The 57,671-nt window shown below is 30.1% G+C and carries 59 protein-coding genes and 3 tRNA genes (1 of these 62 running past the window's edge); 40 read left to right on the top strand and 22 right to left on the bottom strand.

Features of this window, described 5'->3' with window-relative positions:
* Positions 1-2 precede the first annotated feature (2 nt).
* Positions 3-75 (top strand) — tRNA-Gly (locus tag ACFO3U_RS03635).
* Positions 76-101: 26 nt separating this feature from the next.
* Positions 102-174: transfer RNA gene (locus ACFO3U_RS03630), tRNA-Gly, on the top strand.
* Positions 175-214: 40 nt separating this feature from the next.
* Here ACFO3U_RS03630 and pepE read toward each other — a convergent pair.
* Complete coding sequence (pepE, locus tag ACFO3U_RS03625) at positions 215-922, bottom strand: dipeptidase PepE (RefSeq protein ID WP_379738371.1); 708 nt, start codon at positions 920-922, stop codon at positions 215-217.
* 155 nt (positions 923-1,077) lie between these two features.
* Between pepE and ACFO3U_RS03620 the strand changes: the two genes are divergently transcribed.
* The 6 genes from ACFO3U_RS03620 (at position 1,078) to ACFO3U_RS03595 (ending at position 6,538) form a co-directional block, all read left to right on the top strand.
* Positions 1,078-1,890 carry a peptidase associated/transthyretin-like domain-containing protein gene (locus ACFO3U_RS03620; protein WP_379738370.1) on the top strand — a complete coding sequence of 271 codons (813 nt, stop codon included), beginning with the start codon at positions 1,078-1,080 and terminating at the stop codon, positions 1,888-1,890.
* On the top strand, positions 1,880-2,710 hold the full coding sequence (locus ACFO3U_RS03615) for a carboxypeptidase-like regulatory domain-containing protein (RefSeq protein ID WP_379738369.1): 831 nt from the start codon (positions 1,880-1,882) through the stop codon (positions 2,708-2,710). Before ACFO3U_RS03620 ends, ACFO3U_RS03615 begins: the two co-directional genes overlap by 11 nt.
* Before the next feature lie 17 nt (positions 2,711-2,727).
* Entirely contained in the window at positions 2,728-3,231 is a 504-nt protein-coding gene (locus tag ACFO3U_RS03610; RefSeq protein WP_379738368.1) for a DUF6702 family protein, read from the top strand.
* Positions 3,232-3,248: 17 nt separating this feature from the next.
* The gene (locus tag ACFO3U_RS03605) at positions 3,249-5,516 is read left to right on the top strand and encodes a M1 family metallopeptidase (protein WP_379738367.1); all 2,268 of its coding nucleotides are present in this window, start codon (positions 3,249-3,251) and stop codon (positions 5,514-5,516) included.
* 111 nt (positions 5,517-5,627) lie between these two features.
* Entirely contained in the window at positions 5,628-5,975 is a 348-nt protein-coding gene (locus tag ACFO3U_RS03600) for a twin-arginine translocase TatA/TatE family subunit (RefSeq protein WP_379738366.1), read from the top strand.
* Between the two features lie 2 nt (positions 5,976-5,977).
* Positions 5,978-6,538: a phosphatase PAP2 family protein gene (locus tag ACFO3U_RS03595; protein WP_379738365.1), complete on the top strand. Its 561-nt coding sequence runs from the start codon at positions 5,978-5,980 to the stop codon at positions 6,536-6,538.
* Between the two features lie 2 nt (positions 6,539-6,540).
* Here ACFO3U_RS03595 and ACFO3U_RS03590 read toward each other — a convergent pair whose 3' ends face one another.
* Positions 6,541-7,182 carry an O-methyltransferase gene (locus ACFO3U_RS03590; protein ID WP_379738364.1) on the bottom strand — a complete coding sequence of 214 codons (642 nt, stop codon included), beginning with the start codon at positions 7,180-7,182 and terminating at the stop codon, positions 6,541-6,543.
* Positions 7,183-7,275: 93 nt separating this feature from the next.
* On the opposite strand from ACFO3U_RS03590, the gene rlmN reads away from it, so the two are divergent.
* From rlmN to dnaG, 6 genes are all read left to right on the top strand, one after another.
* On the top strand, positions 7,276-8,316 hold the full coding sequence (gene rlmN / locus ACFO3U_RS03585; protein WP_379738363.1) for a dual-specificity RNA methyltransferase RlmN: 1,041 nt from the start codon (positions 7,276-7,278) through the stop codon (positions 8,314-8,316).
* A 63-nt stretch (positions 8,317-8,379) separates the two neighbouring features.
* Entirely contained in the window at positions 8,380-9,360 is a 981-nt protein-coding gene (locus ACFO3U_RS03580; protein ID WP_379738362.1) for a polyprenyl synthetase family protein, read from the top strand.
* 96 nt (positions 9,361-9,456) lie between these two features.
* Positions 9,457-10,020 (top strand): RNA polymerase sigma factor, encoded by a 564-nt coding sequence (locus tag ACFO3U_RS03575; RefSeq protein ID WP_379738361.1) that lies wholly within the window; start codon positions 9,457-9,459, stop codon positions 10,018-10,020.
* A complete protein-coding gene (locus ACFO3U_RS03570) occupies positions 10,007-10,762 on the top strand; it encodes a hypothetical protein (RefSeq protein WP_379738360.1) in 756 nt (251 codons plus the stop codon). Before ACFO3U_RS03575 ends, ACFO3U_RS03570 begins: the two co-directional genes overlap by 14 nt.
* A 35-nt stretch (positions 10,763-10,797) precedes the next feature.
* Positions 10,798-11,862 (top strand): hypothetical protein, encoded by a 1,065-nt coding sequence (locus tag ACFO3U_RS03565; protein WP_379738359.1) that lies wholly within the window; start codon positions 10,798-10,800, stop codon positions 11,860-11,862.
* A gap of 109 nt (positions 11,863-11,971) precedes the next feature.
* A complete protein-coding gene (gene dnaG, locus ACFO3U_RS03560) occupies positions 11,972-13,948 on the top strand; it encodes a DNA primase (protein WP_379738358.1) in 1,977 nt (658 codons plus the stop codon).
* On the opposite strand, the gene ACFO3U_RS03555 is transcribed toward dnaG, so the two are convergent.
* Both ACFO3U_RS03555 and nadE read right to left on the bottom strand, forming a co-directional pair.
* Entirely contained in the window at positions 13,945-14,568 is a 624-nt protein-coding gene (locus ACFO3U_RS03555; RefSeq protein WP_379738357.1) for a LuxR C-terminal-related transcriptional regulator, read from the bottom strand. The two genes, dnaG and ACFO3U_RS03555, sit on opposite strands and share 4 nt — an antisense overlap.
* A 65-nt stretch (positions 14,569-14,633) precedes the next feature.
* Positions 14,634-15,443, bottom strand: coding sequence for an NAD(+) synthase (nadE, locus tag ACFO3U_RS03550; RefSeq protein ID WP_379738356.1), 810 nt, complete (start codon positions 15,441-15,443; stop codon positions 14,634-14,636).
* 78 nt (positions 15,444-15,521) lie between these two features.
* Between nadE and gldB the strand changes: the two genes are divergently transcribed.
* Together gldB and gldC are read left to right on the top strand one after the other, a co-directional pair.
* Entirely contained in the window at positions 15,522-16,484 is a 963-nt protein-coding gene (gene gldB, locus ACFO3U_RS03545) for a gliding motility lipoprotein GldB (RefSeq protein WP_379738355.1), read from the top strand.
* On the top strand, positions 16,484-16,816 hold the full coding sequence (gene gldC, locus ACFO3U_RS03540; protein WP_379738354.1) for a gliding motility protein GldC: 333 nt from the start codon (positions 16,484-16,486) through the stop codon (positions 16,814-16,816). The genes gldB and gldC overlap by 1 nt, the downstream gene beginning before the upstream one ends.
* A 57-nt stretch (positions 16,817-16,873) precedes the next feature.
* Here the strand turns inward: gldC and yihA are convergent, their stop codons facing one another.
* Positions 16,874-17,494, bottom strand: coding sequence for a ribosome biogenesis GTP-binding protein YihA/YsxC (yihA, locus tag ACFO3U_RS03535; protein WP_379738353.1), 621 nt, complete (start codon positions 17,492-17,494; stop codon positions 16,874-16,876).
* Positions 17,495-17,534: 40 nt separating this feature from the next.
* Complete coding sequence (locus ACFO3U_RS03530) at positions 17,535-18,290, bottom strand: alpha/beta fold hydrolase (protein WP_379738352.1); 756 nt, start codon at positions 18,288-18,290, stop codon at positions 17,535-17,537.
* Positions 18,291-18,655: 365 nt separating this feature from the next.
* Between ACFO3U_RS03530 and mraZ the strand changes: the two genes are divergently transcribed.
* The 15 genes from mraZ to ACFO3U_RS03455 all read left to right on the top strand — a co-directional run bounded on the left by mraZ (position 18,656) and on the right by ACFO3U_RS03455 (position 34,976).
* Positions 18,656-19,126: a division/cell wall cluster transcriptional repressor MraZ gene (mraZ, locus tag ACFO3U_RS03525; protein WP_379738351.1), complete on the top strand. Its 471-nt coding sequence runs from the start codon at positions 18,656-18,658 to the stop codon at positions 19,124-19,126.
* Positions 19,101-20,009, top strand: a complete 909-nt coding sequence (gene rsmH / locus ACFO3U_RS03520; protein ID WP_379738350.1) for a 16S rRNA (cytosine(1402)-N(4))-methyltransferase RsmH — start codon at positions 19,101-19,103, stop codon at positions 20,007-20,009. The genes mraZ and rsmH overlap by 26 nt, the downstream gene beginning before the upstream one ends.
* Positions 20,010-20,013: 4 nt before the next feature.
* Complete coding sequence (locus tag ACFO3U_RS03515) at positions 20,014-20,361, top strand: FtsL-like putative cell division protein (protein WP_379738349.1); 348 nt, start codon at positions 20,014-20,016, stop codon at positions 20,359-20,361.
* The gene (locus ACFO3U_RS03510) at positions 20,352-22,343 is read left to right on the top strand and encodes a penicillin-binding transpeptidase domain-containing protein (protein WP_379738348.1); all 1,992 of its coding nucleotides are present in this window, start codon (positions 20,352-20,354) and stop codon (positions 22,341-22,343) included. Before ACFO3U_RS03515 ends, ACFO3U_RS03510 begins: the two co-directional genes overlap by 10 nt.
* Positions 22,340-23,803 carry a UDP-N-acetylmuramoyl-L-alanyl-D-glutamate--2,6-diaminopimelate ligase gene (locus tag ACFO3U_RS03505; protein WP_379738347.1) on the top strand — a complete coding sequence of 488 codons (1,464 nt, stop codon included), beginning with the start codon at positions 22,340-22,342 and terminating at the stop codon, positions 23,801-23,803. The genes ACFO3U_RS03510 and ACFO3U_RS03505 overlap by 4 nt, the downstream gene beginning before the upstream one ends.
* 6 nt (positions 23,804-23,809) lie before the next feature.
* Entirely contained in the window at positions 23,810-25,030 is a 1,221-nt protein-coding gene (gene mraY / locus ACFO3U_RS03500) for a phospho-N-acetylmuramoyl-pentapeptide-transferase (protein ID WP_379738346.1), read from the top strand.
* Position 25,031: 1 nt separating this feature from the next.
* Positions 25,032-26,366, top strand: a complete 1,335-nt coding sequence (gene murD, locus ACFO3U_RS03495) for a UDP-N-acetylmuramoyl-L-alanine--D-glutamate ligase (RefSeq protein ID WP_379738345.1) — start codon at positions 25,032-25,034, stop codon at positions 26,364-26,366.
* The gene (locus ACFO3U_RS03490; protein WP_379738344.1) at positions 26,366-27,658 is read left to right on the top strand and encodes an FtsW/RodA/SpoVE family cell cycle protein; all 1,293 of its coding nucleotides are present in this window, start codon (positions 26,366-26,368) and stop codon (positions 27,656-27,658) included. Before murD ends, ACFO3U_RS03490 begins: the two co-directional genes overlap by 1 nt.
* Positions 27,659-27,660: 2 nt before the next feature.
* Positions 27,661-28,752, top strand: a complete 1,092-nt coding sequence (murG, locus tag ACFO3U_RS03485; protein ID WP_379738343.1) for an undecaprenyldiphospho-muramoylpentapeptide beta-N-acetylglucosaminyltransferase — start codon at positions 27,661-27,663, stop codon at positions 28,750-28,752.
* Between the two features lie 62 nt (positions 28,753-28,814).
* On the top strand, positions 28,815-30,173 hold the full coding sequence (gene murC / locus ACFO3U_RS03480) for a UDP-N-acetylmuramate--L-alanine ligase (RefSeq protein ID WP_379738342.1): 1,359 nt from the start codon (positions 28,815-28,817) through the stop codon (positions 30,171-30,173).
* On the top strand, positions 30,151-30,873 hold the full coding sequence (locus tag ACFO3U_RS03475) for a cell division protein FtsQ/DivIB (RefSeq protein ID WP_379738341.1): 723 nt from the start codon (positions 30,151-30,153) through the stop codon (positions 30,871-30,873). The genes murC and ACFO3U_RS03475 overlap by 23 nt, the downstream gene beginning before the upstream one ends.
* A gap of 7 nt (positions 30,874-30,880) precedes the next feature.
* Entirely contained in the window at positions 30,881-32,242 is a 1,362-nt protein-coding gene (gene ftsA, locus ACFO3U_RS03470) for a cell division protein FtsA (RefSeq protein ID WP_379738340.1), read from the top strand.
* Between the two features lie 16 nt (positions 32,243-32,258).
* Positions 32,259-34,244, top strand: a complete 1,986-nt coding sequence (ftsZ, locus tag ACFO3U_RS03465) for a cell division protein FtsZ (protein ID WP_379738339.1) — start codon at positions 32,259-32,261, stop codon at positions 34,242-34,244.
* 133 nt (positions 34,245-34,377) lie between these two features.
* Complete coding sequence (locus tag ACFO3U_RS03460; protein ID WP_379738338.1) at positions 34,378-34,824, top strand: GatB/YqeY domain-containing protein; 447 nt, start codon at positions 34,378-34,380, stop codon at positions 34,822-34,824.
* A 78-nt stretch (positions 34,825-34,902) separates the two neighbouring features.
* Positions 34,903-34,976 (top strand) — tRNA-Arg (locus ACFO3U_RS03455).
* A 79-nt stretch (positions 34,977-35,055) separates the two neighbouring features.
* Here the strand turns inward: ACFO3U_RS03455 and ACFO3U_RS03450 are convergent.
* The 13 genes from ACFO3U_RS03450 to ACFO3U_RS03390 form a co-directional block, all read right to left on the bottom strand.
* A complete protein-coding gene (locus ACFO3U_RS03450; RefSeq protein WP_379738554.1) occupies positions 35,056-35,859 on the bottom strand; it encodes an endonuclease/exonuclease/phosphatase family protein in 804 nt (267 codons plus the stop codon).
* A 15-nt stretch (positions 35,860-35,874) separates the two neighbouring features.
* The gene (locus ACFO3U_RS03445; RefSeq protein WP_379738337.1) at positions 35,875-36,084 is read right to left on the bottom strand and encodes a hypothetical protein; all 210 of its coding nucleotides are present in this window, start codon (positions 36,082-36,084) and stop codon (positions 35,875-35,877) included.
* A 1-nt stretch (position 36,085) separates the two neighbouring features.
* Positions 36,086-36,502, bottom strand: coding sequence for a hypothetical protein (locus tag ACFO3U_RS03440; RefSeq protein ID WP_379738336.1), 417 nt, complete (start codon positions 36,500-36,502; stop codon positions 36,086-36,088).
* 3 nt (positions 36,503-36,505) lie between these two features.
* A complete protein-coding gene (locus ACFO3U_RS03435) occupies positions 36,506-37,537 on the bottom strand; it encodes a hypothetical protein (RefSeq protein WP_379738335.1) in 1,032 nt (343 codons plus the stop codon).
* A 3-nt stretch (positions 37,538-37,540) separates the two neighbouring features.
* The gene (locus tag ACFO3U_RS03430; protein ID WP_379738334.1) at positions 37,541-39,883 is read right to left on the bottom strand and encodes an AAA family ATPase; all 2,343 of its coding nucleotides are present in this window, start codon (positions 39,881-39,883) and stop codon (positions 37,541-37,543) included.
* 210 nt (positions 39,884-40,093) lie between these two features.
* Positions 40,094-40,306 carry a KTSC domain-containing protein gene (locus ACFO3U_RS03425; RefSeq protein WP_379738333.1) on the bottom strand — a complete coding sequence of 71 codons (213 nt, stop codon included), beginning with the start codon at positions 40,304-40,306 and terminating at the stop codon, positions 40,094-40,096.
* Between the two features lies 1 nt (position 40,307).
* Complete coding sequence (locus ACFO3U_RS03420) at positions 40,308-40,862, bottom strand: hypothetical protein (RefSeq protein WP_379738332.1); 555 nt, start codon at positions 40,860-40,862, stop codon at positions 40,308-40,310.
* A gap of 10 nt (positions 40,863-40,872) precedes the next feature.
* Positions 40,873-41,022: a hypothetical protein gene (locus ACFO3U_RS03415; RefSeq protein ID WP_379738331.1), complete on the bottom strand. Its 150-nt coding sequence runs from the start codon at positions 41,020-41,022 to the stop codon at positions 40,873-40,875.
* A 2-nt stretch (positions 41,023-41,024) separates the two neighbouring features.
* On the bottom strand, positions 41,025-41,390 hold the full coding sequence (locus tag ACFO3U_RS03410) for a DUF4359 domain-containing protein (protein ID WP_379738330.1): 366 nt from the start codon (positions 41,388-41,390) through the stop codon (positions 41,025-41,027).
* A gap of 43 nt (positions 41,391-41,433) precedes the next feature.
* Positions 41,434-42,243, bottom strand: a complete 810-nt coding sequence (locus tag ACFO3U_RS03405; protein WP_379738329.1) for a hypothetical protein — start codon at positions 42,241-42,243, stop codon at positions 41,434-41,436.
* A 161-nt stretch (positions 42,244-42,404) separates the two neighbouring features.
* On the bottom strand, positions 42,405-43,073 hold the full coding sequence (locus tag ACFO3U_RS03400; protein WP_379738328.1) for a response regulator: 669 nt from the start codon (positions 43,071-43,073) through the stop codon (positions 42,405-42,407).
* A gap of 7 nt (positions 43,074-43,080) precedes the next feature.
* The gene (locus tag ACFO3U_RS03395) at positions 43,081-44,658 is read right to left on the bottom strand and encodes a tetratricopeptide repeat-containing sensor histidine kinase (RefSeq protein WP_379738327.1); all 1,578 of its coding nucleotides are present in this window, start codon (positions 44,656-44,658) and stop codon (positions 43,081-43,083) included.
* A gap of 116 nt (positions 44,659-44,774) precedes the next feature.
* The gene (locus ACFO3U_RS03390; protein ID WP_379738326.1) at positions 44,775-44,948 is read right to left on the bottom strand and encodes a hypothetical protein; all 174 of its coding nucleotides are present in this window, start codon (positions 44,946-44,948) and stop codon (positions 44,775-44,777) included.
* Between the two features lie 313 nt (positions 44,949-45,261).
* Here ACFO3U_RS03390 and ACFO3U_RS03385 point away from each other — a divergent pair, with 313 nt between their 5' ends.
* The 7 genes from ACFO3U_RS03385 to ACFO3U_RS03355 all read left to right on the top strand — a co-directional run bounded on the left by ACFO3U_RS03385 (position 45,262) and on the right by ACFO3U_RS03355 (position 53,920).
* The gene (locus tag ACFO3U_RS03385) at positions 45,262-46,110 is read left to right on the top strand and encodes a hypothetical protein (protein ID WP_379738325.1); all 849 of its coding nucleotides are present in this window, start codon (positions 45,262-45,264) and stop codon (positions 46,108-46,110) included.
* Positions 46,111-46,207: 97 nt separating this feature from the next.
* Positions 46,208-46,621 (top strand): hypothetical protein, encoded by a 414-nt coding sequence (locus tag ACFO3U_RS03380; protein ID WP_379738324.1) that lies wholly within the window; start codon positions 46,208-46,210, stop codon positions 46,619-46,621.
* 162 nt (positions 46,622-46,783) lie between these two features.
* A complete protein-coding gene (locus ACFO3U_RS03375) occupies positions 46,784-47,866 on the top strand; it encodes an efflux RND transporter periplasmic adaptor subunit (protein ID WP_379738323.1) in 1,083 nt (360 codons plus the stop codon).
* Between the two features lie 25 nt (positions 47,867-47,891).
* Positions 47,892-51,107, top strand: coding sequence for an efflux RND transporter permease subunit (locus ACFO3U_RS03370; protein WP_379738322.1), 3,216 nt, complete (start codon positions 47,892-47,894; stop codon positions 51,105-51,107).
* Positions 51,100-52,530, top strand: coding sequence for a TolC family protein (locus ACFO3U_RS03365; protein WP_379738321.1), 1,431 nt, complete (start codon positions 51,100-51,102; stop codon positions 52,528-52,530). Before ACFO3U_RS03370 ends, ACFO3U_RS03365 begins: the two co-directional genes overlap by 8 nt.
* A gap of 95 nt (positions 52,531-52,625) precedes the next feature.
* On the top strand, positions 52,626-53,417 hold the full coding sequence (locus tag ACFO3U_RS03360) for a zinc-dependent peptidase (RefSeq protein ID WP_379738320.1): 792 nt from the start codon (positions 52,626-52,628) through the stop codon (positions 53,415-53,417).
* A gap of 86 nt (positions 53,418-53,503) precedes the next feature.
* Positions 53,504-53,920 carry a CBS domain-containing protein gene (locus ACFO3U_RS03355; RefSeq protein WP_379738319.1) on the top strand — a complete coding sequence of 139 codons (417 nt, stop codon included), beginning with the start codon at positions 53,504-53,506 and terminating at the stop codon, positions 53,918-53,920.
* Positions 53,921-53,954: 34 nt separating this feature from the next.
* On the opposite strand, the gene rpe is transcribed toward ACFO3U_RS03355, so the two are convergent.
* From rpe to ACFO3U_RS03340, 3 genes are all read right to left on the bottom strand, one after another.
* Positions 53,955-54,617, bottom strand: coding sequence for a ribulose-phosphate 3-epimerase (rpe, locus tag ACFO3U_RS03350; RefSeq protein WP_379738318.1), 663 nt, complete (start codon positions 54,615-54,617; stop codon positions 53,955-53,957).
* A gap of 273 nt (positions 54,618-54,890) precedes the next feature.
* Positions 54,891-55,754, bottom strand: coding sequence for a sigma-70 family RNA polymerase sigma factor (locus ACFO3U_RS03345; protein ID WP_008256407.1), 864 nt, complete (start codon positions 55,752-55,754; stop codon positions 54,891-54,893).
* Between the two features lie 79 nt (positions 55,755-55,833).
* Positions 55,834-56,784: a hypothetical protein gene (locus tag ACFO3U_RS03340; protein WP_379738317.1), complete on the bottom strand. Its 951-nt coding sequence runs from the start codon at positions 56,782-56,784 to the stop codon at positions 55,834-55,836.
* A gap of 102 nt (positions 56,785-56,886) precedes the next feature.
* On the opposite strand from ACFO3U_RS03340, the gene ACFO3U_RS03335 reads away from it, so the two are divergent.
* Positions 56,887-57,492, top strand: coding sequence for a hypothetical protein (locus ACFO3U_RS03335; RefSeq protein WP_379738316.1), 606 nt, complete (start codon positions 56,887-56,889; stop codon positions 57,490-57,492).
* A protein-coding gene (locus ACFO3U_RS03330) for a hypothetical protein (protein WP_379738315.1) crosses the window boundary here: on the top strand, positions 57,485-57,671 show its 5' portion. 440 nt of this gene lie beyond the right edge of the window; only the first 187 of its 627 coding nucleotides appear in the window; the start codon lies at positions 57,485-57,487; its stop codon lies beyond the right edge, outside the window. The genes ACFO3U_RS03335 and ACFO3U_RS03330 overlap by 8 nt, the downstream gene beginning before the upstream one ends.

The raw sequence follows: 57,671 nt of genomic DNA, 5'->3' as shown, positions 1-57,671 counted from the left end.
ATGCGGAAGTAGCTCAGTTGGTAGAGCTCCAGCCTTCCAAGCTGGTTGTCGCGAGTTCGAGCCTCGTCTTCCGCTCTTAGTTTTACTGAATAATTTTTATTGCGGAAGTAGCTCAGTTGGTAGAGCTCCAGCCTTCCAAGCTGGTTGTCGCGAGTTCGAGCCTCGTCTTCCGCTCTTCAAAAAAAGCCTAACTTTTAAAGTTAGGCTTTTTTGTTTATTTTAAGTTACCAAGTTCTGTCTCGGTTTCAATTTCAATAGGATTTTCATTTTGTTTAAATAATCTAGCTGTTAAATCACCCTTAAGTTTAATTGAATTTCCAGAAACTTCAAGCCAACTTCCTTCTCTTAATCCTAAAACTGGTTGCGGATTGTAAAAATGAAACTCTTTAATTCGGGTTTCTCTTGTTTCACCCATATGTTTTGAATTCGTGTCTGGATCTAAGTAATGTGGATTTATATTAAACGAAACTAATCCTAAAGCTCTAAAACTTGGTGGATAAACAACAGGCATATCATTTGTTGTACCAACAGTTAAACCACAGATGTTGCTTCCAGCACTTGTTCCAAGGTAAGGTGTTCCACTTTTTACTACTTTTTCAAGTGTATTTAAAATATTATTTCTATATAATTCGTTTACCAAAACAAAGGTGTTTCCTCCACCCGTAAAAATGGCTTCTGCCTTTTCAATAGCTTCAATTGGGTTTTCAAATTCATGAATTCCTTTTACGTTTATATTTAGAGAAGTAAATGCTTCACTAACTTTTTGAGTGTATTCAGTATGAGTTAAACCACTTGGTCTTGCATAAGGAATAAACAATAGGTTTTTTACACCTTCAAAATGTTTTTTCAAAGTTGGAAATAAGTAATCTAAATAGTTGCCATTATGAAGTGTTGAGGTACTCGCAATAATTATTTTTTTCATGAAATTAATTTTTGTCATTCTAAATTTGATTCAGAATCTGAAACCATATTTATATTTACAAATTTACATTTTTGATTAACATAAGTTTATAATCCTTTTAGATTTTGTTATGAAATCAATCAATTATATTTACAAAAGATATTATTTTAATTTCTATGCATAAAAAACTACTTCTACTATTTTTATTTTTCCCTTTATTGATTTTGGCTCAAAATGATACCATAATCAAAGGACGAATCGTTTCTGATCTTAAAGATTTAGAAGGAGTTCATATTATCAATATTACTAATATTGCAGGTGCAGTTTCTGATAATGAAGGCTATTTTTCGATTAAAGCAAAAACATCAGATACATTATTGTTTAGTGCTGTTTTTTTGGAAAAGAAAAAGCATATCATAACAAAAGAGGAAATCAAGCAAAAACTTATTTTAGTTCCAATTGCACCTTCAACCGAATCATTAAGAGAAGTTGTGATTACTGAATATCCAAATATCAATGCAGTTTCATTAGGAATCGTTCCAGCAAACATAAAAACGTATACAAAAGCAGAACGAAAACTAATAGCAGCTGGTGTGTTTAAATGGTATAGTCCACTATTAATTCCTTTGGGAGGAATGAGCGTAGATGGTTTAATTAATGCAATTAGTGGCAGGACGAACATGCTCGAAAAGGAGCTTGTTGTTGAACGAAAAGAATTTCTTCAAGAAAAGACATTAGATTATTTTGATGATGAGTATTTAATGAAAACCTTAAATATACCTGAAGAATATGTTGATGGATTTATTTTTTATGTTGTGGAAGATGTGCCTTTTTCTAATGCGATGAAAGTAAAAAATAAAACACAAGCTACTTTTTTAATTCATCAATTGGCTGTTGAATTTTTAGAATTGAAAGAAATTCCATTAAAACCTGAAGACAGAAAATCTAGTGAAGTAGAACAAATAAAAGAAGATAAAGATGAGAACTAAATTACTCTTTTTAGGTTTATTATTTTCATTTGTGTCTTTTTCTCAAATAAAAGAAAGGGAACTTGTAATTGGAAAAATTAAATCAGACTCTTTAGAAGTAGAAAATATTACCGTTTTTAATGTTTCTTCAAATATTGGAGCAGTAACAGATGTGGATGGAAAATTTTCAATAAAAATCAGAGAAAAAGATACTTTGGTTATTCAAGGATTGGCTTATTTGTCTACAAAATATATTGTTCAAAAAACCGATTTAGATAGAGAAGTTTTGGAAATATACTTAAAAACTCGAATTAACGAATTAAATGAAGTAGAAGTCTCTCCATACACATTAACTGGAATTATGGAAGTCGACACCAAGAAAATCAAAACTTATGCACCAGACTTAAGTGGAATTGATTATTCGAAATTAAAACCTAAAGATATTTTAGATACAAAACCAATTAATACTGCTGTTTATAATCCTTTAGCTCCAACACCTGTTAATTTTATTGCGATTTTTGGTTTTATAGGAAAAGGAATTAAAGAACTTGTCGGAAGAAATAAAAGCAAAATATCTGCTTCAGAAAAAGCTTTTAATGATAAACGATTAAAAGAAGTGGCTTCAAAACCTTTTGGAGAACATATGAAAGAACAGTTTTCAAATCATTTTTTTACAGACCAGTTAAAAATTAAGAATGAAGATATTCCAATGTTTTTAGCTTTTTCTGAAACTTCAAATGAAGATTTAGTAGAATATCTTCAGCCAGAAAACCATTTAAAACTTATAGAATACTTAATTTCTAAAGCTGAAGCGTTTAAAAAGCAGCAAAAAGAAGAATAATATTTTATATTTGCTACATGAAAAAGTTTATAGTTACAATAGTTGTACTTTTTTTATCGTTTTCACTTACTTCGTTTTCAACTCATAAATTTTACATTGGAGTTTATCAGGTAGATTATAAACTAGATAAAAAAGAATTTCAAATTATTTCAAGAGTTTTTATTGATGATGTTGAAAAAGCTTTAGAAACTAAATATAAAAAGAAATTATATTTAGCCACTTCAAAAGAAAATAAAGAATCAGATGCTTTAATTGCAAAATATTTTAAAGAAAAATTTAAAATTGCTGTAAATGATAAGGCTCAGGAAATGGTTTTTTTAGCCAAAGAATATGAAGATGATGTATTGATTTGTTACCATAAGATAAACTATTCAAGCAAAATTAAATCATTAAATATGTACAATACTATTTTGACAGAACAGTTTTCTGAACAACAAAATTTATTACATATTAATATAAATAGTAACAAAAAGAGTTTTTTGTTTACTAATACTAATACAGAAGAAAAAATTCAACTATAATACTAACTTAATAATCAATGAAAACTAAATTATCACTACTTTTTTGTAGCCTTTTTGTTGTTTTTGGACAATTAAATGCACAAGAAAAACAAGAAGACAAAAAGAAAGAACCAGGACATTATAACGAAAATAAATTTCGTCAAATGTATGATTTGTTAGCAACACCTAATATGTTTAGAACAGCTTCTGGTGCTCCAGGTCCAGCATATTATCAACAACAAGCAGATTATAAAATCAATGTTGAAGTAGATGACAAAAACGCAAAACTTTACGGTACAGAAACTATTACTTACACTAATAATTCACCAGAATCATTAGAGTATTTATGGGTTCAACTAGACCAAAATATGCGTTCTCGTACTTCTCAAACTCCTTTAGTAGGAAATGAAAGAATTAGTCCAGCTTTGACTGAAGATAGATTTGCAAAAGAATTTATGGAAAAAGGTTTTGATGGAGGACATAATTTAGAGTATGTAAAAGATGCTGAAGGCAAACCAATGAAGTACATTATTAATAATACAATGATGCGTATTGATTTAGATAAGCCTCTAAAAAATAAAGAAAAAGTAACATTTTCTATCAAATGGTGGTACAATATTAACAACTATAGAGTTGATGGTGGTCGTTCTGGTTATGAAGAATTTGAAGATGGAAATCGACTATATGTAATGGCTCAATTTTTTCCAAGAATGGCTGTTTATAATGATGTTGAAGGATGGCAAAATATGCAGTTTTGGGGAAGAGGTGAATTTGCTCTTGTTTTTGGAGATTATGATGTAAGCATAACAGTTCCTGCTGATCACGTGATGGAAGCAACAGGTGAACTTCAAAACAGAAAAGAAGTGTTCACAGCAGAACAAGTTAAAAGATGGGAAAAAGCTAAAAACACGTTTGACAAACCAGTAATCATTGTTACACAAGATGAAGCTGAAAAAGCTGAAAAAGGTTTTTCAGAAAAAAAGAAAACTTGGCACTTTATAGCTAAGAATGTTCGTGATTTTGGATTTTCTACTTCTCGTAAATTTATGCTAGATGCTATGGCTGTTCAGCTTGAAACAGTAAAACCAATGGCGATTTCAATTTACCCAAAAGAATCAAATCCACTTTGGGGAGAATATTCTACAAGAGCAGTTGCACAAACTTTAAAAACATATTCAAAACATACCTTTGATTACCCTTATCCAAAAGCAGTTTCAGTTTCAGCACAAGATCAAGGAATGGAATATCCAATGATTTGCTGGAATTTTGGACGTCCAGAAAAAGATGGAACTTATACAGATAGAACAAAATATGGAATGTTAGGTGTTATTATTCACGAAGTTGGACATAACTTTTTCCCAATGATTGTTAATTCTGACGAAAGACAATGGACTTGGATGGATGAAGGTTTAAATACTTTCTTAGAATATTTAACAGAATTAGAATTTGATGCTAACTTCCCAACTGATAGAGGTCCAGCTGCTAAGATTGTTCCATATATGAAAGGAAACCAAAAATTTATTACACCAATCATGACCAATTCTGAAAATATTTTTCAATTTGGTTCAAATGCTTACGGAAAACCAGCAACGGGTTTAAATATTCTTCGAGAAACTATTATGGGTCGCGAATTATTTGACCACGCTTTCAAAACCTATGCACAACGTTGGAAATTTAAACACCCAACTCCAGAAGATTTCTTCAGAACCATGGAAGATGCTTCAGCAGTAGATTTAGATTGGTTTTTTAGAGGATGGTTCTATTCTACTGATTATGTGGATTTAGGAATTAAAGAAGTAAAAGAATATTACGTTTCTCTTGAGCCAACATCTGAAATGAAAGATTATAAAATGAGAACAGGTCGTTTTACTTATAATGAAGGACCTTTTATATATTTAGTTGATGAAAATCATAAAGAATTCAACAAAAAGAATAAAAAAGCGTTTGAAGTTAAAGATGTAAAAATACTAGAAGATTATGTTAATGAACATTATACAGCAGAACAAAAGCGTGATTTAAAATCTCCTAAATTTTTCTATGAAGTAGAATTCGAAAAACCAGGTGGAATGATTATGCCAATTATTGTTGAATTACAATATGAAGATGGATCTTCAGAAATTCAAAAATTTCCTGCTCAAATTTGGAGAATGAATAATGATACAGCTAAACGTGTTTTTGCAACAGACAAAAAAATTGTTAAAATGCAATTAGACCCAAAATTAGAAACTGCTGATATTGACTTAGAAAATAATATGTGGCCGAAAGAAGCTCTAAAAACTAAATTTGATGAATTAGAAAAAAAATAATTATCATTTTATAATCAATAAAATAAGTTAAACCTTTGTCAAAATTTCAAACTTTGGCAAAGGTTATTTTTTTCTTTGTAACTTTGCTTTTTAAAATTAAATTTTACAACCATGTTCGGAATAGGAGGAGGAGAACTTTTCTTTATTATATTAATTTCAATTATGATTTTTGGCTCCAAAGGAATCCCAGATGTTGCCCGTTTTTTAGGCAAAACGATGGCACAATTGAAAAATGCTTCTAACGAAATTAAAAGTGAAATTCAGAAAAGTGCAACAGAAAGTGGAGTAGATGTTAATTCTTTAACAGGTGGAATTTCAGATGAAATTAAAAAAGCAAAAGAAGGAATTACTAAAGCAATAAATCCAATGGAAAACATCGCTTCAGAAGTAACAAAACCAATAGAGAAAGTAAAAGAAGATATTGAAAGTTTATCTGGACCTATAAAAAGACAACTATAATTTTGGAAGAAATATTAAAATTAGACAGAGAACTATTTAGTTTTTTATATGGTTTAGGTTCAGAACAATATGATGGTTTTTGGTTGATTATTACCAAGCAAATTTATTGGGCACCATTAATTATTGCTATTTTATATTTAATCCAAAGAAAAATGGGTTGGAAAAACTTAGGTATTATAGTAGTCTTTTTAGCGCTTTTAATCACTTTTACGGACCAAATGACCAATGTTGTAAAGCATAGTTTTCAACGTTTAAGACCTTCAAATGAAGCTGAATTAGCTCCTATAATGCGAAATTTAATTAAGAGAAATTCATACAGTTTCTTTTCTGGTCATGCTTCAAGTTCAATGGCCTCAACCATTTTTATAGTTTCAATTCTTAGGAAGTATTATAGACATACCTATTTGTTGTTTTTATTTCCTTTAATTTTTGCTTACAGTAGGATATATTTAGGATTGCATTATCCACTAGACATTTTAACTGGTTACGTTTTTGGAATAATAACCGGAACTATTTTCTATAAACTGTATACTTTATTCATGAAAAAGTACGTAAAAAACTAAATTTACAAAACCCTAGTAACTGTCAAGCCATCACGAATTGGTAATAATACAGTTTCAACTCTTGAATCTTCATTGATTAATTTGTTGTATTCAACAAGAATTTTGGTACTAGTATCCTTTGGATTTATTTCTTCAATAACTTTTCCGCTCCATAAAACGTTGTCGGACAAAATTATTCCACCTTTGTTCATCATTGGAACAATCATATTATAATAATTGATGTAGTTTTCTTTATCAGCATCAATAAAAACCAAATCAAATGTTTTATTTAATGTTGGGATAATTTCCAAAGCATTACCCAAATGAGAAATAATTTGATTCTTGTAATCAGATAATCCAAAATATTTATCCTGAATTTCAACTAATTCTTCATTGATATCAATGGTATCCAGAGTTCCATCTTTTTGCAATCCTTCTGCCAAACATAAAGCGGCATAACCAGTATATGTGCCAATTTCTAAAATATGTTTTGGATTAATGATTTTAGACAACATGCTCAAAACTCTACCTTGAAAGTGACCACTCAACATTCGAGGTTGCATTATTTTCTGATGTGTTTCAATGTCTAATTCTTTTAGGATTTGAGGTTCAACTTGACTGTGATTTGCGACATAATCTTCTAATTCTTCTGAAATAAAATGCATAAAATTGAATTTTAGAATAGCAAAAATACAAAATCCAACACTTCTTTCTTCTATTCTCTATTTTCTATTCTCTATTTTCTTTACTTTTGCACCATGCAAACGACAAAAAAAGACATAAGAGCTTTAACCAAAGATCAACTTCGTGATTTTTTTGAGAAAAACGGAGACAAAGCTTTTCGTGGCAATCAAGTGTATGAATGGTTGTGGAGTAAACGTGCTCATACTTTTGAAGACATGACAAATGTTTCCAAAGAAACACGTGCAATGTTAGAAGAGAATTTTGTAATTAATCACATAAAGGTTGATACTATTCAACGTAGTGAAGATGGAACCGTAAAGAATGCTGTTCGTCTCCATGATGATTTAATTGTGGAAAGCGTGCTTATTCCAACAAAAACTAGAACTACAGCTTGCGTGTCTAGTCAAGTTGGGTGTAGTTTGGATTGTAATTTTTGTGCCACTGCTCGTTTAAAACGTATGCGAAATTTAAATCCAGATGAAATATATGACCAAGTTGCTGCAATTGATAACGAAAGTCGTTTGTATTTTGACAGACCTTTATCAAACATCGTTTTCATGGGAATGGGTGAGCCTTTGATGAATTACCCAAACGTAATGAAATCTATTGAAATGATTACGTCAAAAGAAGGTTTAGGTATGTCACCTAAACGAATCACAGTTTCTACTTCTGGAGTTTCTAAAATGATTAAAAAAATGGCTGATGATGAGGTAAAAGTCAAGTTAGCTGTTTCGCTTCATTCTGCCATCGAAGAAACTCGAAATAGAATCATGCCTTTCACCAAAAGTTTTCCGTTGCCAGAATTACGTGAAGCATTAGAATATTGGTACAAAAAAACAAAAAGTGCAATTACTTACGAATATGTAGTTTGGAAAGGAATTAATGATGATAAAGCTTCCATTGATGCTTTAGTAAAATTTTGTAAATACGTTCCTTGTAAAGTCAATTTGATTGAATATAATCCAATTGATGATGGAGAATTTCAACAAGCATCAGAACAGGCAACAAATGATTATATCACTGCTTTAGAAAAAAATAATATTGTAGTTAAAGTCAGAAGAAGTCGTGGAAAAGACATTGATGCTGCTTGTGGACAATTGGCAAACAAATCATAATTTTAAATGAAGAGCATTATTTTCTTTTTAGCTTCATTCAAATAGTCTATTTTTGTTAAATATATGAAAATAGTCGAACAAATAAAGCTACCAATTGTAAAGGAAATGGAACTTTTTGAAAAGAAGTTTCACGATTCAATGTCTTCAAAAGTCGCTTTATTAAATCGAATTACTTATTATATTGTAAATAGAAAAGGAAAACAAATGCGACCTATGTTTGTTTTCTTAACTGCAAAAATGATTTCGGAAGGAACTGTAAACGAACGAACCTATCGTGGTGCTTCTGTAATCGAATTAATTCACACTGCAACTTTAGTTCATGATGATGTTGTGGATGATAGCAATAAAAGAAGAGGTTTTTTTTCCATAAATGCCCTTTGGAAAAATAAAATTGCCGTTTTGGTAGGTGATTATTTACTTTCTAAAGGATTATTACTTTCAATTGATAATAACGATTTTGATTTGCTGAAAATAATTTCAGTTGCTGTTCGAGAAATGAGTGAAGGTGAATTACTCCAAATAGAAAAAGCAAGAAGATTAGATATCACAGAAGATGTATATTACGAAATAATCCGACAAAAAACAGCTACACTTATTGCTGCTTGTTGTTCGCTTGGAGCTTGTTCTGTTGCTCCTGAAAATACTGCTGTAGTCGAAAAAATGCGAAAATTTGGTGAGTTAATAGGAATGGCTTTTCAAATTAAAGATGATTTATTTGATTACACAGACGATGCTATTGGAAAACCAACAGGAATAGACATCAAAGAACAAAAAATGACTTTGCCTTTAATTTACGCTTTGAATAATTGTTCCAAAAAAGAAAAAAGTTGGGTAATCAATTCCGTAAAAAATCACAACAAAGACAAAAAAAGAGTCAAAGAAGTAATCCAATTTGTAAAAGACAAAAACGGATTAGTTTACGCAGAACAAAAAATGGTGCAATTCCAACAAGAAGCACTTCAACTCCTACAAGATTTTCCAGAATCAGATTATAAAGCTTCATTGATTTTAATGGTGAACTACGTTATTGAAAGAAAAAAATAATTTTTTTTAATTTACTTACAACCATTTTAAAGTCATTATCGTCTAGGTTAATAGAAGGCTTCTAAATTTATAATTTCAGAATTCTAAATTCAAAAAATGAAAGTAATACAATTACATCAAAAAGAAAAAGAACTAATTCAATTGGCTGTCCAAAATAACCGACAAGCACAACACCAATTGTATACTAATTTTTCTCCAAAGATGTTAAGTGTTTGTCGTCAATACATTAAAGATGTGCATCATGCCGAAGATGTAATGATAACTGCTTTTATGAAGGTGTTTACAAACATCAAAAAATTTGAACACAAAGGAAGTTTTGAAGGTTGGATTAGAAGAATTATGGTGAATGAATGTATCGATTATATTCGAGTCAAGAAAAACAATTTTAATCATCAGAATATAGAAGAAACAGTTTTGCCAAATGATTTCTCTGAAGAGCAAGATTTTTCAACAGAAGATATTCAACTACTGATTGATAATTTGCCAGAAGGATGTAAAATGGTTTTCAATCTTTATGTAATTGAAGGATACAAACACAACGAAATAGCCAAGATGTTGAAGATTAATGAAGGAACATCAAAATCACAGTTAGCTCACGCACGAAAATTATTGCAAGAGCAAATTAACAAACTAAAGAATAGTCAAAATGGCACTAAATAAATTTGAAAAACAAATTCAGCAAAAGCTAAACAATCGCGAGATGAAGCCAAGTGCTAACTCATGGGATAGATTAGATGCTATGTTGAGTATGGAAGAAAAGCCAAAGAAAAAAGGTTTTTTCTTGATAAATATTGCAGCTTCATTTATTGTGCTTGCTTCAGTTGGGTATTATTTTTATAATCAAAGTACAATTGTAGAGCCAATTAAAGAAGAGCAAATAGTTGTTGATGTTGAAAAAAATATAGAAAATAGAGAAGAGAAAATAGATAAAAGAGAGGAAAATCATGAAGTTATAGTTGAAAACAACACTGTTTTAAAAGAAACTCAAAATAGTCTAATCAATAATCAAAAAGTAATGGCTGTTTCTGAAACTAACAACCATCAACCAATAACCAACAACCAACAAGAAGTTTCAATCATCAATCAACAAATAGAAAACACCAATCAGAAAGTTGTAGCTGAAAACACTAAAACAAATACTCAAAATGTACTGCCAAACTCTCCTAAATATATTTCAGCAGAAAAATTATTAGCAGAAGTAAGTAACACAAAATTTAAAAAAAATAATTCTGAAAAAGAAGTAAAAAGAACGAGAAAAGGAATTTCTGTAAATCCAAATGCTTTGATATCAAATGCAGAAAATGAAATTTATCAATCTTATAGAGAATCTGCTTTAGAAAAATTAAATAAGAATTTTAACTCAATTAAAACGGTTTTAGCAAATCGTAACTACGAAGAATAAATAAAAATCAATCATCAATCAAAAAAACGAGAATCATGCAAAAAATTATTTTTTACACAGTCATTATGCTCATTTCCTTCATAGGAAAAACAGTTGCTCAAGAAAAAACATTTGAAGAAAGAGCAAAAGAAATAGGTAATCAAATAGAAATCATAACAACCGAAGAGAAAAAAGCACTTAGGGTTGAAATCGAAGCAATTGATAATCAAATTTTAGAAGGAAAAATTACAAAAGAAAAAGCAGATGAACTTAAATTGAAAATAGCGGAAGAAAGAGCTTTAAACATAGAAACAAAAGTTGCTGCTGAAGAAGAAAAGCTAAATCAATTGATACAAGATAAAGTTGATGGTAAAGTCAAATATGAAACTGATACAACTTCTGTTAGAATAGGAAAGAGATTCGTAATTAAAATAGAAAACGACACTGTAGATAGAAAGCCAAGAGAGTACAAAGAACGTAGAACAACATCTCAATTTGTATTTGCTTTAGGATTAAATAATTTAATCACAGAAGGAGAAAACATTGAAAATTCGGATTTTCGAGTTGCAGGTTCACATTTTTATGAATGGGGTTTGACTTACAACACTAGAATTCTTAAAAATGCAAATTTATTACATGCAAAATATGGATTATCTGTTATGTATAATAATCTTCGTCCAACAGATAACAGATTGTTTGTTAAAAATGGTAACCAAACAGAATTGCAAACGGCAGCAGTTGATTTAACAGAATCTAGATTAAGAAATGTGCAATTAGTTATGCCAGTTCATTTAGAATTTGATTTTACTCCAAAAAAACTTTCAAAAGACGGATCAAAAACCTATTTCAGAACACATGAATCTCTTAGAATTGGACTTGGTGGTTATGGAGGATTTAATATCAAATCTAAACAAATTACTAAATATAAATTAGATGGAGACAAAGTAAAAAATAAACAAAAAGGAGATTTTAATACTTCTGATTTTGTTTACGGATTAAGTGCTTACATTGGGTATAAAGAAACGAGTTTGTATTTAAAATACGATATGAATCCATTATTTAAAGATAATGCAATTGATCAAAATAATATTTCTTTAGGTCTTCGTTTCGATTTTAATTAATATTTGAGTTAGTTATTCATACTTTCCTACAAGGTTTTAATAATCTTGTAGGTTTTTTTATTTTTAAACTTTGTAACTTAGCGACTTTATAACTTAGCCACCTTAAAAATTGATTGCACAAGCTTCCATAGAAACTGTTTTTGAAACCGCTCGAGTAGAGGAGGTGATTGGTGATTTCGTAAATTTAAAACGTGCTGGAAGTAATCTCAAAGGCTTGAGTCCTTTTGTAGATGAGAAGTCTCCTTCGTTTATGGTTTCTCCGGTTAAACAAATTTGGAAAGATTTCTCTAGTGGAAAAGGTGGAAATGTAGTTTCATTCTTGATGGAACACGAACATTTTACGTATCCAGAAGCCATTCGTTATTTAGCCAAAAAATACAATATTGAATTAGAAGAAACCGTTCAAACAGATGAAGATTTAGCTGTTGCGAATGAGAAAGAAAGTATGTATTTGGTTTCCGAATTTGCTAGTAAGTATTTTCAAGATATTCTTTGGAATAATGAAGAAGGAAAAGCCATTGGATTATCTTATTTCAAAGAAAGAGGATTCACTTCTGATACCATAAAAAAATTCAATCTAGGATATTCTCCAGAAAGTTGGGATGCTTTTACAAAAGAAGCTTTAGGAAAAGGATATAAATTAGATTATCTAGAAAAAACCGGACTTTCCATTGTAAAAGAAGACAAACAATTTGACCGTTTCAAAGGTCGTGTGATGTTTCCTATACAAAGTATGAGTGGGCGTGTTTTAGGTTTTGGAGGTCGAATTTTAACAAATGATAAAAAAGCGGCTAAATATTTAAATTCACCAGAAAGTGACATTTACCATAAAAGTAAAGTACTTTACGGAATTTATCATGCAAAACAAGCCATTGCTAAACACAATAATTGTTATTTAGTTGAAGGTTATACTGATGTAATCCAATTTAATCAAGCTGGAATTGAAAATGTCGTTTCTTCTTCAGGAACTGCTCTAACACCAGACCAAATTCGATTAATCAATCGTTTAACACCAAATATTACGGTACTTTTTGATGGTGATGCAGCTGGTCTTCGTGCTTCGGTTCGTGGAATTGATTTAATTTTGGAAGCAGGAATGAACGTCAAAGTTTGCACGTTTCCTGATGGTGATGACCCAGATAGTTTTGCTAAAAAAACGTCTTATGATGATTTAGTACGCTATTTGGAAGAAAATGCTAAAGATTTTATCCAATTCAAAGCTTCTCTTTTGATGTTGGATGCCAAAAATGATCCCATCAAAAAAGCGGATTTGATTCGTGATATGGTGGTCAGTATTTCCAAAATTCCTGACAGAATTAAACGAGAAATTTATATTCAAGAATGTGCTCGAATTATGGACATTTCTGAAGATGTTTTGTTTAATACTCTAGCACAACTGGTTAAAAAAGACATTTCGGATGCTAATAAGCAATTTAAATCAGACCAAAAAGCATTTGATGTAGTTAAAAATGATGTTGTTGCAAAAACCAATAAAGTCGATATTCAATACGAATTGGAACATCAAATCATACAAATTTTACTTTTATATGGAAATATTGAAGAAGAGTTTGAAGATGTTGTTTACAAAGCCAATGAAGAAGGTGAATTGTATGAACATAAAGAAATGAATTCCTATAAAGTTTATCAAAGGATTTATTTGAGTTTACAAGAAGATGAGGTCGAACTTGCAAATCCAATTTTTGCAGCTATTTATAAAGATGTCATTGATTATTATAATCGAACAGAACAATTTGAAATTGAGCAATATTTACAACAAATTCCAGAAGAAATTGCTCAAGAAGTCACTTCAATTTTAATGAATGAAGAAAAAGAGGTTATCCATAATTGGGAAGGTCAGCAAATCATTGTTAAACTTAAAGAGCAGTCCATATCTCAATATGTCACAGAGACAATCTTAACTTTAAGATGGTATTTGGTAAACAAAATTATTGACGAACTCAAAACTAATATTATTCAGCAAAATCAAGATGATAATACTGAAATTTTATCTATGGTAAGAGATTATTTAGGTTTAACTAATGTGTTCTCAAAAAAATTAGGTAGAGTGATGAGTAGACACCATTAAACCAACTGAAAAGTTCTTGCTTTGTTTATCAAGTCAATTAAATTAGTAACATTTAATTTATGAAGTAAACGTAATTTGTATGTACTAATTGTTTTTTCGTCTAGACCTAATATAGTTGCGATTTCTTTATTCTTTTTGCCATCAGCTAAATATTTTAAAACTTCAATTTCTCTTGATGATAATTTTTTGTGTAAACGGTCACTGTTTTTAGAATCGCTTTGAGAAAGTTTTTTTACAGCTTCACTGGTGTAAATATTACCCATGGAAACAGATTTTAAAGCAGCTCCAAAATCTTTCATACTTACATTCTTTTCTAAATAACCTCTCACTCCAACTTTTAAAGCATTGTTAGCATAAAGGGTTTCTGATACATTAGAAAAAATAATAAATTTGGTGGTAGAGTAATCCTTAACTAAAATTTTAACATCCCTTATACTAGATAAGCCATTTAGTTCAATATCCAAAATAACTAAGTGAACCACTTTATTGTCTAGTAGTTCATGAAGATCTTCAAGTGAAGATACGTGTCCCATAACATCAAAATCAACAGAATCTTTTAGGTATGATTTTATGCCTTGATAAATTACAGGATTATTATCAGCGACGCAGGTTTTAATCATTTTTATTTATTATATGTATAAGTAAAGATAAAAAAAAATGTAATATCTTCAATCATATCAAGCTCTTATTTTAATTCTTGTGGGATTTTACAGACAGGAATCGGGTTCATTTTATGTTGATTAAGAAAATTCAGTCGTTTATAGATCTTAAAAACTACTAATTCTCTGTCAGAAAAGTCATTTTCGGTCTTTCCATTTTCATAAGCAGCCATTGCCCATTCTAATTCATCATAATTAGCTCCAATTTGATCTTCATCACTTCTATCATCTCCAAACAAACCATCTGTAGGCTTTGCTGTCAATATACTTTCAGGAACATGAACATGTTTTGCTAATAAGCGAACTTCACTTTTTAATAAATCTGCAATCGGACTCAAATCTACACCACCATCACCATATTTTGTGTAAAATCCAACGCCAAAATCTTCTACTTTATTACCAGTTCCAGTTACTAAAAAACCATGAATTCCAGCTAAATAGTACAAAGTAGTCATTCGCAAACGAGCTCTTGTATTTGCTAATGATAAATTATAAGCAACTTCATTTTCAGAATTTGGAACACTATTTTTAAAAGTTTCAAATGATGGAGTTAAGTCTACTCTTTCATTCAATACATTAGGAAATCGATTTTTTAATTGGTCAATATGTTCATTCGCTCTATTAACATGACTTTCTGCTTGATGAATAGGCATTTCAACACATAATGTTGGTAAACCAGTTTGTGCACAAAGGGTAGAAGTCAATGCACTATCAATTCCACCTGATATTCCCACAACAAAACCCTTAACTTTTGCGTTATTAGCATAGTCAAGTAACCATTTTACAATATGATTGTTGATTTTTTCGGCTTGAAATAGAGTAGAATCTGTCGTCATTTTATTGAATAATTTATACTATTAAATGTATATTTGTAGCTTGATTTATTTTCTATAAAAATATAATTTTTTTTTACAATGAAGAAGTATTTCTTTTTATTAATTGCCTTTCAATTTATTATTTCGTGTAAAAAAGAAACAAAACAAGAAGTTGATGTTTCTGCAATTCCTGTAAGCTTTAAAGTGGAACGATTTGACCAAAAATTTTACACCTCTGAACCTGAAGATTTACCAAAATTAAAAAGTGATTACCCTTTTCTATTTCCTGAAATATATGCAGATACTATCTGGACTAATAAATTGAAAGACCCTATTTCAAGAGAATTGTTTGATGAGGTTCAAAAAAAATATGCTTCTATTGGTAAATTAGAACCTCAAATTGAAGATTTATTAAAACATGTAAAATATTATTATCCAGAAAAGAAAACACCTAGAGTTATAACTGTAATAACAGAAGTTGATGTAGATGCAAAATCTATTTTTGTAGATGATTATTTGTTTATTTCTTTGGATTGTTATTTAGGAAAAGACCATCGTTTTTATGAGACTTTTCCAGAATATATGCGTATTGAATTTGATGAATCTCAAATTTTACCAGATATTGTAAGCAGTTTTTCTTATGGAAAAATTGCTCCACCAAAAGACAGAACCTTACTTTCTTTAATGATTTATAAAGGAAAAGAATTGTACATGAAAGATTTGATAATTCCAGATGTACCTGATAATGTCAAAATTGCTTATACTGAAGATAAGTATAGATGGTGTGAAGAAAATGAAGCTCAAATGTGGAGTTATTTTATTGAAAACAAATTACTGTATGATACAAATCCAAAAAACGAACAACGTTTCATGAATGAAGCTCCTTTTTCAAAATTTTATTTAGAAATAGATAACGAATCACCAGGAAGAGTTGGAGCTTGGTTGGGTTGGCAAATTGTTAGAAGTTACATGGAAAATCATCCAGATGTAAAATTACAAGAGTTATTAGCCTTGAGTGCTAAAGAACTATTTGAAGAATCAAAATATAAACCAAAGAAATAATGCCAAATAAAAAATCAGAAATAAAATTCTTAGTTGAATTAGACGAAAATAAAATTCCAGAAAAATTGAGTTGGACAGCCAAAGATGGTGGAATTGAACTTGAAGAATCAAAAGCAATCTTAATGTCTATTTGGGATAGCAAAGCTCAAGAAACATTACGAATCGATTTATGGACGAAAGATATGCCTGTAGATGAAATGAAATTGTTTTTTCATCAAACTTTAGTTGCAATGTCTGAAACCTATTACAGAGCAACAGACGATGAAAAAATGACTGCTACAATGAAAGATTTTTGTGATTATTTTGCTGAGAAATTAGACTTAATTAAATAGTAATTAATTTTTAGATTCTGAAATAATTATTTTGGAATCTAAAAATTTTTAGTTTTATTAAAACTCATTCATGTTTTTAAATACATCTTCATTAACTCCATCAATAAATTCAAGAATTTCATCTCTACCAGTTCCTTCTGAGGAAGAAGTAACAAAATATTGAGGAATTTCTGCCCAATTATTAGCTAATAATTGTTTTTTGTATGCTGCAATGTTTGAAGCGATTTTAGATTTTCCAATTTTATCTGCTTTAGTAAAAATGATACAAAAAGGAACTTCAGTTTCTCCTAAATAGGTGATGAATTCTAAATCAATTTTTTGAGCTTCCAAACGAATATCAATCAAAACAAAAGCACAAACTAATTGTTCTCTTTTTTCAAAATAATCTGTAATAAATTGTTGGAAAACAGCTTTGGTTTTCTTAGAAACTTTTGCATATCCATAACCTGGTAAATCTACTAAATACCAATTGCTATTAATCTTAAAATGATTAATTAACTGAGTTTTTCCTGGTCTTGCAGATGTTTTTGCCAATTTTTTTCGTTCTGTCAACATGTTAATTAAAGATGATTTTCCTACGTTAGAACGACCTATAAATGCATATTCTGGTAAAGGTTCATTAGGACATTTACTAACTTCAGAATTACTAATTATAAATTCGGCTGTGTTGATTTTCATTGTATGTAAAATAAAATTCCCCAATTGAAGGGGAATAATGTTATAAGTTGTGTTTTTGAAGCCAGTTTAATAGAATTTCATTAAATTCTTCAGGTCTTTCCATCATGGCAGCATGTCCACATTTATCTATCCAGAATAATTCAGAATTTGGTAATAATTGGTCAAACTCTTCAGCTACATTTGGAGGTGTCACCTTATCATTTTTTCCCCAAATAATACATGTTGGAGTTTCCATTTTAGGCAAGTCTGCTGCCATATTATGACGAATAGCACTTTTGGCAATAGTAAGTGTTTTAATCAACTTAATTCTATCGTTTACAGTAGCAAAAACTTCATCAACTATTTCTTTTGTAGCAACTTTAGGATCGTAAAAAACATCTTCACTTTTCTTCTTGATGTATTCATAATCTCCTCGTTTTGGATAACTTTCACCCATTCCGCTTTCATATAATCCAGAACTTCCAGTAATAACAAGGCCTTTCATTAATTCAGGATACATTTTAGTGTGATATAAAGCAATATGTCCACCTAAAGAGTTGCCTAATAAAATAACTTTGTCTAGTTTTTTATGAAGTATAAAATCGTGTACAAATTTTGAAAACGCTTTTACATTTGTTTTTAAGATACTCTGCGTATAAATGGGTAGCAAAGGAATAATAACTTTATACCCTTTTGAAGGTAAAAAATTCGTTACACCGTCAAAATTACTTAATCCTCCCATCAAACCATGAAGTATTATAATTGGTGTTCCTTCACCTACTTCATAGTAAGTATATTTTCTTTCTTTTTTTAACATAAAAAAATTTCGTATTAGAAATATGCACAAATATAAGACTTTTAAAAATAGCTAAAAGTAATTTATTAATATTTTGATTTACTTGTTTTTTTCTTACAAAAAAAGCTGTCAAATAGACTGATTTTAGATTATTAACAGCTTCATATTATGGTTAATAAGTTTAAATTTTTGCTTTTGTTATAGGTTTAAATTTTTCGAAAGCCTTGTATTTCTTCTATTTGTCAAGTTTTTTAAAAAACCTAAATTTTCATTTCATCCCATTTTTTGGCCAAATAGTGGATAAACTTATCAACAAAGTGGTAGATTGTGGTAAATAGTGGTAGAAAATTTATATTTTTGTAAATAATAAAGTCAAAATCCCACTTGTGAGTACGCTGATTGGAACATATGAATGTAAGGTAGATGCCAAAGGAAGGCTGATGATGCCAGCTCCACTGAAGAAGCAATTTGCGTCTTTGGAGGATGGCTTCGTTTTGAAGCGTTCTGTGTTTCAACCTTGTTTAGAATTGTTTCCAATGGCTGAATGGAATAAAATGATGGCTAAAATCAACAAGTTAAATCGATTTGTGAAAAAGAATAACGATTTCATCAGACGTTTTACAGCTGGTGTAAAAGTGGTTGAAATTGATGCTACAGGAAGATTATTGATTCCGAAAGATTTAATTGCTTTTGGTCAAATTGAAAAAGATTTAGTGTTGTCTTCAGCTATCAATATAATTGAGATTTGGGATAAAACTTTATACGAAAACGCAATAGAAAATGCTACTGACGATTTTGCTGATTTGGCAGAAGAAGTAATGGGTGGTCAAAATGATGACGAAGATGGAATATCATAATCCAGTATTATTGAAGGAAACTGTAGATGGATTAAACATTCGTCCTGATGGAATTTATGTTGATGTGACTTTTGGTGGTGGTGGTCATTCAAGAGAAATAATGTCAAGACTTGGTGCAAATGGAAAACTGTTTGCTTTTGATCAAGATTTAGATGCTTTGAATAACACAATAGATGATGAAAGATTCACTTTGATAAATGAAAATTTCAGATTTATAAAAAGGTTCTTACGTTTTCATGGCATAAAACAAGTTGATGGAATTTTAGCTGATTTAGGAGTTTCATCGCACCAATTTGATGTGGCTGAAAGAGGTTTTTCAACTCGTTTTGAAGCTGAATTAGACATGAGAATGAATCAAAAAGGAGAGCTTTCGGCTTATCATGTAATCAACGATTATGATGAAGCTGCTTTAAAAAGTGTTTTGTTGGAATTTGGAGAGTTAAAAAATGGTGGATCAATGGCAAATGTGATTGTAAATGCTAGAAAAGATGCTCCAATTAAAAATTCAGAACAACTAAAACAAATCTTAAGTAAATTTTTGCCAGGTCATAAAAGCAATAAAATTTTAGCTCAAATATATCAAGCTATCCGAATTGAAGTAAATCAAGAAATGGAAGCTTTAAAAGAATTTTTAACGCAATCCTTAGAAATTCTTAAACCAGAAGGAAGATTAAGTGTGATTTCATATCATTCTTTAGAAGATAGATTGGTAAAAAGATTTGTGAAAAATGGAATGTTTGAAGGTGAGCCAGAAAGAGATTTTTTTGGAAATTTTGAAGTTCCTTTTAAAACAATTGAAAAATTAATTGTTCCATCAAACGAAGAAATTGCAATCAACAATAGAGCAAGAAGTGCAAAATTAAGAATAGCAGAAAAAAAGTAAGAGTATGAAAGCAAATGTTTACAGTTTGTTAAAAGCAAAATTTTTAGTGAGTGATGATTCATTAAAGAACTGGAAATTCATTGTTTTCTTAATTGTTTTAGCCATGATTATGATTGCCAATAATCACAGGTATGATGCTAAAAATTACAGAATAACAGAGCTGACCAACGAAGTAAAAGAATTGCGGTCAAAATTTGTAGACACACGTTCTGATTTAATGAAGTTGAAAATGGAATCTACAATCACCACAAAAATGGAAGCAAGAGGTATTAGGCCTTCTGAAGTTCCACCACAAAAAATAAAAGTTTTAAAAACAGAAGAAAAAGGAATAGTTAACAAATTATGGCAATAGAGGGAAAAAATAGTTCAATGCGAATGTATTTGGTTGCAGGTGTCATGTTTATGATAGCTGTTCTCGTTGTTATTAAATTAACTAATATTCAATGGGTTGACGGACCATATTATCGTCAATTGGCCAAAGATTTAACGGTTAAAAATTTTCAAATTCCATCCAATAAAGGAAATATTTATTCTTCTGACGGAAGTTTATTAGCCACTTCAATTCCAGAATATACAGTTCGTTTTGATGCATTGGCTCCTAAAAAAGAAGATTTTGAAGAGTTTGTAAGTCCTCTTGCGGATTCATTAGCCATTCTTTTGCAAAAACCAGCAGGCCAAATTTTATCGGAATTAAGAAGAGCAAGAGCTTCTCAAAACAGATACTTACTAATAGCTAGAAAATTAAGCTATACAGAGTATATGAAAATAAAAGGTTTTCCATTGTTCAACAAAGGAACTTTTAGAGGTGGAATTATCACAGAGCAAAAAACAGTTCGTGAACATCCAATTGGAAAAATTGCTGAAAGAACTATTGGTTATGAAAGGAAAAATGCAGATGGAAGTACAAATGGAAAAGGAATTGAATATGCATTCAAAAAATATTTAGACGGAAGTAATGGTCACCGAATGATGCAAAAAATTGCAAAAAATCAATGGAAACCAATTAGCGATGTCAATGAACTAGAACCTCAAGATGGTTATGATATCATTTCAACAATAGATGTATATATTCAAGATATTGCTCATCATGCTTTGTTAAAACAACTTGAATATTACCAAGCAGATCATGGATGTGTTGTGGTAATGGAAACAAAAACTGGTGAAGTGAAAGCAATTTCTAATTTAGGAAGAGATGAAGACGGAACGTATTACGAAACTCAAAATTACGCTGTTGCGGAATCAACTGAGCCAGGTTCAACATTCAAACTACTTGATTTAATTGCTTTGTTAGATGATAAAAAAGTAGATACAAGTCAGGTTTATGATACACAAGGTGGAATTGTAAAATATTACGGAAAATCGGTTCGTGATTCTCATAAAGGTGGTTACGGAAAAATTTCTTTGGCTAGAGGTTTTGAACTTTCATCGAACACGGTTTTAGTACAAGCAGTTTATGATAATTACAAAAATAACCCTAGTGAATTTGTAAATAGAATTGACAGTTACGGATTAAATAAACCTTTAGGATTACAATTCATTGGAGAAGGGAAACCAAAAATTCCTCAACCAGGTTCAAAAGATTGGTCTGGAATTGCTTTGCCTTGGATGGCTTATGGATATGGTGTTTCAGTAACTCCATTACAAACTTTAGCAATTTACAATGCAGTAGCAAATGATGGTAAAATGATTAAACCCTTTTTTGTAAAAGAAATTAAAGAATGGAACAAAACAGTTCAAAAATTTGATACTGAAGTAATAAACGAAAAAATTTGTTCTGATGAAGCGCTTAAAAAAGTGAGAGCTGTTTTGCAAAATGTAGTCAAAAAAGGAACTGGTTCAAAATTATATTCACCAAATTTTTCAATGGCTGGAAAAACCGGAACGGTTCAAATGAATTATAGAGATAAATCAAAATTATATTACGCATCATCTTTTGTAGGTTATTTTCCTGCTGATGAACCAAAATATTCTTGCATTGTTGTGGTACACAAACCAAATGTCGCAGCTGGTTATTATGGAGCTGATGTGGCTGGACCAGTTTTTAAACGTATTGCACAAAAAATTTATACAGATGCTCCTTCTACAAATGAAGTAAAACAATTAGACACTAAAATTCCAAGTCAAAATAAATCATATGCTAAACTATATGATTTGAAAACTGACGAAAATATTATGCCAAATGTAAAAGGAATGCCTGTTATGGATGCTATTGTTCTTTTGGAAAATTTAGGACTAAAAGTAAAAGTAATTGGCAAAGGTAAAGTCAAAAAGCAATCTATAGATAAAGGTCAAAGATTCAATAAAAATCAAGAAATAACATTAGAATTATCGTGAAAATTTTAAAAGACATATTATATAAAGTATCTATTGAAGCTGTGAAGGGTTCAACAGATATTGCTATTAATTCAATTGATTTTGACTCAAGAAAAATCTCTTTGAATGATGTCTTTGTTGCCATTAGAGGTTCAGTTTCTGATGGACATAATTTTATTGAAAAAGCCGTAAATCAAGGTGCAACTGCAATAGTATGCGAAGAATTTCCTGAAAAAATAATCAATGGTGTTACATATATTCAAGTTAAAAATACCAATGAAGCTTTGGCTTTTTTAGCGAATAATTTTTATGATAATCCTTCTACTAAATTAAGATTAGTTGGAATTACTGGTACAAATGGAAAAACTACGGTTGCTTCACTTTTATACCAGTTGTTCAAAAAGGCTGGTTACAAAGTTGGATTACTTTCAACAGTTAAAATTTTAGTGGATAATAAAGAGTTTAAAGCAACGCATACAACTCCAGATTCATTAACAATTAATTTTTACTTAAACGAAATGGTTAATGAAGGTTGTGAATTCTGCTTTATGGAAGTGAGCTCGCACGGAATTGACCAAAAACGTACAGAGGCTTTACATTTTGAAGGTGGTGTTTTTACCAATTTATCTCATGATCATTTGGATTATCACAACTCATTTGCTGAGTATAGAGATGTTAAAAAAGCATTCTTTGATGATTTGCCAAAAACAGCTTTTGCATTGACAAATGTTGATGATAAAAACGGAAATGTAATGTTCCAAAATACAAAAGCGAGAAAATTGACTTATGCTCTAAAATCATACGCTGATTATAAAGCTCAAATTTTAGAAAGTCAATTGACAGGTTTGTTGTTAAAAATAAATGATAATGAAGTTTGGGTAAAGCTTATCGGAAACTTCAATGCATACAATATGTTAGCTATTTTTGGTGTAGCTATAGAATTAGGAATGGATAAACTTGAAGCTTTACGCTTATTAAGTGAACTAGAAAGTGTTGCTGGGAGATTTCAATTTATCATTTCAAAATCAAAAATCACAGCAATTGTTGATTATGCTCATACACCTGATGCACTTGAAAATGTATTGCAAACTATTTCAGAAATCAGAACTAAAAATGAACAATTAATTACCGTTGTTGGTTGTGGTGGTGATAGAGATAAAACTAAACGTCCAATAATGGCTGAGGTTGCTTCAAGATTAAGTGATAAAGCAATTTTAACTTCCGATAATCCAAGAACAGAAATTCCTGAATTAATTATCGAAGACATGGAAAAAGGAGTTGAACCTCAAAATTTTAAGAAAACAGTTTCAATTGTGGACAGAAAACAAGCTATTAAAACGGCTTGTGTTATGGCAAATGAAAACGATATAATACTAATCGCAGGAAAAGGTCATGAAAATTACCAAGAAATAAATGGTGTTAGACATGATTTTGATGATTTAAAAATAGTAACCGAATTATTAACCCAACTAAACAAATAGAACAAGATGTTATATTATTTATTCCACTATTTAGAAAATAATTTTGATGTTCCTGGAGCTGGGTTGTTTCAGTATATAACTTTTCGTTCGGCTCTTGCTTTTATTTTATCGTTACTTATTTCAACAGTTTTTGGTAAAAGAATTATCAACTTTTTAAGAAGACAACAAGTAGGTGAAACTGTAAGAGAACTTGGTTTAGATGGTCAAAAAGAAAAAGCAGGAACACCAACAATGGGTGGAATTATCATCATTTTAGCAACTTTAATTCCTGTTTTATTATTAGCAAAATTAGATAATATATATGTGATTCTTTTGATAGTAACTACACTTTGGATGGGAACTATTGGATTTATTGATGATTATATCAAAATATTCAAAAAAGATAAACAAGGTTTAAAAGGAATTTTTAAAGTAATTGGTCAAGTTGGTTTAGGTCTAATAGTAGGAAGTGTTCTTTATTTCAATGAAGGTGTAACCGTTAGAAAAGATACTTCTGAAACTAGAATAACAGCTTCAAACACAGCCTTAAAATCTATGTTGGAAGAAAAATCAACAGCAACTACAATTCCTTTCTTCAAAAACAACGAGTTTGATTATGCTGAAGTATTGAGTTTCATGGGTGATGGATATGAAAATTGGGCTTGGATAATTTTTATTCCAATTGTAATTTTTATTATCACAGCGGTTTCAAATGGAGCAAATCTTACGGATGGAATAGATGGTTTAGCAGCAGGAACTTCAGCTATATCTGTCTTGGCACTTGGAATTTTCACATTCGTTTCGGGTAATATTATTTTGTCAGATTACCTCAATATAATGTATATCCCAAATTCTGGTGAAATGACGGTTTATATTGCTTCATTTATTGGAGCATTAATCGGATTTCTTTGGTATAATTCTTATCCGGCTTCAGTATTTATGGGTGATACAGGCAGTTTAACTATCGGTGGGATTATAGCAGTTCTAGCTATTTCTGTTCGAAAAGAATTGTTGCTTCCCGTTTTGTGTGCCATCTTTTTTGCTGAAAATTTATCAGTGATTATACAAGTTAGTTATTTCAAATACACTAAAAAACGATTTGGTGAAGGAAGAAGAGTTTTCCTAATGTCTCCATTGCATCATCATTATCAGAAAAAAGGATATCACGAAAGTAAAATCGTAACTCGTTTTTGGATTGTTGCCATTATGCTTTCCATTTTAGCAATTGTAACCTTAAAACTAAGATAGTATGAAAAGACTAGTAATACTTGGTGGAGGAGAAAGTGGTGTAGGAACTGCAATTCTTGGTAAGAAAAAAGGATATGATGTTTTTGTGTCTGATTTTGGAAAAATAAAAAGTAATTACATAGAAGTTCTTGGATTAAATAAAATTGAATGGGAGGATGAAAAACATACAGAAGATTTAATTCTGAATGCTGATTTGGTAATGAAAAGTCCAGGTATTCCAGATAAAGCTCCAATTGTTAAAAAGCTTTTAGAAAAAGGAATTCCAGTGATTTCAGAAATAGAGTTTGCTTACCAATATACAAATGCAATCACTATTGGAATTACAGGTAGCAATGGAAAAACAACAACAACTTTGTTAACGCATCATTTGTTAAAACAAGGTGGTTTAAATGTAGGTTTAGCTGGAAATATTGGAAAAAGCTTTGCATGGCAAGTGGCAGAAGATAAAGTTGATGTATATGTGTTGGAGTTGAGTAGTTTTCAATTAGATGGAATTGTAACTTTTAAACCACACATAGCTGTTATTACAAACATAAGTCCTGATCATTTAGATAGATATAATTACGATTATGGATTATACATAGAATCAAAGTTTAGAATAACAATGAATCAAACTGAAGAAGATTATTTAATATATGATAATGAAGATGAAGCCATTTCATTTTGGTTAAAAAACAATAAAACAAAAGCCAAAAAATTACCTTTTTCATTGACAAAAAAGCTTGAAGAAGGAAGTTATTTAGAAGACAAAACAATAATTAATATCACAAACAACAAACAAATCAATATGCCAACAACAAATTTATCACTAGACGGAATGCACAATGTGAAGAACGCAATGGCTGCAACTACGGTAGCACAGCTGATGAACATTAGAAAACAAACAATCAGAGAGAGTTTGTCAAATTTCCAAGGAGTAGAACATCGTTTAGAAAAAGTATTGAAAATTGAAAACGTTCAGTACATCAACGATTCAAAAGCTACAAACGTTAATGCCACCTTTTTTGCCCTAGAAAGTATGGAAACACCAACAATATGGATTGTCGGTGGAGTTGATAAAGGTAACGACTACACAGAGTTGATGCCTTTAGTAAATGAAAAAGTGAAAGCCATCATTTGTCTTGGAGTTGATAACAAAAAAATCATCGATTCTTTCAACAATATTGTTGATGTTATGGTTGAAACATCTTCAATGGAGCAGGCCGTAAAAGTAGCTCAAAAAATTGCAGAAAAAGGTGAAACAGTTTTGCTATCACCAGCTTGTGCAAGTTTTGATTTATTTGAAAATTATGAAGACAGAGGAAACAAATTTAAAAGTGCAGTAAGAGGTTTATAATGAATAATTTTATTAATAACTTAAAAGGAGACAAAGGAATTTGGGCATTAGTATTTTTACTAGCACTTATTTCGTTTATGCCTGTATATAGTGCAAGTACAAATCTTGTCTATGTAATAGGTAAAGGCTCTACTTTGGGTTATTTAGTAAAACATTTAGGTCACTTATTTCTTGGATTCTGTATTATTTATTTTGTGCATAAAATGCCTTATCATTACACGAAGGCTTTGTCATTGTTGTTGATGCCTTTAGTAGTGGTTTTGTTGATTTACACTATGTTTCAAGGCACAACTATTGGTGGAGCTAATGCAAGTCGTTGGATAAGTATTCCATTCATTGGAGTAAGTTTTCAAACATCATCATTAGCTTTTATAGTGTTGATGGTTTATGTAGCAAAGTATTTAGCTAAAATAAAAGAAAAAGAATTCACTTTCAAATCATCATTGATAGAATTGTGGATGCCTGTTTTTTTAGTGCTAATTTTAATTTTACCAGCTAATTTTTCAACTACAGCATTAATATTTGCTATGGTTTGTATGTTGGTTTTCATAGGGCAATATCCCATTAAATATCTAGCAACAATTATTGGAGCAGGAATTGTGATGTTGACTTTATTTATTTTAATGGCAAAAGCGTTTCCAGATGCAATGCCAAATCGTGTTAAAACTTGGGAAAGTCGTATCGAGCGATTTTCAAGTGATAAAACAGATGAAGATAATTACCAAATCGATAAAGCAAAAATTGCAATTGCTTCAGGAAGAATTTACGGACTTGGTCCAGGAAAAAGTGTTCAAAAAAACTTTTTACCACAATCTTCTTCTGATTTTATTTATGCAATTATTGTTGAAGAATATGGACTTATAGGTGGACTCGGCATATTGTTCGTCTATATGTTATTATTCTTCAGATTTATTGTTTGTGCACACAAAGCTTCTTCATTTTATGGAAAATTATTAATCATTGGTTTAGGTTTTCCAATAATTTTTCAGGCTTTAATTAATATGGGAGTTGCGGTCGAACTTTTACCAGTAACAGGGCAGACTTTACCTTTGATAAGTAGTGGTGGAACTTCCATTTGGATGACTTGTGCTGCTATTGGTGTTATTTTAAGTGTAAGTAAAAAAGACGAAGAAGTAGCAGCAGATATGCAAGAAGCTGAAAAAAGAAATGAAGCCTTACAACGAATCATAGATAAAGAAATCCAACTCGAAGAGGAAAGAGAAGAACAAGAAGATAAAGAGTTAAAAGAGGAATCAGATAAAAATCCATTGGAACCCGTATTAAATCAATAAAAATGACAACTAAAAAATTCATAATCAGTGGTGGAGGAACAGGAGGACACATCTATCCTGCAATCGCTATTGCTAATGAATTAAAAAATAAATTTCCTGATGCTGAGTTCCTTTTCGTAGGAGCAAAAGATAAAATGGAAATGCAAAAAGTACCTCAAGCAGGTTACAAAATTAAAGGGCTTTGGATTGCTGGTTTACAAAGAAAATTGACCTTAAAAAACGCATTATTTCCATTTAAGTTATTGTCTAGTTTATGGAATTCTTGGATGATTTTAAGAAAATTTAAACCTGATGTAGTTATTGGAACTGGTGGTTTTGCTTCTGGAGCTGTACTCAAAGTGGCAAATTTTTTAAAAATTCCAACAGTAGTTCAAGAGCAAAATTCATATCCTGGAATAACCAATAAGTTATTAGCCAAAAAAGCTAGTTCAATTTGTGTGGCTTATGAAAATTTAGAGCGTTTCTTTCCAAAAGATAAAATCAAATTAACAGGAAATCCAGTTCGTCAAGATTTAATAGGTGTTGAAACTAAAAGAGAAGAAGCGATAGCTCATTACAATCTTGATGAATCAAAAAAAACAGTCTTGATTTTAGGAGGAAGTTTAGGAGCAAGAAGAATCAATCAATTAATATCAAAAGAGCTCGATTTTTTTCTAGAAAACAATATTCAAGTTATTTGGCAATGTGGAAAGTTATATCACGAACAATATCAAAGTCAAAGCTCAGCAAATGTTCAAGTTGTCTCTTTTATAGATAGAATGGACTTAGTTTATGCAGCTGCAGATTTTGTAATTTCTCGTTCTGGTGCTTCCTCAGTTTCGGAATTATGTATTATTGGCAAACCAACTATTTTTATTCCTTCTCCAAACGTAGCTGAAGATCATCAAACCAAAAACGCGAAAGCTATTTGCGATAAAAACGGAGCAATTTTAATTAGAGAATCTGAATTAGATAATGAATTTGAAACGATTTTTAAGGATTTGATTTCAAACGAAGAAAAGCAAAAAGAATTAAGTCAAAACATAAAAAAGTTAGCCTTACCAAACGCTACAAAGGATATAGTTGATGAGATAGTAAAACTGTTAAATCGTTGAATTGTTTAACTGATAGTTCAAGATACGATTACACAATTCAACAAATAAACGATTAAACAAAAATGAACTTAAACCAAATACATAACATCTATTTCATAGGAATCGGAGGCATCGGAATGAGTGCTTTGGCTCGCTATTTCAAAAATATTGGAAAAAATGTTAGTGGTTATGATAAAACTGAAACACAGTTAACAAAAGAATTGCAACAAGAAGGAATCCAAGTTCATTTTGAAGATAATATCAATTTAATTCCAAAAGACTTTTATGTGGAAAATACCTTGGTTGTAATTACACCAGCTGTTCCTGTTTTATTAGCTGAATGGAATTATTTTATCGAAAGAAAATTTATAATTAAAAAACGAGCAGAAGTTCTTGGGCTAATTACAAAAGACACTTTTTGTTTCGCGGTTGCTGGAACACATGGAAAAACTACTACTTCTAGTATCTTGGCTCATATTTTATTGGATAGTGGTTTAGATGTAACCTCTTTTTTAGGTGGAATTGTAGAAAACTATAATTCAAACCTTGTTGGAAATGGAAAAACAATAACGGTTGTTGAAGCGGATGAATTTGATCGTTCATTTTTACATCTTCATCCAAATATTGCTTGCATAACCTCAATGGATGCTGATCATTTAGATATTTATGGTGATGCTAATGCAATTGAAGAAAGTTTTAGAGAATTTGCGGATAAAGTCGAAGATAAATCTAAGTTATTTTACGCAAATGGTTTGGTTCTTGATGGAGTTTCTGTAGGGGTAAATGATGATGCCAAAATAACAGCTCAAAATATTAAAATCGAAAAAGGTTATTATGTTTTTGATGCAAAATTTGGAAATGAATTAATAGAAAATATTCAATTTGGATTACCTGGACACCATAATTTGTCAAATGCACTTATGGCTTTGTCAATGGCAAAAACTTATGGTGTTGAAAATGATAAAATTAAAAATGCTTTAGCTTCTTTCAAAGGAATTAGAAGAAGATTTTCTTTCCAAATTAGAGAAGAAAAACTAACATATATTGATGATTATGCACATCATCCAACAGAAATAAATGCAGTACATCAAGCAGTTACTGAGTTGTTTCCCAATAAAAAAGTGTGTGCTGTTTTTCAACCACATTTATTCAGTAGAACCAAAGATTTTGCCGATGATTTTGCCAAAAGTTTATCCAAGTTTGATGAAGTTTTGTTACTAGAAATTTATCCAGCACGAGAATTGCCAATGGAAGGTGTAAATTCAACTTGGTTATTGGGTAAAGTGGAGAATAAAAATAAAAAATTAATAAGTAAAGAAGAATTATTTACCGAAATTAAAGCCTCTGATGCAACAGTTTTTGTAACAATTGGAGCAGGTGATTTAGGTGAAATGGTTCCACAAATAAAAAAGACATTAAGTGAAAAAGTTGAATTGGAATAATATACGTTTAGTACTTGTTATTGTGCTAATGATTTTCCTGTATTCTTTCTCTGGAATCAAAAACCAAGAGCGAAAAATACAGAAGATAAGTATAGCTTTTAATGAGGATGATTTTCCCTTTTTGAACGAAACAATGGTTAATAACTTGTTAATACAAAATTTTCAAGGGTCTTCCAAAGTAAAAAAAGAAAGGGTAGATTTGAAGAAGCTAGAAAATTTGTTGGATACCAATAAATACGTAGATAATTCTGAAGTTTTTTGTACAATTGATGGGATACTAAATGCTAAGATCAAACAAAAAAAGCCAATTATTAGAGTTATAAATGAAAATGGCTCTTATTATTTAGATAGTAAGGGAGATAAAGTTCCTTTGTCGGAAAACTTTACACCAAGGGTTCCTGTTTATTTTGGAATAGTGAATGAAAATGAATTGAAAGAGCTTGTTAGCATTTTTGATTTCATCGATAAAGACGAAATGTTAAAACAAAACATCGTCGACATAAAAAAAACTCAAAAAGGGAATATTATTTTCTCTGTCAGAGATTATGATTATAAAGTGATTTTTGGAACAGATGCCAATATGGAAACCAAATTCAAGAATTACAAAGCGTTTTTACAACACGCAACAAAAGATACATTGATTAAGAATTATAAGACAGTCAATTTGATTTTTACAGAACAGGTAATTTGTGCTAAATAATTTGGGTATGGGAAAAGATAACATAGCAGTAGGATTAGACATCGGAACAACAAAAATTGTTGCCATGATTGGTCGTCAAAACGAATACGGTAAACTAGAAATTCTTGGAATAGGGAAATCTAAAAGTTTGGGTGTACATCGTGGTGTGGTAAATAATATCACACAAACTATACAGTCTATCCAACAAGCTGTTCAAGAAGCAGAAGCAAACTCAGATTATAAAATCAATGATGTTGTAGTCGGGATTGCAGGTCAACATATTCGCAGTATTCAACATAGCGATTATATCAGTAGACCAAACGCAGAAGAAGTAATTGGTGATGCAGATATCGATCAGTTAATTGGTCAAGTACATAAATTGGCAATGCTACCTGGAGAAGAAATTATCCACGTTTTGCCACAAGAATTCAGAATTGACGGTCAAGCCGAAATAAAAGAACCCGTTGGAATGTATGGTTCAAGAGTTGAGTCTAGTTTTCACGTAGTAGTTGGGCAAGCTGCTTCAATTAGAAACGTAGGAAGATGTATTAAAAGCGCAGGTTTAGACTTATCAGGTTTAACATTAGAACCATTGGCTTCAGCTGATGCAGTTTTAAGTCAAGAAGAAAAAGAAGCTGGTGTTGCTTTGATAGATATAGGTGGTGGAACAACAGATTTAGCCATTTTTAAAGATGGAATCATTCGTCACACAGCTGTAATTCCTTTCGGAGGAAATGTGATTACAGAAGATATCAAAGAAGGATGTTCAATCATCGAAAAACAAGCAGAATTATTAAAAGTAAAATTTGGTTCAGCTTGGCCAGGAGAAAATAAAGACAACGAAATTGTTTCTATTCCTGGATTAAGAGGTCGTGAACCAAAAGAAATTTCGTTGAAAAACTTATCAAAAATTATTCATGCGAGAGTAGTGGAAATTATTGAGCAAGTGTATGCTGAAATTAAAGAATACGGTCACGAAGACAACAAGAAAAAACTAATTGCTGGGATAGTGTTAACTGGTGGAGGTTCTCAACTAAAACACATCAAGCAATTGGTAGAATATATAACCGGAATGGACACAAGAATTGGATATCCAAACGAGCATTTAGCTGGAGATTCTGACGAAGAAATTTCAAGTCCATTATATGCAACTGCTGTTGGTTTAGTAATGAATAGTATTAGAAATAATACAAAAAGTGCTACACCATTAGTGGAAATGAAAAAAGAAGAAGTTGTAAAACAACCAGAAATGATTGTCGAAGAAGAAATTGTAGACACAGAAATGGTTGCACAAAACAACGAAACCGAGAGTACCCAAGATCAAGTAAAAAGATCATTCTTTGATAAGTATATTGAAAAAATCAAAGAATTTTTAGACAATGCAGAATAATTAAAAAACCAAAAATATGATGAACGACTCAGAATTTGGAAATATTTCTTTTGATTTACCTAAAAATCAATCAAACGTAATAAAAGTAATCGGTGTTGGTGGCGGTGGAAGCAACGCAATCAATCACATGTTTAAGCAAGGAATTAAAGGTGTAGACTTTATTATCTGTAACACAGATTCTCAAGCACTTGCTAATAGTCCTGTGCCAAATAAAATACAATTAGGTGTAAACCTAACAGAAGGTCTTGGTGCTGGAGCAAATCCAGAAGTAGGGCAACAATCTGCTATTGAAAGTGTTGATGAAATCGAAAAAATGTTAGATACTAACACAAAAATGATTTTCATCACAGCTGGTATGGGTGGAGGAACTGGAACAGGTGCTGCACCAGTTATCGCTCAATTGGCTAAAGAAAGAGATATTCTTACAGTTGGAATTGTAACTATTCCTTTCCAATTTGAAGGGAAAGTTCGTCAAGAACAAGCTTTACAAGGAGTAGAGCGATTACGTAAACAAGTGGATTCGCTTATCGTAATCAACAATAATAAATTAAGAGAAGTATATGGTAATTTAGGATTCAAAGCAGGTTTCTCAAAAGCAGATGAAGTTTTAGCAACTGCTTCAAGAGGAATTGCTGAAGTAATTACACATCACTATACACAAAATATTGACCTTAAAGATGCTAAGACAGTTCTTTCTAATAGTGGTACAGCTATTATGGGTTCTGCGGTAGCTTCTGGAGATGATAGAGCAAAAATTGCTATTAAAAGTGCATTGGATTCACCATTGTTAAATGATAACAAAATTACAGGTGCTAAAAATGTATTGTTGTTAATTGTTTCTGGTTCTCAAGAGATTACTATTGACGAAATTGGAGAAATCAATGATTTCATTCAAACAGAAGCAGGTTTCAATGCGAATATTATTATGGGAGTTGGTGAAGATGAGTCGTTAGAAGAGTCAGTTTCTGTAACAATTATCGCAACAGGTTTCAATGCAGAACAGCAACATGAAATTGTAAATACTGAGCCAAATAAAATTGTTCATTCTTTAGAAGACGAACAAAAAGTTGTTAAAAGCCTAATTGATAAAGCAAATTTTAATATTGAAGTTGAAGCAGAAGAGGTAAATCCTATACAAGCTGAGTCAACTTCATCATTTACGGCACAAGAAGAAGCTACAGTTTCTGAAGAAAAAGAAGAAAAAATTGTTTTTTCATTAGAAGAAGCAACGGAAGAATTTAATACAATAGTAGCACAAGAAAATGAGTTGATTGAAACAACTGAAGCATTGAAAAATATCAATGTTACTTTTGAAATCATTGCACCTCAAGTTAAAGAAGAACCTGTTTTTGAAATTACTTCTTCTCCAAAACCAATCAGAGAAATCGAAGTGATTGAGCCAGAATTTGTAGTAGCTAAAGAAGACGATTTGCTATTCTCTTTAGATATGTTTGAAACTAAATCTGAAGAGAAAAAAGAAAATCAAATTATTTTCAACCTTACAGATGAGGCTAAAGATATAGTAGTGAATGAGCACGTTGAATTTATTCCAGTTACTGAAGTAGAGAAAAACGGAATCATCAAACATTCTTTAGAAGAATATTTAGAAAAAGAAAATGAATTATTGGCAGCAAAACCTGCACAAGTTTCAGAGCCAATTAATCCAGAGCTTGATATTAAGATAAATACTGTTGAAGCAAGTGAAACATCTGAACCAATGGCTAATTTGGAACACAAAGATTTAACAGAATTAACTATAGAAGAAACTTTGCGTTTACGTTCAGAAGAACGCAAGCGTAAAATGAAAGAATTCAATTATAAGTTTAATACCAATTCTCGTATCGACGAAATAGAGAGACAACCAGCTTACAAAAGAATGGGAGTTGATTTAGAGTCACCAGAATTAAACAGTAATAAGTCTAGAATGTCTCTAGGAACTGATAGTAATGACGATCCCCAATTGCGTTCTAACAATTCCTTTTTGCATGACAATGTAGACTAATTTCCATAAACTTAACCTCAAAAACCCGTATCGTTTTCAATAACAATACGGGTTTTTTAATTATCTTTGCCCAACTTTAAAACACAGATTTTAAGACAACATAAATTAGATTATAAACAATAAATATAAAAAAATGAGTTTATCTACAAAAATTATGGACAGTATGAAAGAAGCTATGAAAGCTAAAGATACTGTTGCATTAGAAGCATTAAGAGCTGTAAAATCAGAAATATTATTAGCACAAACTTCAGGTTCAGCAGAAGGCTTATCAGAAGAAGATGAAATTAAGATTTTACAAAAATTAGTAAAACAGCGCAAAGACAGTGCAAATATCTTTGAAGAGCAAGGAAGAAAAGACTTAGCTGAACCAGAATTAGCACAAGTAGCAGTAATTGAAAAGTTTTTACCAGCACAAATGACAGAAGCAGAAGTTGAAGCAGCTGTAGCTAAAATAATTGCAGAAGGTAATTTCTCAGGAATGGCATCAATGGGTCAAGTAATGGGAATTGCTTCAAAACAATTAGGTGGAAACTCAGACGGAAAAACAATTTCAACTGTAGTTAAAAAGTTATTGGTGTAATTTAGAATATAGACAATAGAACCAAGAAAATAGATAGAGTCTTTTATCTTTTCTCTTTGTTCTATTTTCTTAAAAAAAGGCTTCGTAGTTCAACTGGATAGAATATCAGATTTCGGCTCTGAGGGTTGCAGGTTCGAACCCTGCCGAGGTCACAATTAATTAAAATTAATCAATTGCCGTTGGCTTCCGTCAACGGTTTTTTTATAGAAACAAATTGGCTTTAGCCAAAAATTAATTCAATTCTATTTCTGCCCAAATAGGAATATGATCAGAAACTTCACTAGCTATTTCTAGAGTTTCAAAATCTTTATAAAAATGAATTACACCAGATTTAGAAACTTTTATTTTTGAAGATTTATACCAAATATTATCAAATTCAGAAGCCAAACATACTTGTTTTTTGCATTCTTTTTTTAAAGTTGTTTTTTGGTTTTCAAAAACAGAAACATAGCCCATTTTCTTTAAAGGATTGAAAACAGTATGAGATTGCGGACAATTGAAATCTCCAATAAATAGTAGATTCAACAAAGGATATTCTAAAGGTAAAAATTTGAAGTATTTGATTTCTGTTTCAGGTTGTTTGCTTTTAGTTATAGCATGAAAATTAACTAAAGTTATGGGTTTTTCATTATAATTAAACGTACAATAATAGGGTTCTCGGTCAATTTCTAAACTGTATTTTTTTTCTAACCAAGCTTCACCTATTTTTTTGACTGAACTGGTTTTCCATAAAAAAGCATAGCGTTCTTTTTTGTAACTGCTTCCAGAAGTAGGTTGACTAACTACATAATCCCATTTTGAACCTTTTCTGTTGAGTTCTGCGGCTAATTTTGCTACAGCTTGTGAACCACCATAACCAGCCACAACTTCTTGTAAAGCCACAACATCATAGTCTTTTAAAGTGTTTGCAATGTAAGTTATTGTAGAATCTGATTTTGATTTGCCTAGGTTTTCTACATTCCAAGAAATAATTTTTAGTTGAGAAAATGCAGCAACATAAACAACCAGAAAAAGGAAACAAAATATTTTCTTCATCATGCTAAAATACTATCAATCTTCCCAACCACAAAGTGTAAGACCAAGATTTTGAGCATTAGATTTTGATTTCTTTACTATTTTGTGTTTACATGCATTTAAACCTCTACAGGTTTTAGAATAATGATACTTTTTAGCATCTTTTGAATCGCAAATGTAAACATCACTATAAAAACTGTTTATGTTTATGGTGAGTAGAAATAGTATTGTTATTATTGCTTTCATATTATTCTACGGTTAATTCATAATAAATTCCGTTTTCGTCTGTACCTTTTAGTTTGCCATAATCATACCACTCCACTTCAATGTCATATTCATTTCCATATTTATCTTCAATTTTTCCAGCACCGTATTTGTCTTCAATGTTGATGTTGCCCGTTACTTCATTTCCGTCTTCATCTTGACCTATGATGTCATAGTTGTATTCGTAGTTTCCTGAGTAGCCTGTTCTGTATTCGTATTCATACTCTTTGTTGGTATGAAATGTTTTGGCTTCTTCTGGTGTGATGGTTTCTATGTCATCGGGTGTGATTTTTTCAACAGTTTCTGTTTCTTGATAAAAAGAATTGGTTTCTTCTGAATTTGATGACGTTTCTTTGCAGGAGAAGAAAAATAAGAATAAAAAAAATAAATAGATTTTCATGTTTTATAATTCATTTATTTCTTTTTCAATCAACTTGTATCGATCTTTAATATCTTCACCCATATAAAAATCAAGTAAATCTTTTTTGGTTAATGTACCTTGACTTAAAAAACGTTTTAGATATTCTTGATTGAATTCCATTAAAAGCATTGATTTATCTAATTGCTTTAAAATACTTTTATTATTTTCAATATTATTCAAAACTAAAGACTTCACAGAAAGCACCTCATTAATGTCTTTGATAATTCTGTTTATAATCATTGTTAAAACATGCTTGTCAAATTCTATTTCTTTAGTATTTGTTGCAATATCACGTGCTAACATATACGCAATGGCAAGATTTGAATAATCTCCTTTTTGAGAATTGATGATTGCCACAAAACCGACTTCTGGAATGTAACCCACATTGTCAAAGTTTTTAAGAATGGAATTATCCACCAATGAAATATCAAAAACAATGATACTGACTTTTGAATCTCTGTTAGCTTGTGCTTCTATCAATTGACTCCAAGCTGTATCTGTTTTGCGAGTAAAGATTTCTTTGTTTTCAATTTCGCCAAAGCGGATGCTTTTATCAAACTTACATTCAATAGCAATCTTTAAATCTGGTGAGCCATTTACCTCACAAATAATATCTCCTGTTTTATTTTTTGGAAGATTTCCTGCTGTATTTCCAGTTAAGAAAGCTTTGTCTTTTAATCTTCTTTCAGAAAAATAGTTGTTTAAGAAATCAGCAATTTCATCTTCGGCTAATGTTCCTTTGATGGTTGATTTGTAAAACAACTCTTTTTTCATTTCGAAAATCATTTTTAGACTTTCTAATTCAGTGCCTAACCCATTATTAGTTTTGGCTAAAAAAGCAGAAATTCTATCTTCCATTAATGCCAAAACACCAATGTAAATGGCACGAAGTAATTTTTCGTCTCTTTCGATGGCAGGCAAATTATCAAAGTAGTTGAAAACAATTTGATTTTCGATTTCAAATTCTTTAATTTCTATACGTTTGAGTTGTTGGTTGATTTTTATTGTTGACATTAGTTATGATATTGCATTATTTAGAGCTTTAAAATGATTCTCGTCTTTTGTTTTTATATATTCTATAAGTGTCGAGCAGGCAATTGGTAAGTCGGCAATTAATTCATTTTGTTTACCAATATTGTCAATATTATTATAATGACTAAAATAATTAAGTGGTTTCAAAATCCTTTTTGAAATTAGTTTACCAAAAACTATGTTTGCTCTATCATCAACTTCTTCTTTACTAGGATATTTAGCAAGAGTATACATTTCTACAAATCTTCTCAATACATTTGGCATTAGTAGAAGTTTATCCGAATCACTTTTATTTGCATCATTGTTAAATGATGTAATTACACTAAATAAATAATGATACTCTGATTTAAAATCGTCAAAAATTGTTGGTATTTTAGTTATTGTTGATGAAGTACCCTTTCTTTCAATAAAATATCTAGACTCTTTACATTTTTTTTCATCCTTAACATAGAAATACCCATCACCTTTAGGTAATTCTTTCATCAAATTCATGAATTCAAAATTATGTGTTGATATAAACAATTGTTTACAATTCATTTTCCACATAATTTGTTTTGGGTTTGAAGGATTAGGAATTTGACTAAAAAACGTTTCCTTAATTAAGGAGTTTATTTGAAAAATGTGATTACCATCTAGGCTTGATATCGGATCATCAACAAATACTATATAATTTTTAAACTTGTCAGATAAGTTTAATGCTTGAATGGAAACTAAAAAATGAGAAAAAGCAATTGCTGTTTTTTCTCCTTCACTTAAATTTGAAGCATTTTCTTTACCTCTAAGAAGTAAGAATTTTTTAGATATTGCCTCAAACTTTATTTCAATGTCATCTCGATTTAAAAAGCTTTGAATAAAATAAGTATATTGTAGTGCACCTTCTGCATCACTAACTTTTTTTGATTCATTGATTTGAATTTGCTTTTCTAAATCAGATACTAAAGCATTTAGCTTTTCTATTTGTACGCTTGCTAAATTGTATTTTTTTTCTTTGTCAAAATATTTTTCTCTCTTTAAAAAGGATGCAATTAAGTGATTTTTGTATATGTTTCTTTCATTATCTATGCGATGTTTAAAGCCTTTGGAAAAATTGTTATTTTCAAGAATAACATTGTTTAATTGATTTACTTTAGTGATGATTTGATTAATATTGAATTCCTTAATTTCGTCAACCTTTACATGTAGAGATTTATTTAATTTAAAATCTAATTTTGTAATAAGTGTTTTTAAGTGCTTTTTATATAAACTCAAAGCTTTATCAAGCTCTTTTTTTAAATGTTTATATTCGTCGATGTAACCTAAATTTAAATCATTACTACTTGAAGGAAAATTTATTTGTTTTAAATTGTTTTCCTCATCAAGAAGTTGACTCTTCAAATTATTAATATTTTCTTTAAGTCTGGAAGCTTCACTGTTGAAGAATTCACTTAAATATTCAATTCTTGCTGGTTTAACATCATTATCACAAAACAAACATCTCGTTTTTTTTGTATGTAGCTCTTCTCCTTTTTTGACCCAACTATATATTTCCGAACTACTATCTAATATTTTATCTAATTGCTTTTTATCTGGAACTTTTATCATTAAATCATTTACTGATTTAATGATTTTTTCATAGTTATCTACAAAAGAAATTTCGTTTAAGACATCTCTTGGTTCTTTTGATAAAACAATTGTTTTTAATTGTGCTAACTTCTTTTTATCTGTAATAATAAAATCAGCTAATTTTTCTTTTACTTTAGATATGATAGGTTTTAAGTTTGCTTTCGTAAAATCAATTTCACTTCCAAAGTGATCAATTTTTATTTCTTTTGCGAAGTGAGTAAACTTGCCAGATGTCGGCCTATCATAAATTTCAAAATCATCAATAGTTTTTAGGTATTTTTCTTTCTTACCTAATATGGTTTCTGTACCATTTATTAAATCAATTTTATTTTTAAGTTCAATAATTTTCTCTTCGAATTTGGCATTATCTCCAACTTCAAATAAAATTGTTTTTGATTCGGAAATATCATCTTTATGAATACTGAAATTAAGATTGTCTTTTATATAATCAGAGTTAAAGACTAGAATTTCAAAAGGAAAGTTTTCTAAAGTATTTGAATCAAAATCTCCATCAGATGTATTTACTTTAAAAAAACTTTTGTCATAACTATTGTGTGTTTTTTTGTCCCGCAAAGAACTGAAAATTCGAGATAAAGTCGTCTTCCCTGAATAGTTCCAACCATAGAATAAATTCTTATGATTAAAGTCTTTTAATCCACTAGCAGAATTCCAAGAAAAGTTCTTGTATATCCCAAAATCTTTGATTTGTTCTATTTTTTCAATCATATTTAAATTTTACATAGCTATTAATATAACTATTCAACCCTGAACCGCTTCTTGCTAAAGACTTCATGTTTTCAACATGATTACTTCCTGCTTTACCATTGTAACTATATCTGTAAGTTTAACCTGAAGAAAATTGGACTCTAATATAGTCATTTCCAATTTCAAAACCATAAACACCAGAACTTCCGCTTGAATTTCTATATCTTTCCATTACCTAATTTTCTTAGCTTCATAATTGTCTTTTATATATGCAATGAAGTATTTTCCATGTGAATCTGCATTCATTAGTTCTTCATACATATAATAAGGAACATCTAAATATTGATAAATTCCACCACTTAAAAATTCAATTTCTAAAATTTCAGTTGTTTCATCATAGCCGATAGAGGCAATATTTGATGATTTTACTGTTTCTCTTTCCATTTTATTTGGTTTTTAATTCTTCAATTTTATTTTTTGCTTCCTCAAAAGTTTTTTCAATTGTCTCAATATTTTCGATGTATATTGTGTTATCGGAACCGTATTTTTCTAACTTCATATACCAAGTAGCTTTACCTTTACTTACATAATAACCTATTTTGAATCCATCAACTGTGGTAAATTTATTTTCAAGGTATTCGGGATTAGATGCTATGTCTTTTTCTATTTCAGATTTTAAAGGACTAAGTGCTTTTATTATTTCTAATAAATCTGAATATTCAATAGATGCCACAGCATTACTATACTTGCCTTTCTTTTCAATTTGAAAAAAATAACTAACTAATGTTCCAGATTTTATTTTTCTGATTCTAGTTTCAGTTAATCCGTCATAAAGTGATTTAATACCTGTGATTTTGTAATCAGTAAATTTTATAATGCTTCCAGTTTTCGAATAAAATGCATCTATTTTGGTTTTTTCTTTCTCAGCCTCTTTATTTGTGTCTTGAGAAAAAACAATTGATGTTACTAAGAACAGCATAATTGTAATGTAATTTTTCATTTTATCGTTTTTAGTTTTTACAACCATTTTTATCACAGGTTATTTTTTGATTACTAGCTTCCCAATGGTCAGGATGTTCGGTTGTGTCAAATCCGCAACCGGTTTTATTACCTTTAATTCCTTTATGAATTTCTCCTGTTGGTTTGTGTTTTACTGCCATAATTATTGATTTAAATTCTTATTTAATGTATCTTCTATTTTTTTAGATAGAAAAACGTTGCCAAATATTCCATAGCCGATTGATTTTTTTTCTCCTTTAAAAGTGATTTTTGTTATTGAAAAAATCACATAATTTTCCCTTGTCACTGCCTTTTCAATTATTTGATTTATTAATGTTTCACCCAACAAACTTCCTAGAGCAGCAAAGTTATTTTCTGAATCTATTTTGTTTTCATCTAATGATTTTTGATAATAGTTTGTAAATGTTTCCTTTATTTTTTCTTTATGTTCAGTTTGACTTGGGTTTGTGAATATTGCAACTAATAAAACTAACACTACAGCAATAATACCTATTTGGTTATTTTTCATGATTTTATTTGTTTTAAATTAACATTGTTTTTGTGCGTAAATATTAATACTTCCAAGTATCCATTTGCGATTTTATATATTGTACATAAAACTTATCGGGACTATTATCTTTAAATACTTTAACTGGATTTGCTCCTCTTTGATCACAAAACTGGTCTTTTTGCGTAGTCATAATTTCGTTTTCTGATAAATTAGTTATTTCAGAAACATAGAAATCATTCTTAACTTTAATTTTAGTTTCTTTTTCTCCAATTTTATAACAAATACTATTATAAAATTTTAATGGTGAAGCACTTTCTGTAAAGGATTTGCTGCTTGTCTGTTTTGAAGAAGGGAATCTTAACATATTACAATCTCTAAAGATTGTTTCGTTTATGATGAACTCAGAAATTGATTTAGATGCTTTTGGTGGAACTGCAACAACTTTAGATTCAAATACTTCTGTTCCGTTCGTAGAATTGTTGATTAATGATTTTGACGCATAATTGCTTATTTGTAAAAAACCTATTTTGCCATAACTTACACTAGAAGTTTGTTGACTTGTTGAGGAATTTGAACTTACAAAAACTCTGTTTTGGAAATAATCATAAGCATTTCCATTTATTACATAGAAACTTTCATCTAATAATAAATATATTGTTTCGTCTGTTTTGTTGAAAAAACTGAAACCAGCATTTCCATTGTTTTGCCATAAATTATAGCTTATTGTACAATTATTGTCTTCAAATACAATACTGTTTGTATTTGTTTTTTTTACCGTTTGAGATTCAGTTTTATAAACTTGAAAATAGGTTTTAGTTGTGTTACATGAAATAAGTAAGAGTCCAAATAAGAAGAATGAAATTTTTTTCATTTTTAAATTGTTTTTAAATTATGTTTCAAACTTATAACCATTAAAAATCAATTCCTTACGGGAAACCGTAAAGCCGTTAAATATTTTAATTGGAGTAAAAAAAAAGACCTAACTGTTTTTTTATAACTAGTTAGGTCTTGGTATGAAAAATAGGATTTTAACTAAACTAAACCCATGTCTTTGGCAATGGCTATTAAGTGAACCGTATTGTTAGCTTTAAAATAAATTTTTAATTTATTGATGCGTTTTTCTATGGTGCTTTTACTGTTGGGTACTATGCCCAATTGTTTAAATTTAATTTCCATTTCTTCTTGTGATGTGCCAATGGATAATTGTTTTATTAATTCTAAATCATAGTTGTCTATTTCGTTGATTGTTTTGTCTTGTAATACAAAAGCTATGTTTGGAGAAATATATTTTTCCTCTGAATTGAAAACAGTTTCAATAGCTTTCTTAAGTTCAGGAATACTATCTCTTCCTTTCATTACAAAACCATTAATGTGTTGCTTTTCAAAAAGGGATTTAATACGATAGGGTTTATCCTCAATTGAGAAAACGACTATTTTAATGTTGGGTTGCAATGCTCTTATGGCTTCAATAAGACCCTCACCTGATTTTAATTTGTCTTTTCTATAGTCTTCTTTAAAAGATAAATCGGTTACTAATAAATCAAAAGGTTCTTGGTCTTGTATGGCTTTTTTGACTTTTAATAAGGCATCGTCACAATATTTAGAGTTGTGTAATTGTATTATTTTTAATTGAGTGAGTGCTTCGTGAACTGCAATGTTGATGCTATCTAAATCTTCAGCTATAATTACTTTTGAAAACATAAGCGTGCTATTTTGGAAATTCAATATTAATTTTTAATCCTTTGTTTGTTTCAGAGTCAAAAGTAATGCTTCCGTTTATGGCATGAATACGGTTTTCCACATTCTGAAGTCCGTTTTTAATTATTTTTTCTTTTTCAAATCCTTTTCCATTGTCTGAATATTTGATTTTTATGGTTTTTTCTAAGGTTTCAAAGTTTATTAAAACCAAATTGGCCTGACTGTGTTTTTTCATATTGACTAATAGTTCGGTCAAAATACGATGGACTTCAATCTGTTTGGTAACTTTTACTTTTTCCCAATCTATGAGTGAACTTCCTTTAACAATTATATTGGTTTGTTTGGAGTTATAACTCATTAATAATTGATTTAAAGAATTTCTAAAGTCTTTTCCGGTTTTCACTTCGCTGTTTTGCTTGGAGATGCTTCTTGCTTTGTTATAAATGGAATCCAAGTCTTGTAATACATTTTCTTTGTTTTTGGAAGGTTGTAAGTCTTGGGTTTCAATAAAAGTCATGGTATTGAAGACGTCGTTTGCTAATTCATCATGTAATCTTTTAGAGATTCGAGTTTCGGTGTCGTATGCAGATTTTTGGAGTTTTCTTTTATTTTTAGAGCGAATTAGAAAAAAGACTAGAATGGTGATGGCTCCAAAACCCAAGAATAGGTAGGTTATTTGGTCTTTCTGAATTTTTAGTTTTTCGCTTTTTTCTATGGCAATCTTGGAATCGTATTTAATTTTAGAAAATTGATTTTTGGCTGTTTGTCTGGCTTTGTTTAAACTGTCATTTATTGTTGAGTAATGCTCAAAATTTTTAAAAACTTCTTTGTTGATAGGGTTTTTTATTAATAAATCAAGTGCTTCTAATTTGTCATCAGCACTGTTTACTATTGTTGCAGATTTTAAAGCTTTTTTGGCAAACTCTTGAGATAAACTAGGATTGTCTTTTAAATTAAAGTTTGATAAATGTATTAAAGAAGCAATTTTTTCAAAATCGTCGTCTAAACTATCTCTAATTTTATAGGACTCTTGTAATAACGATTTAGCTTTTAATGAGTTTCCATTTTTAAAGTAAGCATAACCTAAATTGTCTATTATTTTAGCATATTCTTTTTTAGCATGAACTAAGGTGTCATATTTTAGTAACGAAGTAAGTGTTTGAATAGCTTTTTTGTATTCTTTTTGTTCTAATTGAATAACAGCAATGTTATTTTGGATAATTAATTTTTCTAATTCTGAAGAACTATATTTTGAGGCTAAATCATAATTTTCAATAGCAGCATTAAAATCGTGCTTTTCTTCATAAGCAATGCCAAGAAAATTGTATAAATGTGAGTTATACTTAGTTTCATTACTTAAAGCTAATGCCTTTGTAACCTCTTCTTCTAAACCATTAAAATCTGATTGTATGTTGTAGATATAAGATAAAAATAAGGAGACATAAATTTGTTCTTCAACTGGTTTTGATGTGCCAATTGTTTGTGCTTTGTTAAAATAGACATAAGAACTGTCATAATTTCCATTTATGTATGATGTATGTCCTTTTAGTTTTAATTCTTGAAATTCATCGGATTCATAATTATTCATTCTTTCTTGATTGCAAGAAAAACATAGTATTAATAACAAAAAAATCGGGAAATGTTTCATGTAATTTGTCATTTCCCGAAATTAGTAAAAAATAATAATATTTAACCTAAAATAAATTATGGTGTTGGTGGTGTTGGAGGAGGTGGAGGTAATGTTCCATTTTGTCCACCAGTATCACCTTCACCCGTTGCATACTTTGTTGGTGTCTCTTCGGTTACACTTTCGGCTGTGCAAGATGTACTTGCTATTGACATAAAAACGATTGCCATTAAAACATATATTTTTTTCATGATTTTAAAAATTAAAAATTAGACATAGGCATGGCTGTTTGAGATTTTCTCAAAGGGTTGTTAAGGCAGTCATGCTGTTAAAAAATGTTTTGGGAAGTGAAGCGGCTAAATCAGAGAAGTCAAATTATACTTCCCGAATAAAAATTCTACTCTGCTTAGCGTCACTTTTTTAGAAGTAGTTTTGTACATTTGTTCTTATCGCGAAATAGAACAAGAACTAATTCTGAGGCAAAGGAATGTGGTTTTTGTTATGATGTTTGTAAGGAATTCCTAAGATTCCTAGTTTTCCTAATAGTTCCTAAAAATTCCGAATATGTACCGAAGAAAAGACACATTAGTTAATTATAAAAAAGCAATTAAGGATAAATTCAAAGCTGAACAAAAAGGAATTTATGCTAGTTTTTTATTGAATCCTTCAAGGGCTTTATTGAGAGATCTTTGTGTGCAACGTTTAAAAAATAATCCTTCAAAAGAGGATTTAAAAACTTTTTCTCTTTTTTTTGGGTTTGAATTTGAAGTTACTTCTTTGAATAAATTAAAAGTTCAAACAGATAAATTTAGACCTATTGAAACTTTTTTAAAAGGAGAGACAGATTTATCTAATAAAGAAGGAATAAACCTTGCTGCAATTTTAGTTGATTATGAACCAAGACCTTATTTGAAATTTGAAAAATCAAACATAGAAGTTGAACCTGATGATTTAAACGAAACTGAAGAAATAAAACCTGATAAAGATAAAATTGATACTACTGATTTGATAGATAAACCAAATATAGGTTTGAAAAAGAAGATTGGAATAGGAGTGTTGTCGGTTTTAACTTTATTCTCTGTTGGATATACCACAAAGGAAATTGTTTTTCCAACAAAAGAATGCATGCAATGGCAAAAAGACCATTATGAATTGGTGGATTGTGATATAAAAGGCTTAATGAGTTTTAGCGAAACTATTCCGATAGATGCACATCAATTGCAATTAAAAAAAATTAAGGTGGATACAAATACTATTTTCTTTAGAGGTAATGAACCCGTTATTTTTTATTGTAAAGTGAATGGTGAACTTCAATATTTTAATCAACTTGGCAATCATCCAGAAACAGGAAAAGCCTTGAAGCCTATATCTCATTACATTATTAATAAATACATTAAGAATATTGAAGATTAATTTTCTCTAAATCTTTTTTAACATTTAATTAAATCCACTTAAAATTGTTAAATTAAAAAATTGATGTAATTTTGTCCCCAAATTGATTAAGACTTTAATGAAATACTTCTTTTCGTTATATATAATGCTATTGAGTTTAAGTGGTAATTTGTATGCAAATGCAAATCATCAGGCAATAACTCATACATTACATGAGGTGCTTAGTCAAATAGATTGCAATGATTCTGATACTTATCAAGAAGAGCATTTTTTTGTTGCAACTTTTATCCAAGCTACTTTAGAAAAAGAAAATGAATTGGTTTTTTCTTCAGATAATGAAGTTGCTGAAGATGAAAAATTACTTTCTATAAAAAAAGACCTTACTAATAGCTCTTATTTTAGTACAGTTCTTTATGCAGAACAATTAGGCTGTTTGTGTAACAACGTGAAGAAACGTATAATACACGGTAGTTTGTTTGTTCCTTTTCCAACTACTAAATTAAATGTCTTATTGGGTGTCTACTTAATTTGATACCTTTTTCCTTTTAGTCACTTTTAATTCTTGTATTTAGTAAGCAATTAAAAATGACTTCTATCCTGTAGTATACTACTATTTTGGATGTTGTTGTGCGTTTTTATTTTTCGCACATCCTTATTAATCAAAAAAAACATACCGTTTTAAATCAGAATTACCATGAAAAAAGTTCTCATGCTTATGAGTGTTTGTGCCTTGTTTTTGAATACAAGCTGTCACAAAGAAGAAAAAGAAAAAGAAGAGAAAACAGAATTTTTAGCCACAAATCCTATTGTGAAAGATACTGTTGTTACTAAAGATTATGTGTCGCAAATTCAATCAATTCGTCACATTGAATTAAGAGCCTTGGAAAAAGGATATCTTCAAAAAATTTATGTAGATGAAGGTCAATTTGTTAAACAAGGTCAAGTCTTATTTCAAATTATGCCTAATCTATATGAGGCAGAAATGCAAAGAGCTAAAGCTGAAGCTGATTTTGCTCAAATAGAATATAAAAACACCAAACGTCTAGCTGATAGCGATGTTGTTGCTCCAAATGAATTGGCAATGGCAAAAGCTAAATTAGACAAAGCGAATGCAGAATTGTCATTGGCTAAAGTGCATTTGCAATTTACTCAAATTAAAGCTCCATTTGATGGATACATAGATCGTTTCCAAGTGAAGTTAGGAAGTTTAGTTGACGAAGGTGAGTTGCTTACGAATCTATCTGATAACAGTAAAATGTGGGTGTATTATAATGTTCCCGAAGCTGAATATTTAGATTTTAAAGCTAAAGAAACAGATAATAGTAAAACAAAAGTTAACCTTTTGATGGCTAATAATAAATATTTCGAATACCCAGGTATTGTTGAAACTATTGAAGCTGATTTTAATAATGAAACAGGAAATATTTCGTTCAGAGCAACTTTTCCTAATCCTAAAGCTTTACTAAGACACGGTGAAACAGGAAACATTCATGTTACAATTCCTTTCAAGAATGCTATGTTGATTCCTCAAAAAGCAACTTTTGAAGTTTTGGATAAAAAATATGTTTATGTTATTGACAAAAACAATGAAATTAAGTCTAGAGAAATTGTTCTTGCAGCAGAATTGGAGCACCTTTTTATTGTAAAAAGTGGTCTAAAAGAAACAGATAAAATTCTTTTAGAAGGATTACGTCTTGTAAAAGAAAATGAAAAAGTGAACTATAAGTTAGAAAAACCTGAATCTGTTTTATCACATTTAGAGCTTTACGCAGAATAATTGAATCATTTAAAAAGATAAAAACATGTTTAGTAAATTTATACATAGACCCGTTTTTGCGATAGTAATTTCAATTATTATTGTGTTTATGGGTTCACTTTCCATCATGAAATTGCCTACATCGCAGTTTCCTGATATTGCTCCAACAACGGTTAATATTTTTATTGCCTATCCTGGAGCTAGTGCTGATGTATTGGTGAAATCAACCCTTATTACCTTAGAAAATTCTATCAATGGAGTTCAAGGTATGAGATACATGGCAACTGATGCAACAAGTGCTGGTGAAGCAACACTTAGAATTATTTTTGAACCAGGAACTGATCCCAATCAAGCGGTTATTAGGGTAAAAACAAGGGTTGACCAAGTTATGCCTCTTTTGCCAGAATTAGTTCAGCGTGAAGGTGTTGTTATTACTCCAATTCAACCTAGTATGTTGATGTATGTCAACTTGTATGCAAAAGGTAAAGATATGGATGAAAAGTTCCTTTACAATTATGCCAATGTAAAAATGCTTCCTGAAATTAATCGTATTAAAGGAGTTGCAAGATCACAAATATTAGGAAGTAGAACGTATGCGATGCGTGTTTGGTTAAATCCAGATAGAATGCGAGCTTACAATGTTTCTACAGATGAAGTAATGGATGCTTTGGCTGAACAAAGTATCGTTGGTCGTCCAGGTAGAATCGGACAAAGTTCTGGAATTCAAGCACAATCTTTGGAGTATGTTTTGACTTACAAAGGAAGATTTAGTGAACCAGAACAATATGAAAATGTAATTATTCGTGCCAATTCCAATGGTGAAAGTATTCGCTTAAAAGATATTGGACGAGCAGAATTAGGTAGTGAATTCTTTGATATCTATTCTAATTTAGACGGTCATCCTTCTGCTTCTATTGTATTGAAGCAAAATTATGGAAGTAATGCTAATGAAGTAATTGAGCAAGTAAAAGAAAAATTAGAGGAAATGAAAGAAACCTTTCCTCCTGGATTAGATTATAAAATTAGTTATGACGTTTCTAAATTCTTAGATGCTTCTATTGAGCAAGTTATTGACACACTTAGGGATGCATTTTTACTGGTGGCTCTAGTGGTGTTTATTTTCTTAGGAGATTGGCGTTCTACTTTAATTCCAATTTTAGCTGTACCTGTTTCGTTGATTGGAGCTTTCTTTGTAATTCAGTTTTTTGGAATTTCAATTAACCTTGTAACGCTTTTTGCTTTAGTATTAGCAATTGGTATTGTGGTTGATGATGCCATAGTCGTCGTCGAGGCAGTTCATGCCAAATTTGAAGAATTCCCTCATATAACACCTTATATGGCTGTTAAGAAAGTATTGAGCGAAATTAGTGGAGCTATTATAGCGATTACTGCTGTAATGGTTTCTGTATTCGTACCAATTTCGTTCATGTCTGGTCCAGTAGGAACTTTTTATCGTCAGTTTTCAATTACTATGGCGAGTTCGATTGTGATTTCTGCAATTATTGCTTTGACACTAACACCCGTTTTATGTGCTATGTTGTTGAAAAATAATCATGGGAAAGAGAAAAAACAAAACATTCTTACTAAATCATTAGATAGTTTTAATAGAGTTTTTGATAAACTTACAGGAAAATATGTGAAGTTATTAAAATCAATTGTAAGCAGAAGATGGTTGACATTCTTTATCTTATTAGCATTCTGTGCAGGAACATTCTTTGTAAATAAAATTCTTCCTTCTGGATTTATTCCAAGTGAGGATCAAGGAACTATATATGCAATTATTCAAACACCACCAGGTTCAACATTAGAAACTACTAATCAAGTTTCGCAACGACTTCAAAAAGTGTGTGAAGAGATTGATGGAGTAGAATCTGTTTCTTCTTTAGCTGGTTACGAAATTATGACTGAAGGTCGTGGTTCAAATGCTGGTACATGTCTTATCAATTTAAAACCATGGTCAGATAGAGAACACAAAGTGACTGAAATCATGGAAGAATTGGAGGAGAAATCTAAAAATCTAGGTGCTAAAATTGAGTTTTTTGAGCCACCAGCAATTCCAGGTTTTGGTTCTTCAGGAGGTTTTTCAATGCGTTTATTGGATAAAAGTACTACTGTAGATTATAAGGATTTTGATGAAATCAATAAAAAATTCATGGAAAACTTAGAAAAACGTAAAGAATTATCTGGATTGTTTTCTTTCTTCGCAGCCAATTATCCTCAATATGAATTGGAAATTGATAATGAATTAGCCATGCAAAAAGGAGTTTCTATTGGTAAAGCCATGGAAAATCTAGATATCTTAATTGGTAGTACATACGAACAAGGATTTATTAAATTTGAGCGTTTCTTTAAAGTGTATGTTCAATCAGATCCTAAATTTAGAAGATTGCCATCTGATGTGTTGAATTTATACATTAAAAATGATCATGGAGAAATGGTACCTTATTCAGCGTTTATGAAATTGAAAAAGACGCAAGGACCTAATGAGATTACACGTTTCAATATGTATAACTCAGCAGCAATTCAAGGTTTGCCAGCAAAAGGATATACAACTGCAGAAGCTATTGCAGCTGTACAAGAAGTAGCAAAACAAACTTTACCAAAAGGATATGATATCGCTTGGGAAGGACTTTCTTACGATGAAGCGAGTAGAGGAAATGAATCTATTTATATTTTCTTAATTGTATTGGTCTTCGTTTATTTCGTTTTAGCAGCACAATATGAAAGTTTTATTATTCCATTATCAGTAGTTCTTTCATTACCTGTTGGAGTTTTTGGTTCGTTCTTGTTGCTAAAAATGATGGGACTTCAAAATGATATTTATGCTCAAATTGGATTAATCATGTTGGTGGGATTACTCGGAAAAAATGCCGTATTAATTGTGGAATTTGCCGTCCAGAAACATCATGAAGGTTTGTCAATTTTAGAAGCTGCTATTGAAGGTGCTAAAGTTCGTTTCCGTCCTATCTTAATGACTTCATTTGCCTTTATTGCTGGACTGATTCCTTTAATGTTGGCTTCTGGTGCTGGTGCAATTGGAAATAAGACACTTGGTTCTGCTGCTTTAGGAGGTATGTTCTTTGGAACTATCTTTGGAGTAATCATCGTGCCAGGATTATACTTTATTTTTGGTTCACTTGCAGAAGGTAGAAAACTGATTAAAGATGAAGAAGATAACTCATTATCACAAATTTTTGTAGATCAAATAGATAAATATAAAGAAGATGAAGAATCTAATGAAAATGAAAATAATCATGAATAGACACACTTATAAATACGTAGCATTTCTATTTGTTGTATTGACTTTTACGGGTTGTAAAACACCTTCTTTAATGCAACGTACAGAAAATAAAGAGGTTCCTTTGAGTTTTAACGACTCAAAGGATACCCTAAACTCTGCTCAATTGAAATGGAAAGATTATTTTACAGATGTGTATTTAGATACTTTGATTACTACTGCTTTGAAAAATAATCAAGAGTTGAACATTACATTGCAAGAAATAGAAATTTCTAGAAATGAAGTTAGAGCTAGAAAAGGAGAATATTTACCTTTTGTTGGATTAAAAGGTGGAGCAGGAGTTGAAAAAGTTGGAAGATATACAAGTCAAGGTGCTAATGATGCCAATACCGAAATCAGACCTGGTGAAGAATTTCCTGAACCATTACAAGATTACATGGTTGGTGCTTATGCAACATGGGAATTGGATATTTGGAATAAATTGCACAATGCAAAAAAATCAGCTGTTAGCAAGTATTTAGCTTCTATTGAAGGAAAGAATTTTTTAGTTACTAATTTGGTAGCTGAAATTGCTCATTCCTATTATGAGTTACTGGCTTTGGATAGTCAATTGGAAATTGTAAAGCAAAATATTGAGATTCAAAATAATGCTTTAAAAGTTGTGAAATTGCAAAAAGAATCTGCAAGAGTTACAGAATTAGCTGTTAAAAGATTTGAAGCTCAGGTGTTTGATACAAAAAGTTTACAGTTTGGTATTCAACAGAAAATTGTGGAAACCGAAAACCGAATTAATTTCTTAGTTGGAAGATTTCCACAACACGTAGAAAGAAGTACTCAAACGTTTAGTGATTTAGTTCCAAAAATTATCAATGCTGGTATTCCATCTCAATTACTTGAAAATAGACCTGATGTAAAACAAGCAGAATTAGATTTAGTGGCTGCAAAATTAGATGTAAAAGTTGCTAAAGCAAGATTTTATCCTTCGTTAGGGATTTCAGCAGGCGTTGGACTTCAAGCTTTCAATTCTAAGTATTTGTTTAAAACACCAGAGTCTTTATTATATTCTGTGGCAGGAGATTTAGTCGCTCCATTAATTAATAGAAATGCTATCAAAGCTACATATTATAGTTCAAATGCAAAGCAAATTCAAGCTGTTTACAATTATGAAAAAACAATCTTGAATGCTTATATTGAAGTAGCTAATCAATTAGCAAAAATTGATAATATGGCTAAAACGTATGATTTTAAATCTCAACAAGTAGATGCTTTGAATAGGTCTGTTGATATTTCAAGTGATCTTTTTAGATCTGCTAGAGCTGATTATATGGAAGTTTTATTGACTCAACGTGATGCATTAGAGTCAAAATTTGACCTTATTGAAACCAAAATGGAACAGATGAGTGCTGTTGTTAATATCTATCATGCCTTAGGAGGTGGATGGAAATAGTTTTTTTTAATTTTAAGTTTAAATCCTGAGCATTTATGTTCAGGATTTTTTTATTTTAGCTAAGTTCAATTGCCTCATTTAAATCTTTGTTTTTCTTGTTATATTATATTCTTTTTCTGGTTTTTATTTTAATTGTAATACTTTATAATTCTATTATAGAACCTTTCTATGCCTATTTATATGGAAAACCTTTCTATGTACATTTTTATATTTATCCAAAAAGAATAACCTTAGCTCAACTTTATATTCTTACCAATGAATTTGAATTTTATAAAAAATTAAATCCGAAATCAAAACGACATTTTGAGCATAGAGTAGCATCATTTATAGAAAAGTATCCTTTTTATGGTAAAGATGGTTTGATAATCACAGATCAAATGAAGGTTTTAGTTGGTGCAACTGCTGTAATGTTAACCTTTGGTATGAGAAAATATTTATTTACCTTAATTGATAAAATCATCATTTACCCAGATGTTTATTATTCTACAATAAATAAGGATTATCACAAAGGGGAATTTAATCCAAGAATGAAAACTGTTGTTTTTTCTTGGAAGCATTTTTTAGAAGGTTATGAGATAGATAATGATAATCTAAATTTGGGTTTGCATGAATTCTCTCATGTTTTGCACTTTCAAGGTAAGATAAATAAAGATATTTCAGCTTCAATTTTTACAGTTACTTTTGAAGAGATTTTGGAACAAGTAAAGCGACCAGCTAATTTTAAAAGATTGGTTGATTCTAATTATTTTAGGATTTACGCTTACACCAATCAATTCGAATTTATTGCTGTGGTTTTAGAGCATTTTTTTGAAACTCCTTCCGAATTTAAAAGAGAATTTCCAGAACTTTTTGAAAAAGTAAAAATTATGATTAATTTTTCTGAATGATTAATTTGTTCATTAGCATATATTTATCATATATTTTTTGTAAATTTAAGCATAACTTTTTTTACTAATTTCTAAAATTGATAGTTATGAAGCAAAAAGTTCCAGTGTCATCTATTATGACACAAAATGTGGTTAAACTAAATCTCAATGATGATTTAACTAAAGCTGAATCTTTATTCAAAAAAAATAAAATCAGACATATTCCTGTGGTTAATGGCAATAGAATAATAGGAATGTTAAGTTACACTGATTTATTGCGAATTTCTTTTGTAGATGCTGTTGATGACGACGAAATTATTGATGCAACTGTTTACAATATGTTTACGGTTGAACAAGTTATGGCTAAGAATTTAGTAACTATTAATCCGCAAACAACTATTAAAGAAGCAGCTGAAATTTTATCTACTAAAGAATTTCATGCTTTACCTGTTTGTGAAGGAAGTTTGTTAGTGGGAATTGTTACAACTACAGATTTGATTAAGTATTTAATAGATCAGTATTAAAATTAAAAAAAGCCTCATAAGAAGCTTTTTTTTATTATTGAGTAATCTTTTTCAAATCTACTATAGTTGCTACTGGATCATTTGCTCCGAAAACATAACTTCCAGCTACTAAAACATCTGCACCAGCTTCAACTAGTTGTTTTGCATTTTTGTTAGTGACTCCACCATCAATTTCAATTTTAGTAGAAGCATTATTTCTAGTGATGATTTCTTTTAATTGTTTAACTTTTTTATAAGTGTTTTCAATAAAAGATTGACCCCCAAATCCAGGATTTACACTCATGATGCAAACTAAATCAATATCATTAATCACATCTTCTAATAAAGATACACTTGTGTGAGGATTTAGGGCAACACCAGCTTGCATTCCTTCTGCTTTAATAGCTTGAAGAGTTCTGTGTAAATGTGTACAAGCTTCATAATGAACTGTCAATACATCTGCACCTAATTTCTTGAATGTAGAAATATATCTATCAGGATCAACAATCATTAAATGTACATCAATAGTTTTTTTGGCATGTTTTGAAATGGCTTGTAAAACTGGCATTCCAAAAGAAATGTTAGGTACAAAAACACCATCCATAATGTCAATATGAAACCAATCAGCTTCACTATTGTTAATCATTTCAATGTCTCTTTGAAGGTTTGCAAAATCAGCAGCTAATACTGAAGGAGCAATTAAAGTGTTTTTACTCATTAGTAGTTATTGTTTTTTTAAAATTCGTGAATCTACGATTTCATGTTGTTGTATTGTTGTTTTTGCAAAGATAGTTTTTAGTTTAAATGTTTAAAAGGTTAATAGGTAAAAGTTGTACTTAATTATTTCTAAAAAGCAAAACTCCGGAAACCCGTACGAAGTGAATCGACTGGAGTTTTGCTCCCAAAAAGCAAAACTCCGGTAATCAGCCGGAGTTTCAATCATCAATCAAAAAACGAATAGTCTTAGACTATTGTTCAAGTTTATTAGGTTTTATCCTAAATATGTTTTTAATATTTTACTTCTTGAAGTATGTTTCAATCTTCTAATAGCTTTTTCTTTAATTTGACGAACACGCTCACGAGTTAAATCGAAAGTTTCTCCAATCTCTTCTAAAGTCATTGGGTGTTGATCACCTAAACCAAAATATAAACGAACTACATCAGCTTCTCTTGGAGTTAATGTTTCTAATGCTCTTTCAATTTCAGTTTGTAATGATTCGTGAATTAACTCTCTATCTGGATTTGGAGATTCACCTGAACGTAAAACGTCATATAAATTTGAATCTTCACCTTCAACAAGAGGAGCATCCATAGATAAATGACGACCAGAGTTTTTCATTGACTCTTTCACATCATTTACTGTCATGTCTAATTCTTTTGCAATTTCTTCAGCAGAAGGTGGTCTTTCATTAGATTGTTCTAACAACGCATACATTTTGTTGATTTTGTTGATAGAACCAATTTTGTTTAAAGGTAAACGTACAATACGAGATTGTTCTGCTAGAGCTTGTAAGATAGATTGACGAATCCACCAAACAGCATAAGATATAAATTTGAAACCACGAGTTTCATCAAAACGTTGAGCTGCTTTGATAAGACCTAAGTTTCCTTCGTTAATTAAATCAGGAAGTGTAAGTCCTTGATTTTGATATTGTTTTGCTACCGAAACAACAAAACGTAAATTAGCTTTTGTCAATTTCTCAAGTGCTCTTTGGTCACCTGCTTTTATACGTTGTGCTAACTCTACTTCTTCATCTGCAGTAATTAGGTCAACTTTTCCAATTTCTTGTAAATATTTGTCAAGGGATGCAGTTTCACGATTCGTTACCTGCTTGGTAATTTTAAGTTGTCTCATTTAATTTTTCTCCTAAATTAAGTATTCAGGTAGTTATACGTAAGATGTTACCAAAAAGTTACAAAAGTTTTAAAATTATTTACTCCATTACATAAGTTTCAATTTTGGCCCTATAAAATTCAATTTTTTGGAACATTCTATTGAAGAATATTTTTTGGTCTTTTTTACCAGCTTTTGATATTGATTTGGAGTTTTTTAATTGGTTTAAAATGAAGTTTTTTTCTTCGTTACAACTTGCTTTATCAGTGTTTACATAATAACTCAACATGTTGTGCGGAATGAAAAATGAAGATTTTTTTTCATTGGTAAATAGAACAGTATTGTTTAAAACCAAAAGTTCATTGTAAAAAAGTTCAAAATTCGGATCGTTTTTTTGGACTTTATTTTCTACTGACATTATAATTGTTTTAATGCCTTCAAGAATCATTAGAGCGTTTTCATAAAGTAATAAGCCTGCTTCGTAAAAATAAAATAACTGTTGTAAAGAACTATTAATGGTAGTATCGTTCCAAATTTCAATTCTATTCGCACTTTCAAAAATGGATATTAAAGCTGAAGATTCTTGTAGTAGCGATTCCTCAATTTTAAAATTTTCAAAACTTAGGTTTTGTTCAGCGGTTAATATGTTTAACCAAACATAAATTTTGAATTTTGAAAGTATACTGCCACCAATTGTATAATGTAATGGAATGTCTTTGGCAGAATAAAAAACGGTAGAATCATTGTTTTTAAAGCTACCTAGCAATAATGCTGATTTTTCTAGATATAGTTTAAAATCTGTTACTGAATGTATGGTTTTTGTTTTTTCTAAAACAAACTTTTCCTCTTTTTTGAATAAATTATCCATAGCTATAGCATAATGAGTGCAAAGTTGAACAGTTTCTTCAATGGAGAATTTGGTTTTTCCAGAAACTCTTCTGTGTGCTGCATCATAACTAATATCTAGAACTTTTGCCAATTCTTCATTTAAAGAACTCTGTTTAGAAATCAGATTTCGTATGGTTTTAAGTAGTAATTCTTGTGCTTTCATTTTGTGATTTTCGCAAATACTAATATATGAATTATTATTTAAAGCAATTTTTTTTTGTGATAAATATTAGAATTTTGAATTGTTGAATTAAATAATAGAAACATGAAGAAAATAATCAAACATCATTTGGATTCATTTCGGGAAAAAGATTTAAAACGATATTCAAAAATTATCAATCAATATTTCAAAAGAAAATTTCGTTTTATTTTCTTTTTGGTAATATCTTCTTGTGCAGTTCAAAATCAAATTAATAAAGATGAATATAAGAAATTTCCAAAACAGATGAACGTAAAGTTTTATGATAAATTAGATACAATTTTTACTCAATATGATAATAGATTAGTTACTAGAAGTTTTGTGAAAGATTTTTCAAATAAAGACAATATTGACTATTCAAAACCTTTAGAATTAACTATTGGTAAAGACATGATGCATTTAAAATTTGAAGATACTTTAAACAGACAATATGTTCTTAAGTTTTATGGAAAATTGCATAAAAGAAAATTTACTTTTTATACCAATTATGAAACTATAAGCTTTCCAATACTATTTATGACAAAGCAAATGACGAAATATGCCGTTTATTGGCCAAATGACGATGAAATTATTTTTGAAGAACAAAATATAAGTGCTGGTATGCTTCTTTTTTTTGGTGATAGTCGTAGTTCACAATTTGATTATAAATTTAAAATTTTAAAAGATGAATAAGTTATATAGTATGTTGTTTTTTAGTTGGTTTATTTGCAATACTCTTGTTGCACAAGACACTATTGTTTTTCCAAAAATTGATACATTTAAAAGGAATATTTTTGAATTGAGCTATGGAATTCCTTTAGGAAATTTGTCTGATAAATATAAATCCTCAATAAATTCAGCGTTTTATATGA

It is taken from the genome of Flavobacterium ponti (genome assembly GCF_042652765.1).
Taxonomy (GTDB): domain Bacteria; phylum Bacteroidota; class Bacteroidia; order Flavobacteriales; family Flavobacteriaceae; genus Flavobacterium; species Flavobacterium ponti.
Note: the sequence above shows the minus strand (reverse complement) of the source record. Positions and strands in the feature narration are given on the sequence as shown.

Bases quoted from the DNA above. Each gene is read 5' to 3' on its own strand.
- pepE (WP_379738371.1), bottom strand. From the start codon at position 922: ATGAAAAAAATAATTATTGCGAGTACCTCAACACTTCATAATGGCAAC.
- ACFO3U_RS03620 (WP_379738370.1), top strand. From the start codon at position 1,078: ATGCATAAAAAACTACTTCTACTATTTTTATTTTTCCCTTTATTGATT.
- ACFO3U_RS03615 (WP_379738369.1), top strand. From the start codon at position 1,880: ATGAGAACTAAATTACTCTTTTTAGGTTTATTATTTTCATTTGTGTCT.
- ACFO3U_RS03610 (WP_379738368.1), top strand. From the start codon at position 2,728: ATGAAAAAGTTTATAGTTACAATAGTTGTACTTTTTTTATCGTTTTCA.
- ACFO3U_RS03605 (WP_379738367.1), top strand. From the start codon at position 3,249: ATGAAAACTAAATTATCACTACTTTTTTGTAGCCTTTTTGTTGTTTTT.
- ACFO3U_RS03600 (WP_379738366.1), top strand. From the start codon at position 5,628: ATGTTCGGAATAGGAGGAGGAGAACTTTTCTTTATTATATTAATTTCA.
- ACFO3U_RS03590 (WP_379738364.1), bottom strand. From the start codon at position 7,182: ATGCATTTTATTTCAGAAGAATTAGAAGATTATGTCGCAAATCACAGT.
- rlmN (WP_379738363.1), top strand. From the start codon at position 7,276: ATGCAAACGACAAAAAAAGACATAAGAGCTTTAACCAAAGATCAACTT.
- ACFO3U_RS03580 (WP_379738362.1), top strand. From the start codon at position 8,380: ATGAAAATAGTCGAACAAATAAAGCTACCAATTGTAAAGGAAATGGAA.
- ACFO3U_RS03575 (WP_379738361.1), top strand. From the start codon at position 9,457: ATGAAAGTAATACAATTACATCAAAAAGAAAAAGAACTAATTCAATTG.
- ACFO3U_RS03570 (WP_379738360.1), top strand. From the start codon at position 10,007: ATGGCACTAAATAAATTTGAAAAACAAATTCAGCAAAAGCTAAACAAT.
- ACFO3U_RS03565 (WP_379738359.1), top strand. From the start codon at position 10,798: ATGCAAAAAATTATTTTTTACACAGTCATTATGCTCATTTCCTTCATA.
- ACFO3U_RS03555 (WP_379738357.1), bottom strand. From the start codon at position 14,568: ATGATTAAAACCTGCGTCGCTGATAATAATCCTGTAATTTATCAAGGC.
- nadE (WP_379738356.1), bottom strand. From the start codon at position 15,443: ATGACGACAGATTCTACTCTATTTCAAGCCGAAAAAATCAACAATCAT.
- gldB (WP_379738355.1), top strand. From the start codon at position 15,522: ATGAAGAAGTATTTCTTTTTATTAATTGCCTTTCAATTTATTATTTCG.
- gldC (WP_379738354.1), top strand. From the start codon at position 16,484: ATGCCAAATAAAAAATCAGAAATAAAATTCTTAGTTGAATTAGACGAA.
- yihA (WP_379738353.1), bottom strand. From the start codon at position 17,494: ATGAAAATCAACACAGCCGAATTTATAATTAGTAATTCTGAAGTTAGT.
- ACFO3U_RS03530 (WP_379738352.1), bottom strand. From the start codon at position 18,290: ATGTTAAAAAAAGAAAGAAAATATACTTACTATGAAGTAGGTGAAGGA.
- rsmH (WP_379738350.1), top strand. From the start codon at position 19,101: ATGATGACGAAGATGGAATATCATAATCCAGTATTATTGAAGGAAACT.
- ACFO3U_RS03515 (WP_379738349.1), top strand. From the start codon at position 20,014: ATGAAAGCAAATGTTTACAGTTTGTTAAAAGCAAAATTTTTAGTGAGT.
- ACFO3U_RS03510 (WP_379738348.1), top strand. From the start codon at position 20,352: ATGGCAATAGAGGGAAAAAATAGTTCAATGCGAATGTATTTGGTTGCA.
- mraY (WP_379738346.1), top strand. From the start codon at position 23,810: ATGTTATATTATTTATTCCACTATTTAGAAAATAATTTTGATGTTCCT.
- murD (WP_379738345.1), top strand. From the start codon at position 25,032: ATGAAAAGACTAGTAATACTTGGTGGAGGAGAAAGTGGTGTAGGAACT.
- ACFO3U_RS03490 (WP_379738344.1), top strand. From the start codon at position 26,366: ATGAATAATTTTATTAATAACTTAAAAGGAGACAAAGGAATTTGGGCA.
- murG (WP_379738343.1), top strand. From the start codon at position 27,661: ATGACAACTAAAAAATTCATAATCAGTGGTGGAGGAACAGGAGGACAC.
- murC (WP_379738342.1), top strand. From the start codon at position 28,815: ATGAACTTAAACCAAATACATAACATCTATTTCATAGGAATCGGAGGC.
- ftsA (WP_379738340.1), top strand. From the start codon at position 30,881: ATGGGAAAAGATAACATAGCAGTAGGATTAGACATCGGAACAACAAAA.
- ftsZ (WP_379738339.1), top strand. From the start codon at position 32,259: ATGATGAACGACTCAGAATTTGGAAATATTTCTTTTGATTTACCTAAA.
- ACFO3U_RS03460 (WP_379738338.1), top strand. From the start codon at position 34,378: ATGAGTTTATCTACAAAAATTATGGACAGTATGAAAGAAGCTATGAAA.
- ACFO3U_RS03450 (WP_379738554.1), bottom strand. From the start codon at position 35,859: ATGAAGAAAATATTTTGTTTCCTTTTTCTGGTTGTTTATGTTGCTGCA.
- ACFO3U_RS03445 (WP_379738337.1), bottom strand. From the start codon at position 36,084: ATGAAAGCAATAATAACAATACTATTTCTACTCACCATAAACATAAAC.
- ACFO3U_RS03440 (WP_379738336.1), bottom strand. From the start codon at position 36,502: ATGAAAATCTATTTATTTTTTTTATTCTTATTTTTCTTCTCCTGCAAA.
- ACFO3U_RS03435 (WP_379738335.1), bottom strand. From the start codon at position 37,537: ATGTCAACAATAAAAATCAACCAACAACTCAAACGTATAGAAATTAAA.
- ACFO3U_RS03430 (WP_379738334.1), bottom strand. From the start codon at position 39,883: ATGATTGAAAAAATAGAACAAATCAAAGATTTTGGGATATACAAGAAC.
- ACFO3U_RS03425 (WP_379738333.1), bottom strand. From the start codon at position 40,306: ATGGAAAGAGAAACAGTAAAATCATCAAATATTGCCTCTATCGGCTAT.
- ACFO3U_RS03420 (WP_379738332.1), bottom strand. From the start codon at position 40,862: ATGAAAAATTACATTACAATTATGCTGTTCTTAGTAACATCAATTGTT.
- ACFO3U_RS03415 (WP_379738331.1), bottom strand. From the start codon at position 41,022: ATGGCAGTAAAACACAAACCAACAGGAGAAATTCATAAAGGAATTAAA.
- ACFO3U_RS03410 (WP_379738330.1), bottom strand. From the start codon at position 41,390: ATGAAAAATAACCAAATAGGTATTATTGCTGTAGTGTTAGTTTTATTA.
- ACFO3U_RS03405 (WP_379738329.1), bottom strand. From the start codon at position 42,243: ATGAAAAAAATTTCATTCTTCTTATTTGGACTCTTACTTATTTCATGT.
- ACFO3U_RS03400 (WP_379738328.1), bottom strand. From the start codon at position 43,073: ATGTTTTCAAAAGTAATTATAGCTGAAGATTTAGATAGCATCAACATT.
- ACFO3U_RS03395 (WP_379738327.1), bottom strand. From the start codon at position 44,658: ATGAATAATTATGAATCCGATGAATTTCAAGAATTAAAACTAAAAGGA.
- ACFO3U_RS03390 (WP_379738326.1), bottom strand. From the start codon at position 44,948: ATGAAAAAAATATATGTTTTAATGGCAATCGTTTTTATGTCAATAGCA.
- ACFO3U_RS03385 (WP_379738325.1), top strand. From the start codon at position 45,262: ATGTACCGAAGAAAAGACACATTAGTTAATTATAAAAAAGCAATTAAG.
- ACFO3U_RS03380 (WP_379738324.1), top strand. From the start codon at position 46,208: ATGAAATACTTCTTTTCGTTATATATAATGCTATTGAGTTTAAGTGGT.
- ACFO3U_RS03375 (WP_379738323.1), top strand. From the start codon at position 46,784: ATGAAAAAAGTTCTCATGCTTATGAGTGTTTGTGCCTTGTTTTTGAAT.
- ACFO3U_RS03370 (WP_379738322.1), top strand. From the start codon at position 47,892: ATGTTTAGTAAATTTATACATAGACCCGTTTTTGCGATAGTAATTTCA.
- ACFO3U_RS03365 (WP_379738321.1), top strand. From the start codon at position 51,100: ATGAATAGACACACTTATAAATACGTAGCATTTCTATTTGTTGTATTG.
- ACFO3U_RS03355 (WP_379738319.1), top strand. From the start codon at position 53,504: ATGAAGCAAAAAGTTCCAGTGTCATCTATTATGACACAAAATGTGGTT.
- rpe (WP_379738318.1), bottom strand. From the start codon at position 54,617: ATGAGTAAAAACACTTTAATTGCTCCTTCAGTATTAGCTGCTGATTTT.
- ACFO3U_RS03345 (WP_008256407.1), bottom strand. From the start codon at position 55,754: ATGAGACAACTTAAAATTACCAAGCAGGTAACGAATCGTGAAACTGCA.
- ACFO3U_RS03340 (WP_379738317.1), bottom strand. From the start codon at position 56,784: ATGAAAGCACAAGAATTACTACTTAAAACCATACGAAATCTGATTTCT.
- ACFO3U_RS03335 (WP_379738316.1), top strand. From the start codon at position 56,887: ATGAAGAAAATAATCAAACATCATTTGGATTCATTTCGGGAAAAAGAT.